This is a genomic window from Mycolicibacterium frederiksbergense (assembly GCF_012223425.1).
GTDB classification, from domain to species: Bacteria; Actinomycetota; Actinomycetes; order Mycobacteriales; family Mycobacteriaceae; genus Mycobacterium; species Mycobacterium frederiksbergense.
In genome coordinates, this window is record NZ_CP038799.1 from 5,538,259 (window position 1) to 5,595,179 (window position 56,921).

At 67.9% G+C, this 56,921-nt stretch carries 52 protein-coding genes and 1 tRNA gene (2 of these 53 only partly in view); 17 read left to right on the forward strand and 36 right to left on the reverse strand.

Annotated elements, in window-relative coordinates:
* A protein-coding gene (locus EXE63_RS29830) for an SDR family oxidoreductase (protein WP_168144938.1) crosses the window boundary here: on the forward strand, positions 1-197 show its end. The gene continues 607 nt to the left of window position 1, outside the view; the window shows 197 of its 804 coding nt (coding positions 608-804); the start codon falls outside the window, past its left edge; its stop codon occupies positions 195-197.
* A gap of 12 nt (positions 198-209) precedes the next feature.
* Here EXE63_RS29830 and metH read toward each other — a convergent pair whose 3' ends face one another.
* The gene (gene metH / locus EXE63_RS29835) at positions 210-3,872 is read right to left on the reverse strand and encodes a methionine synthase (protein ID WP_234904669.1); all 3,663 of its coding nucleotides are present in this window, start codon (positions 3,870-3,872) and stop codon (positions 210-212) included.
* Positions 3,873-4,286: 414 nt separating this feature from the next.
* Here metH and EXE63_RS29840 point away from each other — a divergent pair, with 414 nt between their 5' ends.
* The gene (locus EXE63_RS29840; RefSeq protein WP_057165232.1) at positions 4,287-5,156 is read left to right on the forward strand and encodes a PAC2 family protein; all 870 of its coding nucleotides are present in this window, start codon (positions 4,287-4,289) and stop codon (positions 5,154-5,156) included.
* On the opposite strand, the gene EXE63_RS29845 is transcribed toward EXE63_RS29840, so the two are convergent.
* From EXE63_RS29845 to EXE63_RS29860, 4 genes are all read right to left on the reverse strand, one after another.
* Positions 5,153-6,589 (reverse strand): DUF1254 domain-containing protein, encoded by a 1,437-nt coding sequence (locus EXE63_RS29845; protein ID WP_168144940.1) that lies wholly within the window; start codon positions 6,587-6,589, stop codon positions 5,153-5,155. The genes EXE63_RS29840 and EXE63_RS29845 overlap by 4 nt on opposite strands.
* Complete coding sequence (locus EXE63_RS29850; RefSeq protein WP_057165230.1) at positions 6,586-7,467, reverse strand: SDR family oxidoreductase; 882 nt, start codon at positions 7,465-7,467, stop codon at positions 6,586-6,588. Before EXE63_RS29850 ends, EXE63_RS29845 begins: the two co-directional genes overlap by 4 nt.
* Positions 7,468-7,496: 29 nt before the next feature.
* On the reverse strand, positions 7,497-8,735 hold the full coding sequence (mshC, locus tag EXE63_RS29855) for a cysteine--1-D-myo-inosityl 2-amino-2-deoxy-alpha-D-glucopyranoside ligase (RefSeq protein ID WP_168144941.1): 1,239 nt from the start codon (positions 8,733-8,735) through the stop codon (positions 7,497-7,499).
* Positions 8,736-8,847: 112 nt separating this feature from the next.
* The gene (locus EXE63_RS29860; protein WP_168145853.1) at positions 8,848-9,579 is read right to left on the reverse strand and encodes a 3'(2'),5'-bisphosphate nucleotidase CysQ; all 732 of its coding nucleotides are present in this window, start codon (positions 9,577-9,579) and stop codon (positions 8,848-8,850) included.
* A gap of 132 nt (positions 9,580-9,711) precedes the next feature.
* Between EXE63_RS29860 and EXE63_RS29865 the strand changes: the two genes are divergently transcribed.
* On the forward strand, positions 9,712-10,113 hold the full coding sequence (locus EXE63_RS29865; protein ID WP_168144942.1) for a DUF2628 domain-containing protein: 402 nt from the start codon (positions 9,712-9,714) through the stop codon (positions 10,111-10,113).
* On the opposite strand, the gene EXE63_RS29870 is transcribed toward EXE63_RS29865, so the two are convergent.
* From EXE63_RS29870 to EXE63_RS29890, 5 genes are read right to left on the reverse strand one after another with little or no spacing between them, the layout of a single operon-like run.
* On the reverse strand, positions 10,110-10,946 hold the full coding sequence (locus tag EXE63_RS29870) for an Rv2133c family protein (RefSeq protein WP_168144943.1): 837 nt from the start codon (positions 10,944-10,946) through the stop codon (positions 10,110-10,112). The genes EXE63_RS29865 and EXE63_RS29870 overlap by 4 nt on opposite strands.
* The gene (locus tag EXE63_RS29875) at positions 10,930-11,520 is read right to left on the reverse strand and encodes an Rv2134c family protein (RefSeq protein ID WP_168144944.1); all 591 of its coding nucleotides are present in this window, start codon (positions 11,518-11,520) and stop codon (positions 10,930-10,932) included. Before EXE63_RS29875 ends, EXE63_RS29870 begins: the two co-directional genes overlap by 17 nt.
* A 33-nt stretch (positions 11,521-11,553) precedes the next feature.
* Positions 11,554-12,237: a histidine phosphatase family protein gene (locus EXE63_RS29880; protein WP_168144945.1), complete on the reverse strand. Its 684-nt coding sequence runs from the start codon at positions 12,235-12,237 to the stop codon at positions 11,554-11,556.
* Positions 12,238-12,253: 16 nt separating this feature from the next.
* Positions 12,254-13,084 carry an undecaprenyl-diphosphate phosphatase gene (locus tag EXE63_RS29885; RefSeq protein WP_168145854.1) on the reverse strand — a complete coding sequence of 277 codons (831 nt, stop codon included), beginning with the start codon at positions 13,082-13,084 and terminating at the stop codon, positions 12,254-12,256.
* Positions 13,085-13,120: 36 nt separating this feature from the next.
* On the reverse strand, positions 13,121-13,432 hold the full coding sequence (locus EXE63_RS29890) for a hypothetical protein (protein WP_168144946.1): 312 nt from the start codon (positions 13,430-13,432) through the stop codon (positions 13,121-13,123).
* 108 nt (positions 13,433-13,540) lie between these two features.
* On the opposite strand from EXE63_RS29890, the gene EXE63_RS29895 reads away from it, so the two are divergent.
* From EXE63_RS29895 to EXE63_RS29905, 3 genes are read left to right on the forward strand one after another with little or no spacing between them, the layout of a single operon-like run.
* Entirely contained in the window at positions 13,541-14,554 is a 1,014-nt protein-coding gene (locus EXE63_RS29895; RefSeq protein WP_372513211.1) for a YncE family protein, read from the forward strand.
* 25 nt (positions 14,555-14,579) lie between these two features.
* Positions 14,580-14,822, forward strand: coding sequence for a DUF5703 family protein (locus EXE63_RS29900; RefSeq protein WP_105363789.1), 243 nt, complete (start codon positions 14,580-14,582; stop codon positions 14,820-14,822).
* A complete protein-coding gene (locus tag EXE63_RS29905; protein ID WP_168145856.1) occupies positions 14,822-15,883 on the forward strand; it encodes a quinone-dependent dihydroorotate dehydrogenase in 1,062 nt (353 codons plus the stop codon). The genes EXE63_RS29900 and EXE63_RS29905 overlap by 1 nt, the downstream gene beginning before the upstream one ends.
* A gap of 76 nt (positions 15,884-15,959) precedes the next feature.
* On the opposite strand, the gene EXE63_RS29910 is transcribed toward EXE63_RS29905, so the two are convergent.
* Together EXE63_RS29910 and EXE63_RS29915 are read right to left on the reverse strand one after the other, a co-directional pair.
* Positions 15,960-16,484, reverse strand: a complete 525-nt coding sequence (locus EXE63_RS29910) for a YbhB/YbcL family Raf kinase inhibitor-like protein (protein ID WP_168144947.1) — start codon at positions 16,482-16,484, stop codon at positions 15,960-15,962.
* 9 nt (positions 16,485-16,493) lie between these two features.
* Positions 16,494-17,837 carry a M20/M25/M40 family metallo-hydrolase gene (locus EXE63_RS29915; protein ID WP_168144948.1) on the reverse strand — a complete coding sequence of 448 codons (1,344 nt, stop codon included), beginning with the start codon at positions 17,835-17,837 and terminating at the stop codon, positions 16,494-16,496.
* A 119-nt stretch (positions 17,838-17,956) separates the two neighbouring features.
* Between EXE63_RS29915 and EXE63_RS29920 the strand changes: the two genes are divergently transcribed.
* A tRNA-Leu gene (locus EXE63_RS29920) sits at positions 17,957-18,042 on the forward strand.
* Positions 18,043-18,051: 9 nt separating this feature from the next.
* On the opposite strand, the gene EXE63_RS29925 is transcribed toward EXE63_RS29920, so the two are convergent.
* Positions 18,052-20,559 (reverse strand): excinuclease ABC subunit UvrA, encoded by a 2,508-nt coding sequence (locus tag EXE63_RS29925; protein WP_168144949.1) that lies wholly within the window; start codon positions 20,557-20,559, stop codon positions 18,052-18,054.
* Positions 20,556-21,386: a helix-turn-helix transcriptional regulator gene (locus EXE63_RS29930; protein WP_168144950.1), complete on the reverse strand. Its 831-nt coding sequence runs from the start codon at positions 21,384-21,386 to the stop codon at positions 20,556-20,558. Before EXE63_RS29930 ends, EXE63_RS29925 begins: the two co-directional genes overlap by 4 nt.
* A gap of 95 nt (positions 21,387-21,481) precedes the next feature.
* Here EXE63_RS29930 and ilvD point away from each other — a divergent pair, with 95 nt between their 5' ends.
* On the forward strand, positions 21,482-23,326 hold the full coding sequence (gene ilvD / locus EXE63_RS29935; protein ID WP_168144951.1) for a dihydroxy-acid dehydratase: 1,845 nt from the start codon (positions 21,482-21,484) through the stop codon (positions 23,324-23,326).
* Here ilvD and EXE63_RS29940 read toward each other — a convergent pair.
* The 3 genes from EXE63_RS29940 to EXE63_RS29950 form a co-directional block, all read right to left on the reverse strand.
* On the reverse strand, positions 23,323-23,532 hold the full coding sequence (locus EXE63_RS29940; protein WP_168144952.1) for a hypothetical protein: 210 nt from the start codon (positions 23,530-23,532) through the stop codon (positions 23,323-23,325). The genes ilvD and EXE63_RS29940 overlap by 4 nt on opposite strands.
* Positions 23,533-23,611: 79 nt before the next feature.
* Positions 23,612-27,601 (reverse strand): bifunctional nitrate reductase/sulfite reductase flavoprotein subunit alpha, encoded by a 3,990-nt coding sequence (locus EXE63_RS29945; protein ID WP_168144953.1) that lies wholly within the window; start codon positions 27,599-27,601, stop codon positions 23,612-23,614.
* 133 nt (positions 27,602-27,734) lie between these two features.
* On the reverse strand, positions 27,735-29,168 hold the full coding sequence (locus EXE63_RS29950; RefSeq protein WP_168144954.1) for a nitrate/nitrite transporter: 1,434 nt from the start codon (positions 29,166-29,168) through the stop codon (positions 27,735-27,737).
* A gap of 191 nt (positions 29,169-29,359) precedes the next feature.
* On the opposite strand from EXE63_RS29950, the gene EXE63_RS29955 reads away from it, so the two are divergent.
* Genes EXE63_RS29955 through EXE63_RS29965 form a run of 3 tightly spaced genes read left to right on the forward strand, consistent with a single transcriptional unit; the run spans position 29,360 to position 32,520 of the window.
* Entirely contained in the window at positions 29,360-29,713 is a 354-nt protein-coding gene (locus EXE63_RS29955) for a molybdopterin oxidoreductase (RefSeq protein WP_168144955.1), read from the forward strand.
* Complete coding sequence (nirB, locus tag EXE63_RS29960; protein ID WP_168144956.1) at positions 29,714-32,227, forward strand: nitrite reductase large subunit NirB; 2,514 nt, start codon at positions 29,714-29,716, stop codon at positions 32,225-32,227.
* Positions 32,224-32,520: a Rieske (2Fe-2S) protein gene (locus EXE63_RS29965; protein WP_168144957.1), complete on the forward strand. Its 297-nt coding sequence runs from the start codon at positions 32,224-32,226 to the stop codon at positions 32,518-32,520. Before nirB ends, EXE63_RS29965 begins: the two co-directional genes overlap by 4 nt.
* Positions 32,521-32,812: 292 nt before the next feature.
* On the opposite strand, the gene lgt is transcribed toward EXE63_RS29965, so the two are convergent.
* The 6 genes from lgt to EXE63_RS29995 form a co-directional block, all read right to left on the reverse strand.
* Positions 32,813-35,134, reverse strand: coding sequence for a prolipoprotein diacylglyceryl transferase (lgt, locus tag EXE63_RS29970; RefSeq protein ID WP_168144958.1), 2,322 nt, complete (start codon positions 35,132-35,134; stop codon positions 32,813-32,815).
* Positions 35,131-35,919: a tryptophan synthase subunit alpha gene (gene trpA / locus EXE63_RS29975; protein ID WP_105362275.1), complete on the reverse strand. Its 789-nt coding sequence runs from the start codon at positions 35,917-35,919 to the stop codon at positions 35,131-35,133. The genes lgt and trpA overlap by 4 nt, the downstream gene beginning before the upstream one ends.
* Positions 35,916-37,175 (reverse strand): tryptophan synthase subunit beta, encoded by a 1,260-nt coding sequence (gene trpB / locus EXE63_RS29980; RefSeq protein WP_168144959.1) that lies wholly within the window; start codon positions 37,173-37,175, stop codon positions 35,916-35,918. The genes trpA and trpB overlap by 4 nt, the downstream gene beginning before the upstream one ends.
* A 7-nt stretch (positions 37,176-37,182) precedes the next feature.
* Positions 37,183-38,001 (reverse strand): indole-3-glycerol phosphate synthase TrpC, encoded by an 819-nt coding sequence (trpC, locus tag EXE63_RS29985; protein WP_168144960.1) that lies wholly within the window; start codon positions 37,999-38,001, stop codon positions 37,183-37,185.
* A 116-nt stretch (positions 38,002-38,117) separates the two neighbouring features.
* Positions 38,118-38,741, reverse strand: coding sequence for a TIGR02234 family membrane protein (locus EXE63_RS29990; RefSeq protein WP_168144961.1), 624 nt, complete (start codon positions 38,739-38,741; stop codon positions 38,118-38,120).
* Positions 38,738-40,303 (reverse strand): anthranilate synthase component I, encoded by a 1,566-nt coding sequence (locus EXE63_RS29995; RefSeq protein ID WP_168144962.1) that lies wholly within the window; start codon positions 40,301-40,303, stop codon positions 38,738-38,740. The genes EXE63_RS29990 and EXE63_RS29995 overlap by 4 nt, the downstream gene beginning before the upstream one ends.
* A gap of 61 nt (positions 40,304-40,364) precedes the next feature.
* Here EXE63_RS29995 and EXE63_RS30000 point away from each other — a divergent pair, with 61 nt between their 5' ends.
* Both EXE63_RS30000 and EXE63_RS30005 read left to right on the forward strand, forming a co-directional pair.
* Positions 40,365-40,820, forward strand: a complete 456-nt coding sequence (locus EXE63_RS30000) for a peroxiredoxin (RefSeq protein ID WP_168145857.1) — start codon at positions 40,365-40,367, stop codon at positions 40,818-40,820.
* A gap of 2 nt (positions 40,821-40,822) precedes the next feature.
* Positions 40,823-41,623: an ABC transporter ATP-binding protein gene (locus EXE63_RS30005; protein WP_168144963.1), complete on the forward strand. Its 801-nt coding sequence runs from the start codon at positions 40,823-40,825 to the stop codon at positions 41,621-41,623.
* Here EXE63_RS30005 and EXE63_RS30010 read toward each other — a convergent pair.
* The 10 genes from EXE63_RS30010 to hisD are packed head-to-tail and all read right to left on the reverse strand — an operon-like array spanning position 41,620 to position 50,644.
* Positions 41,620-42,615 carry a hypothetical protein gene (locus tag EXE63_RS30010; protein WP_168144964.1) on the reverse strand — a complete coding sequence of 332 codons (996 nt, stop codon included), beginning with the start codon at positions 42,613-42,615 and terminating at the stop codon, positions 41,620-41,622. The two genes, EXE63_RS30005 and EXE63_RS30010, sit on opposite strands and share 4 nt — an antisense overlap.
* Positions 42,605-44,224 (reverse strand): HsdM family class I SAM-dependent methyltransferase, encoded by a 1,620-nt coding sequence (locus EXE63_RS30015; RefSeq protein WP_210000120.1) that lies wholly within the window; start codon positions 44,222-44,224, stop codon positions 42,605-42,607. The genes EXE63_RS30010 and EXE63_RS30015 overlap by 11 nt, the downstream gene beginning before the upstream one ends.
* 35 nt (positions 44,225-44,259) lie before the next feature.
* Positions 44,260-44,604, reverse strand: a complete 345-nt coding sequence (gene hisI, locus EXE63_RS30020) for a phosphoribosyl-AMP cyclohydrolase (protein WP_168144966.1) — start codon at positions 44,602-44,604, stop codon at positions 44,260-44,262.
* On the reverse strand, positions 44,604-45,377 hold the full coding sequence (hisF, locus tag EXE63_RS30025; RefSeq protein ID WP_168144967.1) for an imidazole glycerol phosphate synthase subunit HisF: 774 nt from the start codon (positions 45,375-45,377) through the stop codon (positions 44,604-44,606). Before hisF ends, hisI begins: the two co-directional genes overlap by 1 nt.
* Before the next feature lies 1 nt (position 45,378).
* Entirely contained in the window at positions 45,379-46,191 is an 813-nt protein-coding gene (locus tag EXE63_RS30030; RefSeq protein WP_168144968.1) for an inositol monophosphatase family protein, read from the reverse strand.
* The gene (priA, locus tag EXE63_RS30035; protein ID WP_168144969.1) at positions 46,191-46,925 is read right to left on the reverse strand and encodes a bifunctional 1-(5-phosphoribosyl)-5-((5-phosphoribosylamino)methylideneamino)imidazole-4-carboxamide isomerase/phosphoribosylanthranilate isomerase PriA; all 735 of its coding nucleotides are present in this window, start codon (positions 46,923-46,925) and stop codon (positions 46,191-46,193) included. Before priA ends, EXE63_RS30030 begins: the two co-directional genes overlap by 1 nt.
* 23 nt (positions 46,926-46,948) lie before the next feature.
* Entirely contained in the window at positions 46,949-47,575 is a 627-nt protein-coding gene (hisH, locus tag EXE63_RS30040; protein ID WP_168144970.1) for an imidazole glycerol phosphate synthase subunit HisH, read from the reverse strand.
* 2 nt (positions 47,576-47,577) lie between these two features.
* Positions 47,578-48,186, reverse strand: coding sequence for an imidazoleglycerol-phosphate dehydratase HisB (gene hisB, locus EXE63_RS30045; protein WP_168144971.1), 609 nt, complete (start codon positions 48,184-48,186; stop codon positions 47,578-47,580).
* Complete coding sequence (locus EXE63_RS30050) at positions 48,183-49,328, reverse strand: histidinol-phosphate transaminase (RefSeq protein ID WP_168144972.1); 1,146 nt, start codon at positions 49,326-49,328, stop codon at positions 48,183-48,185. Before EXE63_RS30050 ends, hisB begins: the two co-directional genes overlap by 4 nt.
* 2 nt (positions 49,329-49,330) lie before the next feature.
* Entirely contained in the window at positions 49,331-50,644 is a 1,314-nt protein-coding gene (hisD, locus tag EXE63_RS30055; protein WP_168145858.1) for a histidinol dehydrogenase, read from the reverse strand.
* 66 nt (positions 50,645-50,710) lie between these two features.
* Here hisD and EXE63_RS30060 point away from each other — a divergent pair, with 66 nt between their 5' ends.
* Entirely contained in the window at positions 50,711-51,133 is a 423-nt protein-coding gene (locus EXE63_RS30060) for a nitroreductase family deazaflavin-dependent oxidoreductase (RefSeq protein WP_168144973.1), read from the forward strand.
* A gap of 34 nt (positions 51,134-51,167) precedes the next feature.
* Positions 51,168-51,803, forward strand: coding sequence for a LysE family transporter (locus EXE63_RS30065; RefSeq protein WP_168144974.1), 636 nt, complete (start codon positions 51,168-51,170; stop codon positions 51,801-51,803).
* On the opposite strand, the gene nadC is transcribed toward EXE63_RS30065, so the two are convergent.
* Genes nadC through nadA form a run of 3 tightly spaced genes read right to left on the reverse strand, consistent with a single transcriptional unit; the run spans position 51,800 to position 55,337 of the window.
* Positions 51,800-52,669: a carboxylating nicotinate-nucleotide diphosphorylase gene (gene nadC / locus EXE63_RS30070; RefSeq protein ID WP_234904320.1), complete on the reverse strand. Its 870-nt coding sequence runs from the start codon at positions 52,667-52,669 to the stop codon at positions 51,800-51,802. The genes EXE63_RS30065 and nadC overlap by 4 nt on opposite strands.
* Before the next feature lie 26 nt (positions 52,670-52,695).
* Positions 52,696-54,291 carry an L-aspartate oxidase gene (locus EXE63_RS30075; protein ID WP_168144976.1) on the reverse strand — a complete coding sequence of 532 codons (1,596 nt, stop codon included), beginning with the start codon at positions 54,289-54,291 and terminating at the stop codon, positions 52,696-52,698.
* Positions 54,288-55,337 (reverse strand): quinolinate synthase NadA, encoded by a 1,050-nt coding sequence (gene nadA / locus EXE63_RS30080; protein WP_057165186.1) that lies wholly within the window; start codon positions 55,335-55,337, stop codon positions 54,288-54,290. The genes EXE63_RS30075 and nadA overlap by 4 nt, the downstream gene beginning before the upstream one ends.
* A gap of 48 nt (positions 55,338-55,385) precedes the next feature.
* Between nadA and EXE63_RS30085 the strand changes: the two genes are divergently transcribed.
* Positions 55,386-56,078 carry an NUDIX hydrolase gene (locus EXE63_RS30085; RefSeq protein WP_168144977.1) on the forward strand — a complete coding sequence of 231 codons (693 nt, stop codon included), beginning with the start codon at positions 55,386-55,388 and terminating at the stop codon, positions 56,076-56,078.
* A gap of 43 nt (positions 56,079-56,121) precedes the next feature.
* Positions 56,122-56,921: the 5' portion of a lipase family protein gene (locus EXE63_RS30090; protein WP_168144978.1), read on the forward strand. The gene runs 553 nt beyond the window's last position; 800 of the gene's 1,353 nt are visible here — the first part of the coding sequence; the start codon lies at positions 56,122-56,124; the stop codon falls past the right edge of the window.

A 56,921-nucleotide genomic window follows, 5' to 3' on the forward strand; every position in this document is an offset into this window, starting at 1 on the left:
AGCGCTGCGACCGGGCCGAAGCCGACGCGCTGCTGCGGCCGGTGATGGGAGACGGCGTGGACTGGTACCTGGACCTGTTCGACGGCGACACCGGACCGCAGCACGCCAACGATCTGGTCGAGCAGTTGACCGGCTCGCCCGCGCTGTCGATGCGACAGTGGGCGGCCGGCAACCGAGAGCTGTTCGCGCCGAACTGATCTGGGCCGGGTTCAGTCCTCCGGGTTGTAGCCGAGATTGGGGCCCAACCAGCGCTCGGCTTCGGCCAGCGTCCAGCCCTTGCGCTTGGCGTAGTCGGCCACCTGGTCCTGGGCCATCCGGCCGACCACGAAGTACTGCGACTGCGGGTGGCTGAAGTACCAGCCGCTGACCGCGGCGCCGGGCCACATCGCCATCGACTCGGTGAGCTCGATCCCGGTGCGCTCCTTGACGTCCATCAGCTCCCACAGCGTCACCTTCTCGGTGTGCTCCGGGCAGGCCGGGTACCCCGGTGCCGGTCGGATCCCGCGGTACTTCTCCGCGATGAGCGCCTCGTTGTCCAACTGCTCATCGGGCTGGAATCCCCAGAACTCCTTGCGGACCCGCTGATGCATCCGCTCGGCGAACGCCTCTGCCAGCCGATCGGCGAGCGACTCCAGCAGGATCGCGTTGTAGTCGTCGTTGGCTGCCTTGAACTCCATGATCCTGTCCTGGCTGCCGAGCCCCGTGGTGACGGCGAAGGCGCCGACGTAGTCAGCCAGACCAGTGTCCTTGGGTGCGATGAAGTCGCCGAGGCTCCGGTTCGGGATGCCGGCCCGGTGCTCGCCCTGCTGACGCAGGTTGTGCAATGTGGTCAGCACCTCGGTCCGGGTCTCGTCGGTGTAGACCTCGATATCGTCGTCGACCGCATTCGCCGGGAAGAATCCGATCACCCCGTTGGCGGTCAGCCACTTCTCCTTGATCAGGGTGTCGAGCATCTCCCGGGCGTCGTCGTACAACTTGCGGGCCGTCTCGCCCGAGACCGGGTTGTTGAGGATGTCCGGGAAACGGCCCTTCATCTCCCAGGCGTTGAAAAACGGCTGCCAGTCGATGTATTCGCGTAGCTCTGCAACGTCGTAGTCAAGAAACTCCCGCACGCCGAGGCCCTGGGCGGGCACCGGCGGCGAGTAGCCCTCCCACTCGATCGGCGTCCGGTTGGCGCGGGCCTTGCCCAGCGTGAGCATCGGCCGCTCGCTCTTCTGGGCGTGCCGTTCGCGAAGGGATGCGTAATCCTTCTCGGTGGCCTCCAGCAGGGCGGGACGCTGCTTGTCGTCGAGCAGCGCGGCGGCGACCGGCACCGAGCGGGACGCGTCCTTGACCCAGACCACCGGGCCGCTACGGCGCGGCGACACCTTCACCGCTGTGTGGGCGCGCGAGGTGGTCGCGCCACCGATCAGCAGCGGGATCTCCAGCCCTTGGCGCTCCATTTCGACCGCAAAGTTGACCATCTCGTCCAGGGACGGGGTGATCAGGCCGGACAGCCCGATGATGTCGGCGTCGTGCTCCTTGGCCGCGTCCAGGATCTTCTGGGCAGGCACCATCACGCCGAGGTCGATCACTTCATAGTTGTTGCACTGCAGCACGACCCCGACGATGTTCTTGCCGATGTCGTGGACGTCGCCCTTCACGGTCGCCATGATGATCGTGCCGTTGGTGTCCTTCGTCGCGGTAACACCGGACTGTTCTTTCTCTGCCTCGATGAATGGCAGCAGGTACGCCACGGCCTTCTTCATCACCCGGGCCGACTTCACCACCTGGGGAAGGAACATCTTGCCTGCGCCGAAGAGATCGCCGACGACGTTCATGCCGTCCATCAGCGGGCCCTCGATGACCTCGATCGGCCGCCCTCCAGCTGCGGAGATCTCGGCCCGCAACTCCTCGGTGTCGGACTCGACGTCGGCGTCGATGCCCTTGACCAGGGCGTGCGTGATCCGCTCGCGGGCCGGGAGGCTGCGCCACTCGGCTGCCTGTGGGTCCTCGATCGTCTCCGACTTGTTGAACCGCTCCGCGATCTCCAGCAGCCGCTCAGCCGCGTCCTCGCGACGGTTCAGGACGACGTCCTCGATCCGGTCCCGCAATTCGGCGTCGATCGAGTCGTAGGGCACCAGCGCGCCCGCGTTGACGATGCCCATGTCCAGGCCGGCCTTGATGGCGTGGAACAGGAACACCGCGTGGATCGCCTCGCGGACGGGGTTGTTGCCCCGGAACGAGAACGACACGTTCGAGATGCCGCCGGAGATGTGCACCCCGGGCAGGTTCTCCTTGATCCAGGCGCAGGCCTCGATGAAGTCGATCCCGTACGTCGCGTGCTCCTCGATACCGGTCGCCAGCGCGAAGCAGTTCGGGTCGAAGATGATGTCCTCGGCCGGGAATCCGACCTCCTCGGTCAGGATCCGGTAGGCGCGTCCGCAGATCTCCTTGCGGCGCTCCAGGTTGTCGGCCTGGCCCTGCTCGTCGAAGGCCATCACGACGACGGCGGCGCCGTACTTGCGGCACAGCCGTGCCTCCCGGATGAACTTCTCCTCGCCCTCCTTCATGGAGATCGAGTTGACGATCGGCTTGCCCTGCACGTTCTTCAGGCCCGCCTCGATGACCTCCCACTTGGAGGAGTCGATCATCACCGGGACGCGGCTGATGTCCGGCTCGGAGGCGATCAGCTTGGTGAACCGGTCCATCGCGGCAACGCCGTCGATCATGCCCTCGTCCATGTTGATGTCGATGACCTGCGCACCGACCTCGACCTGCTGCAGGGCAACCGACAGCGCGGTGTCGTAGTCCTCGGCCTTGATCAGATTCCGGAACCGGGCGGAGCCGGTGATGTTGGTGCGCTCACCGATGTTCACGAACAGCGAGCCGTCGGTGATGTTGAGCGGCTCCAGCCCCGAAAGCCGGGTGGCCACCGCGATCGCCGGCAGTTCGCGCTGCGGCACGCCCTCGACAACCTTGGCGATCTCGGCGATATGCGCCGGCGTCGTTCCGCAGCAACCGCCGACCAGGTTGACCAGGCCGGCCGCGGCGAACTCGGCGATGTATCCGGCCTGATCCTCCGGGGACTCCTCGTACTCGCCAAAGGCGTTGGGCAGGCCGGCATTCGGGTAGCAGGAGACGAAGGTGTCGGCGATCCGGGCCATCTCGGCGATGTATGGCCTCATCTCCGGCGCGCCCAGGGCGCAGTTGAGGCCGACCGCGAGCGGCTTGGCGTGCCTGATCGCGTTCCAGAAAGCTTCGGTGACCTGACCGGACAGCGTCCGCCCGGAGGCATCGGTGATGGTGCCCGAGATGATCACCGGCCAACGGCGTCCGCGGTCCTCGAACAGCGTCTCAAGGGCGAACACCGCCGCCTTGGCGTTCAGCGAATCGAAGATCGTCTCGATGATGATGAGGTCGGAACCACCGTCGACCAGTCCGTTGGCGGCTTCGAGGTAGGCGGCGACCAGCTGGTCGTAGGAGACGTTGCGGGCTCCGGGGTCGTTGACCTCCGGCGAGATCGACGCGGTCCGGGTCGTCGGCCCGATGGCGCCGGCCACGTAGCGGGGCTTGTCCGGGGTGCCGAACTCGTCGCAGGCCGCCCGGGCCAGGGCCGCGCCGGCGTAGTTCAGCTCGTAGCTCAGCTCCGCCATGCCGTAGTCCGACAGCGAGACCGCGTTCGCGTTGAACGTGTTGGTCTCCAGGATGTCGGCGCCCGCCTCGAGGTACTCGCGGTGGATGCCGGAGATGATCTGCGGCTGTGTCAGGTTGAGCAGGTCATTGTTGCCCTGAAGGGCGGTCGGCCACTCCGTGAACCGTTCGCCCCGGTAACCGGACTCATCCGGCCGGTCCCGCTGGATCGCCGTGCCCATTGCACCGTCGATCACCATGATCCGCCGGCCCAACGCAACCGTCAGTTCGTCGGTGCAGTCGCGGCGGATGTTCGGCACAAAGGTGTCCGGTGCGCAGACTTCCGGCTTCGCGGCGTTCACAGGGCACTCCTTCCGTAGCGGAAGGCGTCCTTAACTCTGCCGAGCGTGGCGGATACCGAGGAGGAGCGCTGTCCCCCGAGTAGCCGTTGCAACGCCTCTCGACGGTGAAAAGTCTACGTCGTCATCCAACAGAGTTTCGGACGCCATCTCGTGGCTGTGTCGGCAATGTGGCGGTCGACACGATCAACCGGATTGCCCCCAGGCGTATTTCATGTGTACACGGTGGCCTTTCCGGAGCTGGGTACCCGGCCACGAAATCGCCGGGCGGGGCGCTGCGGCTCATCACCGCGATACAGGGCTTACGCTGGCAGTGTGACACCGTCGGATGCGAGCGTGCCCGGCCTGCCGGACCTGCAGAACACAGTCGTCGTGGCCGCCTTCGAGGGCTGGAACGACGCCGGTGACGCGGCCAGCGGAGCACTGGAACACCTGGACTCCATCTGGGAGGCCGAGACCATCGTCGAGATCGACGACGAGAGTTACTACGACTACCAGGTGAATCGTCCGGTCATCCGGCAGATCGACGGGGTCACCCGCGAATTGGTGTGGCCGTCGATGCGCATCTCGCACTGCCGCCCGCCCGGCAGCGACCGCGACATCGTGCTGATGCACGGTGTCGAGCCCAACATGCGGTGGCGCACCTTCTGCGCCGAGCTGCTGGCCATCGCCGACAAACTCAACGTCGACACCGTGGTCATCCTGGGTGCGTTGCTGGCCGACACCCCGCACACCCGGCCCGTGCCGGTGTCCGGGGCCGCCTACTCGTCGGACTCGGCGAAGTTCTTCGGCCTCGAGGAGACCCGTTACGAGGGCCCGACCGGTATCGCCGGGGTGTTCCAGGACGCCTGTGTGCAGGCCGGTATCCCGGCCGTGACGTTCTGGGCCGCCGTCCCGCACTACGTGTCGCAGCCACCCAACCCCAAGGCCACCGTGGCGCTGCTGCGCCGCGTCGAGGACGTTCTCGACATCGAGGTCCCGCTGGCCGACCTGCCGACCGCGGCCGAGGAGTGGGAGGAGGCGGTCACCGAGATGACCGCCGAGGACGAGGAGATCGCCGAGTACGTGCAGTCCCTGGAGGAACGCGGCGACGCCGAGGTCGACATGAACGAGGCGGTCGCCAAGATCGATGGGGACGCCCTGGCCGCCGAATTCGAGCGGTATCTGCGCAGGCGGGGCCGCTAGACCTTCGCCGGCAGCGGTGCCTTCCAGGTGCCGTTCAGCGCGTCCGGCTTGGGCCAGTACAGCCGCAGTATCAGGGTGAACGGTCCCTCCGGGGCGGGCAGCCAGTTGGACTCCTGGTCCGGTCCTGGCGAATCGCGCTGGATGCGCAGGGTGTAGCCGCCGTCCGGGTCGGCCTTCAGGTTGGGCAGCATCGCCGAATTGATCAGGTACCGGTTGAGCGGATTCTGCACGAGTTGGCTGGCGGGCAGTTCGTACATGGTCAGCGACCAGAACGCGTTCACCGGGGGCAGCTGATCGGGTGCGAACCGGTAGGTGTACTCCCCCGCACCGGTCAGCGGTGCGCCCGCGGAATCCTTCGCGGCGACGGGATAGATGGCCTCGGCGGCGGTGTTCCCGTAGATGCCCAGCGCCGCACCGGCCATCCGGTACAGGTAGTTGCCCTTGAGTTCCTGCCGGGTGCCGAACAGCTGGGCGGAGGTGACCTTGCCGGTGTCGATCTCGTTTTTGGTGAAGTCGGCGAGCTCGGTGTTGGCGTCGGCCATGGCGCTCACGATTGCCTCGCGCGCTTCGGGTGTCAGCTCGTCGGCGTCGAAATCTCCGTCGGCGCCGATGCCGATCTGGGCGAACCGGTCCCGGAGCGCCTGCTCCTCGGGCAGTGCCGGGGTGAACTTCATGACGAAGTTGAGGATTTCGAAGAACTGCGGGGAGGTGCGCTGTTGATCCGGGGTCAGCGGTGGCACGAAGTCGATCGCCGGCGCGGGCGCGGGCGACGGCTGGTTCAGGAACACCGACAGCGGCGCCACCTGGTAGCCGGCCTGGATCTTCTTCACGTTCTCCAGATCGGACGGCCCGAACAGCTGGGTGCGGTACAGCACGAAGGCCAGGTCGGTGTCCGAACGGATCACCTCGTCGATGCCCTCGGGCTTCTCGCCCTGCCAGCCCGGACCGGCGAGCAGGTATCGCCCGCCGCCGTTGCCGGTGGTCCGGCTGCCCACATAGGCGAAATTGCTGGTGTAGCCGTCGACGAACTGCAGCGAGTAGTAGCGGTCCTGTTCGATCGGCGGCACCGTGAGGACCAGCGGTTCGGCGCGCAGATCGGCGCCGACGGCGGAGTACGGGGTGTCCGAGTTCGGTGTCTGGATGGCCGTGTCGGCGGGTGTGTAGACCCGGGCGGTGTTGTGGATCTCGTTCCATCCGCCCTTGTATTCGGGGTTCTGCTTGTCCACGAAGTAGGCGTACTGGACCCGGTAGTTGTCCACCATCGGGAACCCGTAGATGTAGGCGTCCTTGGCGATGGCGCGGAGCTGATCGAGGTCCACCGGCTGTTCCTGCGGGGCCGTGGTGCCCGACGGTGCCGCTTCGGGTTCCTTGTCCGGGGTGCTGCAGCCGGCCACGCAGGCGATCAGGGCCAGCACCCACAGCAGGCGGGTCACCGCTGTTCCAGCGATTCGATGCGGGCGCTGGTGGAGCGGCCCAGGGTGGCGACCTCGGCGTCGAGCTTCGGCAGCAGTTCGGGGGCGAACTTGCGGATGTCGCGCTCACCGATCGGCGTCGACACCAGGGGCCGGATCCACCGGAAGGCGCCGACCCAGCGCGGGCAGTAGATCCGCTTCTTGCGACCCTCGATGCCCTTGACGAACGCGGCACCGCATTCGGTGACCGTGGTGGTCTTCTTCAACGGTCCGGGCATCCGGGTGAGCATCTCGCGGAAGGTGGACAGGTCGGCCTTGGCGTCCTGCACCAGCGGGGTGTCGATCCAGCTCATGTGCGCCGATCCGACGTCCACGCCGCGATGGGCGACCTCCAGGCGCAAGGTGTTGGCGAAGTACTCGGCGCCGGCCTTGGAGGCGTGATAGGCCGCGAGCCCGGGTGCCGAGGTGAACGCCGCCAGCGAGGACACCACCAGCACGTAGCCGCGCCGCTCGATGACCGAGGGCAGGGTGGCGCGCACGGTGTTGAAAACCCCGACGACGTTGATGTCGATGACCCGCCGGAATGCTTCGGGATCCACCTGCAGCACCGAACCGAAGCTGGCGATGCCGGCATTGGCGACCACGACGTCGATACCGCCGAATCGGGCGACGGCTGCGTCGGCGGCGCGCTGCATGGCTGCCAGATCCCGCACGTCGGCCAGCGCGGTCAGCACGTGCGCCTCACCGCCGAGTTCGTCGGCCAGTTCGGCCAGCGGCGCCGGGTCGAGGTCGGTGAGCACCAGGTTGGCGCCCTTGCGGCGCAGCCGGCGGGCCACCTCCGCTCCGACACCGCGTGCGCCGCCGGTGATGAGGACGACCTTGCCGTTGAGTGAACCCATGGCGGCAAACGTACCGCCCGCGGTGGTGATTAGAGCTTTACACCCAGCAGCGCGTCGACGGCCGTGGCCACCAGCCGCGGCGCGGTGGTGTCCGAACCACCGTAGGTGAGCGCATCGGTACACCAACCATCCAGGGCGGCAAGCGCTTTCGGCGTGTCCAGGTCGTCGGCCAGGTACCGGCGCACCCGGCTCAGCAGATCGGTGGCGTCCGGCCCGGCCGGCAGCGCCACCGCGGCGCGCCAGTGCTGCAGCCGGGTGTTGGCCGCGTCGAGCACCGCCGGGCTCCAGAACCGGTCTTCGCGGTAATGCCCGGCGAACAGGCCCAGTCGTACCGCGCCGGGATCGACACCGTCGGCGCGCAGCCGCGACACCAGCACCAGGTTTCCGCGGCTCTTGCTCATCTTGTGGCCGTCCCAGCCGATCATCCCGGCGTGCACATAGTGGCGGGCGAATCTGCGCTCGCCCGTGACGGATTCGGCGTGCGCGGCGGAGAACTCGTGGTGCGGGAAGATCAGATCGGAGCCCCCGCCCTGGATGTCGAGGCCGGTGCCGATGCGGTCGAGAGCGATCGCGGCGCACTCCACATGCCATCCCGGCCGGCCGGCACCGAACGGTGAGGGCCAGCTGGGCTCACCGGGACGCTCGGCGCGCCACAACAACGCGTCCAGCGGGTCGGCCTTACCCGCCCGGTCCGGATCGCCGCCTCGCTCGGCGAACAGCCGTGCCATGGTGTCGTGGTCATAGCCCGACTCGTAGCCGAACTGCGTCGTGGCGTCGGCGCGGTAGTAGACATCGGGATACTGCGCGTCATCGACGACATAGGCCGCCCCGGACGCCAGCATCTTCTCCACCAACGCGATCACCTCGGCAATGGCGTCGGTGGCGGCCACGTAGTCGCGGGGCGGCAGCACCCGCAGCGCCGTCATGTCCTCGCGGAACAGCTGGGTCTCGCGGTCGCCCAGCTCGCGCCAGCCGATACCGTCGCGGGCCGCGCGTTCGAACAGCGGATCGTCCACGTCGGTGATGTTCTGCACGTAGTGCACATCGTGGCCGGCGTCCCGCCACACCCGGTTGATCAGGTCGAAGGTGAGATAGGTCGCCGCATGGCCCAGGTGGGTCGCGTCATAGGGGGTGATCCCGCAGACGTACATGGTGGCGATCTGACCAGCAGATACCGGTCGTACCTGACGGTCGGCGGTGTCGAAGAGCCGCAGCGGCACACCCGCACCAGGCAATGTGGGAACGGTCGGCGCCGGCCAGGATTGCATGACGTCGACTCTAAGGTGTTCGGTCACCGATGCCTTTCGATGGTGTGGTCACTCGCGCGGGGGCGCTCACGGGAACCGACAAGTTCGCCGGCCATTCCATTCCCCCGGCGGCTCAGAATGCGGCGTGGATGGTCTCCAGCAGGAGCCCGGCCAGCTCGGGCCGGCACATCAGCAGGTCGGGCAGATAGGGGTCGCGCCGGTTGTAGATCAGTGGTGCCCCGCCGAGCCGGGAGGCGTGCAGGCCCGCGGCCAGCACCACCCCTGCGGGCGCCGCAGAGTCCCACTCCCACTGTCCGCCGGCATGGATGTAGGCGTCGACATCGCCGCGCACCACCGCCATCGCCTTGGCGCCCGCCGAACCGATCCGGACCACCTCGATATCGAGATGCTCACGCAGCCACCACAGCACGGCCGGTGGCCGGTAGGTGCTCGCCGTGATGCGAATGGGACCCTCGCGGCGCGGCGGCGGTGACTGCACCGTGTCGGTGCGGTACACCTCGCCCACCGCCGGCAGCGCCACCGCGGCATCGGTGATGGACCCTTCCGGTGTCCCGTTGCGCTGCCAGAGCGCGATGTGCACCGCCCAGTCGGCGTGGCCGGCCATCGAGAACTCGCGGGTGCCGTCGACGGGGTCGACGATCCACACCCGGTCGGCGTGCACCCGGGAACGGTCGTCGACGGCCTCTTCGGAGAGCACGGCATCGCCGGGCCGCAGTTCGGCCAGACGTTTCAGGATCAGCACGTTGGCGCGGCGGTCCCCGGCGTCCCCGAGGTCATAGGAGTCGTAGAAGCCGACCTCCTCGCGGACGGCCAACAGCAGTTCACCGGCCTCGGCGGCCACCATGGCGGCCACCGCGGCGTCGGTCTGCTCAGCGGGATTCACCGACTCAGTATTGCGTGAGCGGGAAACGCCCCGCGGCACCGCCCGATGAATGAGGATGATGCCGGACACCGGAGGACGGAAAGGCCCCAGCACATGACCGCACCGGAAGCCGGCGAGCTCGCCGTCAGCTGGCAGCGCCGCTTCGCCTTCTTCGACCTCTACGGGCTGCCGAATTCCAGCCCGGCGGCCAAGGCGGCTTACCGGACGCTGCCGTTCTGGGACAAGGTGCGCCTGACGTCCAATGTGTGGGCGTTCCTCTTCGGTTTCCTCTACTTCTATGTGAAGGGCATGTGGCGCAAGGGGACCACGATCCTGGGCGCGGGTATCGGTATCGGCATCGTGCTGTCGCTGCTCCAGGCCTCCAATTTCCTGTCCCAGGCCGCCACGTTCGGGTTCGCCGGCGCCATCATGACGACCGCCAACTACGCCTACTACCTCCATGTCCGAGGCAGCCGGTCGTGGAATCCGTTCGAGGGTTTCGGTCCCCGCGGTTAGAACGCCGGCCACGGGATCGGACGGTGCCGATCCGGCGTCGGCATCACCGGATGATCCAGCAGGCCGCCGACTCTGGCCCGTAGTGCGGCGACCTCGCCGGCGGTGATGTGCTCGGCCAGGTGCGCGGCCAACTCGCCGTTCAGCTTCTCCCGCAGTGCCACGATCGCGGCCAGCGAGTCGTCGTCGACCGGCTTACCGGCCCACCCCCACAGCACGGTGCGCAGTTTGTCCTCGGCGTGCAGGCTCACACCGTGATCGACGCCACGGACGCTGCCGTCGACGCCGGCCAGGATGTGCCCGCCCTTGCGGTCCGCATTGTTGATCAGGACATCGAAGATCGCCATCCGGCGCAGCCGGTCGTCGTCGGCATGCACCAGGGTGACCGGGTCGCCGGCGTAGTCGTAGGCCTGCAAGATGGCCAGATAGCCCGGCGGCACATCCCCGGCGGGCAGCAGGTCGACGAGATCGGGACCGGAGGCTGATTCGTCGGCGTCCTGGAGTTCCTCGCCGTCGGTCAGCGCATCACCGGGCTGATCCACCCAGCGTTGCACCATGCCGGGACCGGCCGGACCTTCCCGGATGATGGTGTGCGGCACCACATCCCACCCCAGCGCCGCCGACACCAGATAGGCTCCCCGCTCACGGCCGGCCAAGGTGCCGTCGGGGAAGTCCCACAGCGGAGCCTCGCCGGCGATGGGTTTGTACACGCAGTGCACCTGCTGCTCCCCCACCTGCGCCTCACACAGGAAGGTGGCATTGCTCGCTGAGCGGATCCGGCCGATGACGGTGAGGTCGCCGTCGGTCAGTACCTGCTCCTCAGAAAGGGGGTTCATCTTCTTCCACGGCACCGAACGCTCCGCGGCGGTAGCCGTTGGTGCGTACGCAGATATGGCCCTCGGGGTCCAGCGGTTCATCGCACAGCGGGCATGGTGGTCGGCCGGCCGAGATGACGCGGTTGGACCGGGTGGCGAATTCGCGCGCCGATTCCGGGCTCAGGAACACCCGGACCGCATCGGGGCCGTCTTCTGCGTCGTCGAGAACCACGGAGGCATCGAACTCGGTCTCGGAGACGGCGAGTAGTTCGACGACCACGGTCTGTGCCTCGGAGTCCCAGCCCAGCCCCATGGTGCCGACCCGGAACTCCGAGTCGACCGGGGTCAGCAGCGGATGCAGGTCGCCGACCTCACCGGTATCGGGCGGAATCGGGGTGCCGAATCGGCGGTTGATCTCCACCAACAGCGCCGAGATCCGCTCGGCAAGCACCGCTACCTGCTGCTTTTCCAGCATCACCGACACCACCCGCTTATCATGTACCGCCTGCAGGTAGAACGTTCGGTTCCCGGGCTGCCCGACAGTCCCGGCCACGAAGCGGTCGGGTGTGCGGAAGACGTGGATTGCGCGGGGCATGGCACCTTTCAAAATACCGGTAGCGGGGCTACCTCAATCAGTGGAGCCGCCGACGACCGCATCCGTTTCGGGCGCGGCGGCAGGCTTGGCGCTCAATGCGGCGGTCAGACCACTGCCGGTGTGGTTGACATGCAGCACGAACGGGCGGGTGTCGGTGTAGCGGATGACGCTCATGGAGGCGGGGTCGGCAGTGATGCGCTGGAAGGTATCCAGGTGGGTGCCGAGCGCGTCGGCCAGCACCGCCTTGATCACGTCACCGTGTGTGCACGCCACCCACAGCACGTCACCGTCGTGCTCGGCGGCCAACCTGCGGTCGTGTTCGCGGATCGCGGCCACCGCCCTGGCCTGAACCTGCGCCAGGCCCTCACCGTCGGGGAAGACCGCCGCGCTGGGTTGCTGCTGAACCACCTTCCACAGCGGCTCCTTGACCAGTTCACCGATCGTGCGGCCGGTCCAGCTGCCGTAGTCGACCTCGATGATGCGGTCCTCGACCACCGGTTGTACGCCCAGCGCGGCAGCCAGCGGTGCCACGGTACGTTCGCAGCGCAGCAGCGGAGACCGCACGATGGCCTTCACCGGCAGGTCACCGATCCGGGTGACGACGGTCTGCGCCTGTTCGCGGCCCCTGTCGTCCAGGTCGACGCCTTCGGAGCGCCCGGCCAGGGTGTGCGCGGTGTTCGAAGTCGAGCGGCCGTGCCGCAGCAGGATGACGGTCATGGAGATCCTTTGGTCGTTACTGCGCGGCCAGCACGCCGGTGGCCAGCAGCACCAGGACGAGCGTGCCGAGGATGATCCGGTATCCAACGAACCAGTACATGCTGTGGCGCACCAGGAATCGCAGGAACCAGGCGACCGCGGCATAGCCGACCACGAAGGCGATGAGCGTGCCCAGGACGATCTGCGGAACCGTCGCGCTCATTCCCGAAGCGCCGGGCTCGAAAACGTGGCGGAGTTCATAGAGACCGGACCCGAGCACGGCCGGGATGGCCAGCAGGAACCCGAATCGCGCCGCGGCCTCGCGCTTCTGGCCCAAGAAGAGACCCGCACTGATGGTCACGCCGGACCGCGAGACGCCGGGTATGAGGGCGAGCGCCTGGGCCGACCCGATGATCAGGCTGTCGCGCCAGGTGAATTGCTGGATCTCGCGGGTCTGCTTGCCGAAGTATTCGGCGGCGGCGATGACAAACGAGAAGACGATGAGCGCCGTGGCGATGATCCACAGGTTCCTGATGTCATCGCGGATGAAGTGCTGCAAGGTGAAACCGAAGACGCCGATCGGCACGGTGCCGATGATCACCCACCAGCCGAGCCAGTAGTCCGGGGTCCGCCGGGCGGCGTCGGTGAGGCCGCCGAACCAGGCCGTGAGGATGCGTCCGATGTCTCCGGCGAAGTAGATGAGGACCGCCACTTCGGTACCGATCTGCACGACGGCTGTGAAGGAGGCGCCCGCGTCGCCGCCGAAGAAGGCCTCCGACACGATCGCGAGATGGCCGGACGACGACACCGGCAGGAATTCGGTCAGCCCCTGCACCACGGCAAGTACGACGACCTGCAACCACGACATCTCCGCCACGCGGACGACCGTACCGTGGGCCTGTTGTCAGCGCGCTGTGCGCACCGGCTCGGCTCCGGCGACGGCATCGCGGACGGCGGCGGCTACGCTGCGCTCATCGGTGACGTCGATATCGGTCAGGCGGCGGGTGGCGGTGGCGACGATGTCCTCGTCCTGCGGGACCGGTCCGCTCAGCCGCGGCCGATACACCTCGACGACCAGTAACTGCCGGTCCTCGACGTGAAAGGAGAAGCTACGTCCGCCGCCGAGTGCGCCGAACCCGCTGGCATGCACGCCTGTCGAGATGTCCTCGATGGCAAACTCGTCTGCCATCAGATCCACTCCCTGGGCATGAGTCATATCCCGCACCATACCGTCATATTTACGCCAGCGTTCGACTTGAGTTTCTTTGCCTAAAATTTGAAAACAGAACCAACGCCACAACGAAATCAGGAGTTTTTGGGGCCATTGCATACGAAATCCGGATTCCATCTCCTGGCGGCAGGCGTATTGGCCCTGGTGACCGCATTCACTTCGGCGTGCTCATCAAACCCTGCCGATTCGCCACCACCGACGATTCCCGTCGCAGAACCCGCAGTATCCCCGCCGGTCACCGGCGTGTCGGATGGTGTCGTGAAACCGCTTTCCGCGCCGGGAACCGCGGCCTTCTTCGATATCCGCACCTCCGCGCTGGTCGTGCTCGGTCCGGCCGACCAGCTCACGGTGCTCCCGACCGAGGGGCCGCCCCGCACCCTCGCCCTACCCGCGGAGGCCACCGCGCTCACCGGTGACGGCAGCGGTGAGGTCTGGCTGTCCACCCGGGGCGGCTATCTGCGGGTCAACGTCGCCGCGGCCGCCGCCACCCCGGTGGAGGTCGACGGGCACGCCGACACCGACTTCACCGCCATCGCGCGGCACGACGACGGCCGTCTGGTGCTCGGCGGCGCCGATGGCACCCTCTACACCCTGCGCTCCGACACCGAGGTCGGCGCCACACTGAAGAAGTTCGCGCGAGTCGACGTGGTTGTCGCACAGGATGACTCGATGGTGGTCCTGGATCGTGGCCAGACCTCGGTCACCGAGATCGACGGGGACGGTACGGCCGCCGAGCAGGCGCTGCGGGCGGGCGAGGGTGCGACGTCGATGGCGACCGATCCGGCCGGCCGGGTGCTGGTCACCGACACCCGGGGCGGCGCCCTGCTGGTCTACGGCACCGAGCCACTGATCCTGCGGCAGCGCTTCCCGGTGCACGACGCGCCGTACGGCGTCACCGGGTCGCCGGATCTGGCGTGGGTGTCACAGACGGCGACCAACACCGTCGTTGGTTACGATCTGGCCACCGGAATACCCGTCGAGAAGGTGCGTTATCGAACTGTGCAGCAACCCAACACCCTGGCCTTCGACGGCGCCACGAACACCCTCTACGTGGTGTCGGGTTCCGGTGCCGGAGTGCAGGTGATCACCGGGGCGACGCCCCGATGATGCCCGCGGCGAGGAGGAGGATCGCATGAGCACTGTTCAGCGTGGACGGATGCCGGCCGGGTGGGCCGCCGATCTTTCCGACGAATACGACTGGGTACCGCTGCGGCTTCCTCCCGACGTCACCCGCTTGTCGGCGTCGGTGCGGCTGTCGATCGAGGCGCAGTACCGGGGCTGGGAGCTGACCCGGGTGCGTCTCTACACCGACGGGAGTCGGCGGGTGCTGTTGCGCCGCAAGAAGTCCGTGCTCGGCGATCAGCCCGCACTGTGATCTATCGACTGCTCCGGCAGGCCTTTTTCCAGGTCGACCCCGAACGTGTCCACACCTTCGTGTTCGCCGCGCTGCGCCTGGCCACCCGGACCGGTATCGCGCGGCGCCGACTGTCCGCGACCCTGGCGCCGCACGATCCGGTGCTGGCCAGCACCGTCTGGGGAGTGCGCTTCCCCGGCCCGCTCGGGCTGGCCGCCGGTTTCGACAAGGACGGGCACGGGCTGGCGAGCTGGGGGGCGCTCGGGTTCGGGTACGCCGAGGTCGGCACGGTGACCGCGCAGGCGCAGCCGGGAAACCCCAAACCCCGACTGTTCCGGCTGGCGCAGGATCGCGCCCTGCTGAACCGGATGGGTTTCAACAACCACGGCGCCGGTGCGCTGGCCGTGCAGTTGACCCGGCACACCGCGGACGTCCCGATCGGTGTCAACATCGGCAAGACCAAGGTGACACCGGCCGAACGGGCCGTCGAGGATTACGCCGAGAGCGCCCGGCTGGTCGGCCCGCTGGCGTCGTATCTGGTGGTGAACGTGAGCTCGCCGAACACCCCGGGCCTGCGCGACCTGCAGGCGGTGTCGTCGCTGCGGCCCATCCTGGCCGCCGTCCGAAAAGCCACCTCCACCCCGGTGCTGGTCAAGATAGCGCCGGATCTCTCGGATGCCGATATCGACGAAATCGCCGATCTGGCAGTCGAATTGGATCTGGCAGGCATCGTGGCCACCAACACCACGGTGTCCCGCGAGGGCCTGTCCACTCCCGGGGTCGCCGAGCTCGGAGCCGGTGGTGTGTCCGGCGCCCCGGTGGCCGCCCGGTCGCTGGAGGTGTTGCGCCGCCTGTACGGACGCGTCGGTGACCGGCTGGTGCTGATCAGCGTCGGCGGTATCGAGACCGCCGACGACGCCTGGGAGCGCATCATCTCGGGCGCCACCCTGCTGCAGGGCTACACCGGGTTCATCTACGGCGGTGGGTTGTGGGCCAAGCAGATTCACGACGGTGTCGCCCGCAGGCTGCACGAGGGTGGGTTCGCGTCGCTGTCCGAGGCGGTCGGCGCCGCGACGCGCTAGACATTCGCCGCGAACGTCGACTTATTGTCGATTTTGGCGCAAAACTCGACAATAAGTCGACGCTCGGCGAAGAGACCTAGTTCTGTTCGTAGGTGGCGTGGATGACCGCGCGGGCGATCGCCTGGCCGAACAGGTTGAAGCCGAGGTAGGCCGGGGTGGCGCCGTCGGGCAGCCCCAGGCTCTCGACGGGCAGCGCGTGTACCGCGATGTAGTAGCGGTGCGGGCCGTGTCCGGCCGGCGGCGCGGCACCGATGAAACGCTGCTGGCTCGCGTCGTTGGCCAGCGTGACCGCACCACCGGGCACTGCGTCGCCATTGCCGGCGTCGGCGGGCAGCGATGTCACATCGGCAGGCAGATCGGCCACCGCCCAGTGCCAGAAGCCGGACGCCGTCGGGGCGTCCGGGTCATACATGGTCACCGCGAAGCTCCGGGTCTCCTCGGGGAAGCCCGACCAGCTCAGCTGCGGCGAGATGTCCTTGCCGCCGGCGCCCATGATGCCGCTGACCTGATCGTTGCCGAACGCCTGTCCGTCGGTCACGGACTCCGAGGTCAGCGTGAACGTCGGCAGTTCTGGCAGGTTGTCATACGGTGACGTGCTCATCGCGCCCTTTCAGCAGTTGGTCAGAAAGTGTTCGAGAACCTTCGCCCCGAACTCTAGTGCGTCCACGGGTACCCGTTCGTCGACACCATGGAACAGCGATGCGAAGTCCAGGTCGGCGGGCAGCCGCAGCGGTGCAAACCCGAAACAGCGAATTCCCAATCGCTGGAACGACTTCGCGTCGGTACCCCCGGACATCATGTACGGCACGGTGCGCGCCTCCGGATCCAGCGTCAGCAGCGAGGCGTTCATCTGGTCCACCAGATCCCCGTCGAACGACGTCTCATAGGACGGCAGGTCCCGTTCCCAGCTGCGCACCACATTCGGGCCGATGAGCTCGTCGACCTCGCGCTCGAACGCCGCCCGCCGGCCGGGCAGCACCCGGCAGTCCAGCACCGCTTCGGCGGTGGCCGGGATGACATTGGCTTTGTACCCGGCCTTGAGCATGGTCGGGTTGGCAGTATCGCGCAGCGTGGCCCCGATGATGCGGGCGATGCCGCCGAGCTTGGCGATGGTGCCGTCCAGGTCCGGCGAGTTCAGGTCGAACTCGTAGCCGGTCTCCTCGGAGATCGCGGCGAGGAACTGCTCGACGGGCTCGCTGAGAACCAGCGGGAACTGATGGCGCCCCAGCCGGGCGACCGCCTCGGCCACCTCGGTGACGGCGTTGTCGTCGTGCACCATCGAGCCGTGTCCGGCCCGCCCGCGGGCCGTCAGCCGCATCCAGGCCAGACCCTTCTCCGCGGTTTCGATCAGGTAGAGCCTGCGCTGCCCGCCGTCGCGGCGCGGCACGGTCAGCGAGAACCCACCGACCTCGCCGATGGCCTCGGTGACCCCCGCGAAGAGGTCCGGCCGGTTGTCGACCAGCCACTGGGCGCCGTAGGTGCCACCGTGCTCCTCATCGGAGACGAAGGCGAACACCAGATCGCGCGGCGGCACGATTCCGTGGCGTTTGAAGTGCCTGGCGACGGCGATCATCATGCCGACCATGTCCTTCATGTCCACCGCGCCGCGTCCCCATACGTAGCCGTCCTTCACCGCCCCGGAGAACGGGTGCACGCTCCAGTCGGCGGGCTCGGCGGGCACCACGTCCAGATGGCCATGGATCAGCAGCGCACCGCGCTCGGGATCGGACCCGGCCAGTCGGGCGAACAGATTGCCGCGCCCCGGGGCGCCCGCTTCGAGGTATTCGGTCTCGTAGCCGACCTCTCGCAACCGATCACCCACCCACTGCGCACAATCGGCCTCGCCCGCGGTGGTCGCCGGGTCACCGGTGTTGGACGTGTCGAATCGGATGAGGGCGCTGACGAGGTCGACGACCTCATCCGCGCTTGTGGGGGGAACGCTCACAGTCACCATTCGTACCACCGCACCGGCTCCCCCGGGCGGGGTGGCGCACCGCCGGCGACGGTCTGGTTTGGGCCAGACCGCCCCCATCCGTTAGCCTTAGTCGCTCCGTGCCGGTGGCACGGAGCGATGTCCGAGTGGCGGAATGGCAGACGCGCTAGCTTGAGGTGCTAGTGCCCTATTAACGGGCGTGGGGGTTCAAGTCCCCCCTCGGACACCCAAACCCTCATAAGTGCTTCGCCAAGTACGGCGCAGTACGGCTTCCCTTGGCCGCCGCGACCTGTCGGGGTGTGCCGGTGGCCACCACGGTGCCGCCATCATCGCCGCCTCCGGGCCCGAGATCGATCACATGATCCGCCCCGGCGACCACCCCCATATCGTGCTCGGCGACCACCACGGTGTTGCCGGCATCCACCAGGCGGTGGAGTTGCGCGACGAGCAATTCGACATCGGCGGGATGCAATCCGGTGGTCGGCTCGTCCAGCACGTACAACGTGTGCCCGCGGCGGGCGCGCTGCAACTCGGTGGCCAACTTGATCCGCTGGGCCTCCCCGCCGGACAGCTCGGTGGCGGGCTGGCCCAACCGCAGGTAACCCAGGCCCACCTGCCGCAGCGTGGTCAGACTTCTTGCCGCACTGGGTATCTCGGAGAGAAAATCGGCCGCCTCGTCGACGGTCATGGCGAGCACCTCGGCGATGGTGCGCCCCCGGTAGCGCACCTCGAGTGTCTCCTCGGAGTAGCGGGCCCCGCCGCAGGCCGGACAGGAAGCGTAGGTGCCCGGTAGGAACAGCAGTTCGACGGCCACGAAACCCTCGCCCTGGCAGGTGTCGCAGCGGCCCTCGGCGACGTTGAACGAGAACCGGCCGGCACTCCAGCCGCGCTGTCGGGCCTCCTCGGTATCGGCGAAGGCCTTGCGGACGGCGTCGAACATGCCGGTGTAGGTCGCCAGATTGGACCTCGGCGTCCGCCCGATCGGGCGCTGGTCGACGGTGACCAGACGGTCGACGGCCTCGACGCCTGTCGCGACGACACCGACGCTGGCATCGGTGTCGATGTCCAGCAGCTCGCTTTCGGCGTCGGTCGCCTCGGCGTCCGCGGAATCGGGTGCGCCGCCGCCGAGGTGGCGGGCCACCACATCGCCGAGCACCTTGCAGACCAGGGTCGACTTCCCCGAACCAGACACACCGGTGACCGCGATGAAGCTGCCCAGCGGTAGGGCTACCTCGACATCCTGCAGATTGTGAAAGGAAATATGCTGCAGGCGTAACGTTTCCGATGATTTCCTGGGCGCGCGAGCGGCCGGGTCGGCCATACCGAACAGGTGGCGACGGGTCACCGACGATTCGACATCGGCGAGTCCGGCCACCGGCCCGCTGTAGAGCACCTCACCGCCGAGTTCACCGGCACCGGGCCCGACGTCGACGATCCAGTCCGCGCGCCGCACCACGTCCATATCGTGCTCGACGACGAACAACGAGTTGCCCGCCCGCCGGAGCCGGTCGAGTACCTCAAGCAGCGGCTCGGCGTCGGCCGGATGCAGTCCGGCCGATGGCTCGTCGAGCACGTAGAGCACACCGAACAGCCCCGCCCGCAGCTGGGTGGCCAATCGCAGCCGCTGTAACTCCCCCGGCGATACGGACGGGGTGCGCCGGTTCAGGCTCAGGTACCCGAGGCCGAGATCGACCAGGATGGCGATGCGCGCCACCAGATCGGCGGCGATCATGGTGGCAACCTCGGTGAACTCCCCGGATTCGGTGGACTCGTACGCCGCCTCGAACTCGGTGCGGGTGGCCGCGGGCGCCAGCACGTCAGCGAGCACGGTGAGCGGCATCGCCACGAGCTCGGCGATGGTGCGGCCCGCGAAGGTCACCGCGAGCGCTTCTGGACGCAGTCCCGAGCCGCCGCACACCGGGCAGTCGGCGCTGTCGACGTACTGCAGCACCCGTCGGCGCATCATCGCGCTCTGTGAGTTGGCCAGGGTGTGGCGGACGTATCGTTCGGCGCTGGAGAAGGTGCCGTTGTAGTAATACTCGGCTGTGACGGGGTGTTGGCTGGGATCGATCTCAACCGTCGGCTGCTCCTCGGTGAACAGAATCCAATTACGTTGCCGCTTAGGGAGTTTGCGCCAAGGCTTGTCGATGTCGTAACCGAGGGTGATCAGGATGTCACGCAGGTTCTGGCCCTGCCAGGCACCGGGCCACGCGGCCACCGCACCCTCACGGATGGTCAGCGTCGGGTCGGGCACCAGAGTGTCCTCGGTGACACGGTGAATCCGGCCGAGCCCGTGACATTCCGGGCATGCCCCCGCCGTCGTGTTCGGGGAGAAGGCATCCGAGTCCAGCCGCACCGTCGCCCCCGGCGGGAACGTGCCGGCGCGGGAGAACAGCATCCGCAACAGATTCGACAAGGTGGTCACGGTGCCCACCGTCGACCGTGAGCTGGTCGACCCGCGCCGCTGCTGCAACGCCACCGCCGGTGGCAACCCGGTGATGTCGTCGACCTTCGGTGCGTCGCTGGGTAGCAGTAGCCGACGGGCATACGGGGCAACGGATTCGAAGTAGCGGCGTTGCGCTTCGGCATAGATGGTCCCGAACGCCAGCGAGGACTTCCCCGACCCGGACACCCCGGTGAACGCCACGAAGGCGTTGCGGGGTGCCGCCATGTCGACCGCCCTCAGGTTGTGCACCCGGGAGGCGTAGACGCGCACCTGCGGGTCGATCGCGTCGTCCGTCATGACTGTCCGATCACGCGAGCCAGCCGCTCCGCGGCATCGCTGCCCGGCAGCGGCAGGTACGCGACGATCTGTATCCCGGGCGCGTCTGCGGGAGTCAGCTGATGATGCTCGAGGAGCAGTTCGCCGACGCCCGGGTGGAAGAATCGGCGCTCCCGGGACGCAAATCGCTCGACACTGCTCGCCTGCCACTCCGCTCTGAAATGTGCACTTCCTTCGCGGAGTCGTTCGACCAGCTGAGTGTAGGAGGGTTCCCCCACCCGCGAGCCGGCCTCGGCGCGGAACTCGGCCAGGAACCGTCGGCTGTCGGTTTCCCAGTCCGGCAACAACTCCCGGATCGCCGGATCCATGAACACCAGCCAGAGCAGATTGCGATCGGGCGGGTCGATGACGGCGATGTTGGGATACAGCGCCGCGTACGCCGCGTTCCAGGCTGCGATGGTCCACGCGGGGCCGATCGCGAAGGCCGGGTAACCGGCAAGAGCGTCCAGAAATCGTTGGATGTGTGGTGGTGTGGGGCCGCCGGAGACGGCCGGGTCGGACGTGTGGCCGCCGAGGGCGAGCACGTAGTCGTGCTCGGCACGGGTCAGTCGCAGAGCTCCGGACACGGCGTCGAGCACCTGTTTGGACGGATTGATCTCGCGCCCCTGCTCCAGCCAGGTGTACCAGGTGACGCTCACCCCGGCGGACAGCGCGACTTCTTCGCGGCGCAGCCCGCTGGTTCGCATCCTGGGTACGTCGGGATAACCCAGTTCGTCGCGTTGCGCGGCCTCTCTGCGGGTACGCAGGAACGCGCCAAGGGCGAGCCGTTGCTGCGCGCGCTTGTCCATGATCGCCAGCCTATTCCCGGCGCCAGACTGGTAGTACCGGTACTAGCACCAGCGCCGTCTTCTCTGTGGCCGCGCTCGGTGCGACTGTAGGTGCCATGCCTGAATTGAGGTCTCGTACGGTCACTCACGGTCGCAACATGGCGGGGGCGCGCTCACTGCTGCGCGCCGCGGGCGTGGCCGGTTCGGACATCGGCAAGCCGATCGTCGCGGTGGCCAACAGCTTCACCGAGTTCGTGCCCGGCCACACCCACCTGCAGCCCGTCGGCCGGATCGTCTCCGAGGCCATCTCGGCCGCCGGTGGCGTCCCGCGCGAGTTCAACACCATCGCCGTCGACGACGGTATGGCCATGGGACACGGCGGCATGCTGTACTCGCTGCCCTCCCGCGAGCTGATCGCCGACTCGGTCGAATACATGGTGAACGCGCACTGCGCCGATGCCCTGGTGTGTATCTCCAACTGCGACAAGATCACTCCCGGCATGCTGATGGCCGCGCTGCGCCTCAACATCCCGACGGTCTTCGTGTCCGGCGGCCCGATGGAGGGCGGCACCGCCGTCCTGGTGGACGGCACGGTGAAGACCCGGCTGAACCTGGTGTCCGCCATCGCCGACGCCGTCAACACCGACGTCTCCGATGACGACATCGCCCGCATCGAGGAAGCCGCCTGCCCGACCTGTGGCTCGTGCTCGGGCATGTTCACCGCCAACTCGATGAACTGCCTGACCGAGGCGCTCGGACTGGCACTGCCCGGCAACGGATCGGTGCTGGCCACCCACACCGCGCGCCGCGCCCTCTACGAGAAGGCCGGCAGCACCGTGATGGACATCGTCCGGGCCTACTACGAGCGCGATGACGCCGGCGTGCTGCCGCGCGCCATCGCCACCCGCGACGCGTTCGACAACGCCATGGCCCTCGACATCGCCATGGGCGGGTCTACCAACACCGTGCTGCACCTGCTGGCCGCCGCGCGCGAGGCTGAACTGGACTACACCCTCGAAGACATCGAGAAGCGCAGCCAGATGATCCCGTGCCTGTGCAAGGTCGCCCCCAACGGCCACTATCTGATGGAGGACGTGCACCGCGCCGGCGGTATCCCCGCGATCCTCGGCGAGTTGTGGCGGGGCGGGCACCTACACGAGACCGTGCACACCGTGCACGCGGGTTCGATGGCGCAGTGGCTGCGCGACTGGGACATCCGCGGCGGATCACCGTCGGCGGAGGCTGTCGAGCTTTTCCATGCCGCACCGGGTTGTGTGCGCTCGGCGACAGCGTTCTCTCAGTCCGAACGGTGGGAGAGCTTGGACACCGACGCCGAGAACGGTTGCATCCGCGATCTGCAGAACGCCTATTCGGCCGACGGTGGACTCGCGGTTCTGCGCGGCAATCTGTCCGTGGACGGCTGCATCGTCAAGACCGCGGGCGTCGACGAGAGCATCTGGAAGTTCTCCGGCCCGGCCGTGGTGCTGGAATCCCAGGAGGACGCGGTCGACGCCATCCTCAACAAGCGGGTGCAGCCAGGCGATGTCGTCGTCATCCGGTACGAGGGCCCCAAGGGCGGCCCCGGTATGCAGGAAATGCTCTATCCGACAGCCTATTTGAAGGGACGCGGGCTCGGCGCGCAGTGTGCGCTCATCACCGACGGCCGGTTCTCCGGCGGGACGTCGGGCCTGTCGATCGGCCACGTGTCCCCCGAGGCGGCCGCCGGCGGCACCATTGCGCTGGTGGCCGACGGCGACCTCATCACCATCGACATCCCGCACCGCAGCATCCAGGTCGAGGTGCCCGAGGAGGAACTGCAGCGCCGGCGCGCCGCGCTGGAGGCTGCGGGTGGCTACCGGCCGAAGAACCGGGAGCGCACGGTGTCCGCAGCACTACGCGCGTACGCTGCGCTGGCGCTGTCCGCCGACAAGGGTGCGGTACGGGATGTCCACGCGGTCTAGCCTGCGAGCGCGACGTCTCCACGGCGCACGTGCACGCACGCGCGCTTGGGTCCCCACACGGTGGGAACGTCGAAGCAGACCACCTTGGGCTTCCCGAACAGCGTCGTCTCCTCGACCGTGCCTGCGGCACCTTCGGGAACGGTCTGAACGTCCATCTCGTCGATCTCGCGGCGGGCGGTCACAACGTCACCACTATGCCAAGCCATTTTTGTCGTCTCCCTGAACCAAATCTGCCCTTCGATTACGCCTGTGTAACGCGGCAGGAGCGACTTTTATTCGCGGCGATCAGTACACGTCGCGAACATACCGCTTGGTCGCGACGAGTTCCTTCTTGTAATCGTGGGCGGCCTCGGCCGACATCGAGCCGTACTTGCGGATGATCTTCATCAGAGCGTCGTCGACATCGCGAGCCATCCGGTTGGCGTCACCGCATACGTAGAAGTGCGCGCCGTCCTCCATCCAGCGCCACAGTTCGGCGCCGGCATCGAGCATCTTGTGCTGCACGTAGATCCGGTTGGCCTGATCGCGGGAGAACGCCAGATCGAGATGGTTCAGCAGGCCGTCGGCGACCATGTGTTCCAGCTCGTCGCGGTAATAGAAGTTCTCGGCGCGGTGCTGGTCGCCGAAGAACAGCCAGTTGCGCCCGGTGTGGCCCAGCGCGCGGCGCTCCTGCAGGAAGCCGCGGAACGGGGCGATCCCGGTGCCCGGGCCGACCATGATCATCGGGGTCGCCGATTCGGCGGGAGGCCGGAAGTTCGGCGAGCGCTGCACGAACACCGGCACCGAGGACGCCCGGTCGGCCAGATACGTCGATGCCACACCGCCGCGGTTTTCGCCGCGCGCGCTGCGGTAGCGCACCACCGACACCGTCAGCTGCACCTCGTGGGGGCTGACCAGCGGACTTGAGGAGATCGAGTACTGCCGCGGCGTCAGCCGCACCAGCGCGTCCTGCCATTCCAGCGCATCGGCGTGCAGCGCGAATTCCTCGACGATATCGAGGCCGTTGCGCCCGGCCAGCCACGCGGTCTTGTCAGCGGACTTGCGCAGCTTCTTGGCGTCCCGGCTGCGTTCGGCGACGAAGCTCAGCAGATTCGGGGTCACCCGGCAGATGTCATAGGAGAAGGTGAGCGCGCTGCGCAGGTCGGTGTCGGCGCCGTCGACCTCGATGATCTCGTTGCCGGACAGCCCGGTGGCGGCCAGCCACACCGAGACGGACTCCTCGGAGTTGGTGACGAACACTCCGAGGGAGTCGCCGACGGCGTACCCGGCACCGTGCTCGGCGACGTGCTCGGAGATGTCGAACCCGAACTGGCGCACCTCCTTCGCCGCCGACAGCGGGGTGAGACGGGTGTTGCGGCACAGCGGTGCGTGCACCGGGGCGCTACGGGTGAGGGGTACCGGGGATTTCGGTGTAGCCGGGGCGATCGGCGCGGGCGCGGCATCCAGTCCGGCGATCACCTCGTCGGCCCAGGCCGCCATCGGTGCCTCGTCGTAGATTTCGCAGTCGGCGCGGTCGACGGACCGGACGGCTCCGAGCTCCGCGAGCCGGGCATCCAATGCCTTGGCATGCCCGCAGAAATTATCGTAGGACTGGTCGCCGATGCCCAGCACCGAGTACCGCACACCCTCGAGGGTGGGCGCGTCCGCGGACACCAACCGGTCCCAGAACTCGGCACCGTTGTCCGGCGGGCCACCGTCGCCGAAGGTGCTGGTGACGAACACCACATCACCGGCCGCCGGCAGGTCTTCCAGGACGGCATCGTTCATCGTGATCAGCCGGGCGCCGGACAACCGGGCGGCCAGTTGGGCGGCGAACTCTTCGGCGTTGCCGGTCTGGGAGGCCCACAAGACCATCGGCCCGGGCGCGGTGAGGCGTTCGGGTTCCGCGCGTGAATAGGTCCCGGCGAGCATGCCGTCCACCCACAGCCGGACCTGGGCGCGCACCGGGGCCGACGCCGGGAGCACCGGCACTCCGGGAGTACCGGCGTCCAGGCCGGCGAGAAAGCCGGACAGGTAGTACTTCTCGTCCTCGGTGAACTCCGGTGTCATCGCGGCCAGCCCGAACGGATCGGGGCGTTCCATCTGGATGGGACGCAGCCGCACCGCGCACACCTTGAGCTCGGGCTGTAGCGACTCGGCGTCGACGGCGTCATTGGTCAGGGCGTTGACGGTCAGGTACTCGCCGTGTTCGTCGTTCCAGTGGAACGGCACCCATACATTGCCCGGCTGCACCCGGTCGGTGATCTGCACGGGCAATACGGCCCGCCCGCGCCGCGACGTCAGCTCCACCTGCTGCCCCTTGGTGATGCCCTGCGCGGCAGCGTCATCCGGGTGCACCTCCACAAAAGGGGCGGCGTTGAGCTTGTTGAGTTTGTCGACCCGGCCGGTCTTGGTCATGGTGTGCCACTGATGCTGCAACCGGCCGGTGTTCAGCACCATCGGGTAGTCGTCGTCGGGCAGCTCGCGGGCATCCATGTGCGGGCGGGCGAAGAACTGCGCCCGCCGTGTCGGTGTCGCGAAGGCCAGCCGCGGCCGGTGACCGTTCTCGTCGACATGCAGGCTCTGGGACACCCCGTCGTTCAGGTAGCGGATCGGGTTCCGGCCATCTGTGGTCGTGGCCTCCCCCTCGGGCGGGCAGGGCCACTGCAGCGGGGTGTCCCGCAACCGCTCATAACTGGCCCCGCGCAGATCGTATCCGGTGCGGGGGTTGGCGAACCGGCGGATCTCGTCGAAGATCTCCGAGCCCGACTTGTAGGCGAAATCGTCACCGAAACCCAGGTATTCGGCGACCCCGCAGATCAGCTCCCAGTCCGCCCGGGCGTCCCCGACGGCCGGGACTGACTGCTGCAGCAGCGTGAGGTTGCGCTCGGAGTTGATCATGACGGCATCGGTCTCGGCCCACAGCGCGGCGGGCAGCATGATGTCGGCGTAGCGGTTGGTGGCCGTGTCGACGTAGGCGTCCTGAGTGATCACCAGTTCGGCCATCTCGAGTCCGGTGATGACGGTCGCTCGATTCGGCACGGTGGCAACGGGATTGGTACAGATGATCCAGCAGGCCTTGATCTCCCCGGCGGCCGCCTGCTCGAACATCGCGATGGTGCCGGGGCCGACATCGGAGCGGATCGTGCCGGGGTCCAGTCCCCACTGCTGCTCACAGAATTCCCGGTCCTCGGCGGACAGCACCGCACGCTGGCCGGGTAACCCCGGTCCCATGTAGCCCATCTCGCGACCACCCATGGCGTTGGGCTGTCCGGTCAGCGACATCGGACCGCTGCCGGGCCGACAGATCGCGCCGGTCGCGAGGTGCAGATTGCAGATGGCGTTGGTGTTCCAGGTGCCGTGTGTGCTCTGGTTGAGCCCCATCGTCCAGCAGGTCATCCACTCCCCCGATTCCGCGATCATCGCGGCGGCGGTGCGGATGTCGGCCTCGGGGATCCCGGTGATCTCGGCGACGCGCCCGGGCGGGTAGTCGGCCAGGAAGGCAGGCATCGCGTCCCAGCCCTCGGTGTGTTCGGCGATGAAATCCTGGTCGATGTCGCCGTTCTGGACGAGCAGATGTAGCAGTCCGTTGAGCAGCGCCAGATCGGTGCCCGGTTTGATCGCCAGGTACAGGTCTGCCTTGTCCGCGGTGGCCGTGCGCCGCGGGTCCACCACGATGAGCTTGGCACCGGATTTGATCCGGTCGGCCATCCGCAGGAACAGGATCGGATGGCAGTCGGCCATATTCGCGCCGATCACGAAGAACAGGTCGGCCGAGTCGAAATCGGTGTAGGACCCCGGCGGGCCGTCCGCACCGAGGGACTGTTTGTACCCGGTTCCTGCGCTCGCCATGCACAGCCGGGAGTTCGACTCGATGTGCACGGTGCGCAGATAGCCCTTGGCCAGTTTGGTCGCCAGATACTGCGCCTCGATGGACATCTGGCCGGACACGTACAACGCCACGGCATCGGGCCCGTGCTCGTCGATGATGGCCCGCAACCGCCGGCCGGCCTCAGCGACGGCCGCGTCCACCGGCACCGGTTGCGGTTCACCGCCCCGCTCCCCACGCACCAGGGCAGTGGTCAACCGGCCGTCGGTGGCGGCCATCATCTCGGCGTGCGTGGCGCCCTTGGTGCACAGCCTGCCGAAGTTGGTGGGATGCAGCCTGTCCCCGCTGACCCTGGCGATGACGGGGAGCCCGGTGACCGCATCCGGGGCGGTGGTGACCTCGATGCCACATCCCACACCGCAGTACGAGCACGCGGTGCGTGTCGTCTCTCCCACGGTCGCCGTCATCCGACCATCGTGCGCGGGCACTGTTCCGGTTCCTTTGAGCCGACGTTATCGCGAAGAAAACTCGACCTCACAGCGGGCTCACCCCCTCGGTGAGCCCGCTGTGCGGCGGCGTGTTGGGCGATGGGTCGCCAGGTCAAGCGGTGACTGCCTGCTCGGGCAGCACGTCATCCTTGGCCGTTTGACGTGCGGCACCCATCCGCAGGAAGACGAACCAGGTGACGAACGCGCACACCACGTAGAAGCCGAGGAACACCCAGAAGGCGTTGGTGGCCGATTTGGCGTCGCTGACATAGGACATCCGCAGCACGATGTTGATGAACACCCCGCCCAGGGCTCCCACCGCACCGGCAAACCCGATCAAGGCCCCGGACATGCTGCGCGACCAGGCCGCCTTCTCGTCCTTGCTCCACTCGTCGTGGTTCTGGGCCTTCGCCTCGAAGATCGACGGGATCATCTTGTAGGTGGATCCGTTGCCCAGCCCGGACAGGATAAACAGCAGGATGAATCCGGCCACGTAGGCGCCCATCTGGGTGCTGGTGGGGGCGCCTGCGGCCGCATCGTCGAGCACACCGGCGGCCACCAGGATGCCGGCGGCGAAGATCATCGCGACGAACACATAGAGGGTGATCTTGCCGCCACCGATCTTGTCGGCGAGTTTGCCGCCGAACGGTCGCGAGATCGAGCCCAGCAGCGGGCCCAGAAAGGCAATCTGCGCGGCATGCAGAGAGGCCTGTGCGGCGGTGTCGCCGCCGGCCAGGAAGTTGATCTGCAGCACCTGACCGAAGGCGAACGAGAAGCCGATGAACGAACCGAAGGTGCCGATGTACAGGAAGCTCATCACCCAGGAGTCCTTGTACCGCATGGCCTCGACCATCGCCCCCAGATTGGAGCGCTGATTGCCCAGGTTGTCCATGAACACGGCCGCACCCAGTGCGGCGAGGCCGACCAGCACCAGGTAGATGGCGCAGACCAGGTATGGCGCGGTGTTGCCGATGGTGGCGATGACCAGCAGACCGATGAGCTGGATGACCGGCACTCCGATGTTGCCGCCCCCCGCGTTCAGGCCGAGCGCCCAGCCCTTGAGCCGCTGCGGATAGAACGCGTTGATGTTCGTCATCGACGAGGCGAAGTTGCCGCCGCCCAGGCCCGCGAAGGCCGCGATGATCATGAACGTGGTGTAGGACGCGCCCGGTTGGGCCATCACCCACAGCGTCAGCACCAGCGGAATCAGCAACAGCAGCGCGCTGACGATGGTCCAGTTGCGACCGCCGAACCGCGCGGGCGCAATGGTGTACGGAATGCGCATGAATGCACCGATCAGCGTCGGTATCGCGACGAGGTAGAACTTTCCGGCGGGGTCGATGCCGTACACGTCCTGCGGCATGAACAGCACCATCACCGACCAGATCGACCACACCGAGAAACCGACGTGCTCGGCGAAGATCGACCAGATGAGGTTCCGTTTGGCGATCTCCTTCCCGGGGGTCTCACCGTCGGTCCCCTCCCAGGCATCGACATCCTCGGCATCCCAGTGAGCGATGTCACGATTGCGGCTTGTATTAGGCACTAGTTCCTCCCAGCAGCGGAAACGGTTGAGGAGAAACTATGTTTCGGCCATTCCGCCTCCGTTGCCCCACCGTGTCGGGTTTGTCAACACCTACTCACACCGGCCGTATCCCGCTTGGTGCGCCACGGTATTCATGCGCGACGCACTTCTGAAACGAATTCGAAACAATGGCCCCTTAGCTTCGCTGAAGCATGAGCGATGGCAGCACACCACAGTTCCTGCAGGGCGCCTTCCCGTTCGAAGGGGCCGGTTTGGACAAACCGGTGCCCATCCATGACACGTTGCGCTACGTGGTCCCGGCGGGCATCGTCACCCAGCCGGTGTACTTCCGCGGCGGGAACTCGACCAAACACATGGTCTCGGTGGTACTGGTCCGTGACGGTGTCCCGATGCGCTACTTCCCCATTGCCGCCAGGGGCGCCACCCACGTCGCGTTGCGCGTCGTCGAAGATCTGCTCGCCGACACGGTGCTCGAGGTGCACATCGCCGCGCCCGAGGGTTGCTCGGGCACCGTCATCCTCGATCTCGGCCTCGTCGAGGTCTAGATGACCGTCACCGAAGCGGTCATCCTTCCCGAACATCGGGCGTCCACCGCTAAGGCGCGCCTGGTGGTGGTCGGCAACGGGATGGCCGGTATCCGCGCCATCGAGGACGTGCTGGCCCGCGGCGGCGGCGAGAAGTTCGACATCACCGTGTTCGGGGACGAACCCTACGGCAACTACAACCGGATACTGCTGTCGAATGTCCTTGCCGGCAAGGATGATCCGTCAGAAATCTATCTGAACGCACTTGGTTGGTACACCGACAATCACATCGGCCTGCGGGCCGGGGTGCGCGTCGTCCGTATCGACACCTTCGGACATGTGGTGCTCGCCGACGACGGCTCCCGGGTACGGTACGACAAGCTGATCCTGGCCACCGGCAGCCGTTCGTTCTTTCCGCCGATGACCGGCCTGTGGGCCGACGACAAGAACATGGCCGACGGCGTGTTCGGTTTCCGCACCCTCGACGACACGTCGGCGATGATCGCCGAGGCCGCCAACCGCACCAAGGCCGTCGTCATCGGTGGCGGATTACTCGGACTCGAGGCGGCCCGCGGGTTGCAGAGTCGCGGAATGGCAGTCGACGTGGTGCATGCGGCATCGACGCTGATGAACGCGCAGCTCGACGACCCCGCCGGCAACATTCTGCGCACATCGGTCGAGAGCCTCGGCATCGGGGTGCACACGTCGAAGAGGACGACAGAGGTGCTGGTGCAGGACGGCAAGCTCACCGGGATCGTGTTCGCCGACGGCGAGCGGCTGGACTGCGACATGCTGGTGATCGCGGCGGGCATCCGGCCCAATGTCGGACTGGCACAACGGGCTGGGCTCACGGTTGAGCGCGCCATCGTCACCGACGACCACATGCGCTCAGTCGACGACGACGACATCTACGTGGTGGGCGAATGCGCACAACACCGCGGGCAGGTCTACGGTCTGGTCGCACCGCTGTGGGAGCAGGCGAAGGTGCTTGCCGACCATCTGACCGGCACCGACAGCAAGGCCGCCTACCACGGTTCGCGGGTGGCCACCAAGCTCAAGGTGGCCGGCGTGGACGTCGCGTCGATGGGGGTCAAGGGACCTGAACATCCCGACGACGAGTTCGTCCAGTATTCCGAGCCCAAACACGGTGTGTACAAGACCATCGTCATCCGGGACGGGAAGCTGGTGGGCGCCACGCTGATCGGTGACGTCAGCAAGGTGTCGTTCCTCACTCAGGCCTTCGACAACGGGCTGCCGTTGCCCGACGAGCGGGTGGCACTGATGTTCGACATCGGCACACCGGATGTGGCCGTCGGCGTCGCCGAGTTGGCCGATGACGCGCAGGTGTGCAACTGCAACGGCGTGTCCAAGGGCGCGCTGGTGGCGTGTGTGCGGGCCGGTGAGACGTCGATGTCGGCAGTGATGGCAAAGACCAAGGCCGGCAAGGGCTGTGGATCGTGCAAGGAACTGGTCGGACAGGTCGTCGAATGGGCTGCAGGCGGTGCGGTGACTGAGGATCCATCGGCCTCCTGGTACGTGCCTGGCGTGCCGTACGCCAAGCCGGAGCTGATGGGGCTGATCCGGGATCTGCAACTGCACTCGGTCTCTTCGGTATTCAATGCGCTGGCACCCGACGGCAAACACGACGCAGGATCGAAGATGGCGCTGGCGTCACTGCTGGAGATGATGTGGGCCGACGAGTTCGTCGACGAGAAGGATTCGAGGTTCATCAACGATCGGGTGCACGCCAACATTCAGCGGGACGGCACCTTCTCGGTGGTACCGCAGATGAAGGGCGGCGTGACGAGCGCGTGGCAGTTGCGGCGTATCGCCGATGTGGCCGACAAGTACTCGATCCCGATGATCAAATGTACCGGCGGACAACGCATCGACCTGCTGGGCATTCGCAAGGAAGACCTACCCGGGGTGTGGGCCGACCTGGAGATGCAATCCGGCTATGCCTACGGCAAGAGTTTCCGAACCGTGAAAACCTGTGTGGGTAGCGATTTCTGCCGGTTCGGCGTGGGCGACTCCACCGCGTTGGGAATCGCCCTGGAGGAACGGTTCCAGGGCCTGGCCAGTCCGGCCAAGATGAAGCTCGCCGTCACCGGGTGCCCGCGTAACTGTGCCGAGTCGCTGTGCAAGGACCTCGGCGTGGTGGCCGTGGACGGTGGCCGCTGGGAGATCTATGTCGGCGGTGCCGCGGGCGCCCATATCCGCAAAGGTGACCTGATGGCCACCGTCGACTCGGCGGCGGAGGTGATGACGCTGACCGGCCGGTTCCTGCAGTACTACCGGGAAAGCGCCAACTGGCTGGAACGCACCTACGCGTGGGTGCCACGGGTGGGCATCGAACACATCCGTGCGGTCGTGGTGGAGGACGCCGACGGGCTCGCCGAGGGACTGGATGCGCGGATGCAGAAATCGATTAATGCCTACCGGGATCCGTGGCTCGACGGGCGAGAGCCGGCGACCGAGGGACAGTTCCGCACCTCGCTGCCACTGCTACCGCTGCCGCAGGTGCCGGTGCGATGAGCGATCTAGGGCCGGTCTCCCAGGTTCCCCTGGGAGAGGGCCGGACCTTCGCCGTGGAGAACAGCCAGATCGCGGTCTTCCGATTGCGCGACGGATCGCTGCGGGCGCTGGATGCCGTGTGCCCGCACAAGGGTGGGCCGCTCGCCGATGGGCTGGCCGACGAATCCGTGGTGGTGTGCCCCCTGCACGGAGCGACCTACGACATGTGCACCGGAACCGAATCCGGTGGTGGCGCCCCGGTGCGCAGCTATCCGGTTTCCGAGGTCGACGGGCGGATCCAGATCACCACGTAGGTGTTGCGCGTACTACTCGCCGAAGCGGTTATGCGCCAGTACTTTTTGTGGATCTGTGGATAGAACAGTTGCCTGTGGACAACTGATTTGCGCGCCGAGCGTTTTCGATACAATTCGAACATGTTTGCGAATGCGGTGTTGGATCGGGAGACCGTGCTAGCGGCTTTCGAGGCGTTCGACCCGGTCTGCGAGCAGTTGGCCGCTCGAAGTCGGTCAGGACACCCTGACTCATTCCCATCATCCGGAGGAACTGCTCAGACCCCCGGACCCGGAGCCCTAGCTCGCCGGCCGGTCAGCTGTTGCGGCGGAACCACCGGGGTTTACGGAAGCGTTCACCGAGACTCTTTGTGTCCGTACTTGATTCGGCGTCGGTGTTCACAGCGGGCGACTCTTGGGAATCGGTCACAGAGTCGTCAGAAGCGACAGGCCGTGCGGTCAAGACCTCGGACACCGCAGCTTCCGAGGTCACCTCCGCGGCGGTGGCCTCTTCGGCGTCGACTGGTTCCTCAGTCGGGACAGACTCGTCGGTGGCTTCCGCCGTGTCGGCTGCCTCGGCCTCGGGTGACTCCTCGACTTCTGCGGGCTCACCATCGGCATCGGGCTCATCGGTCACGGCCTCGGACATCGCAATGACAGCGTCGCCCTCGGCTTCCTCGGCTTCCTCGGCTTCCTCGGTTTCCTCGGACTCCGAGTCGGCGAGCTCGACAGCCGCTGTCTCGACGGGCTCATCCTCGTCGGAATCGCTGTCGACGACCTCGGCCTCGGGTGACTCCTCGTCTTCGGCGGGCTCAGCATCAGCATCGGGCTCATCGGTCACGGCCTCAGACACCGCCGCCTCGTCGGAGTCGCTGGCGGCCACCTCGGCCTCGGCAACGGCTTCTACGGCGTCGACTGGCTCCTCAGCCGGGACAGACTCGTCGGCAGCCACAGGCTGTGCGGTCAAGACCTCGGACACCGCAGCTTCCGAGGTCACCTCCGCGGCCACGGGCGCACTCGCGGCCTCGTCGGTACCGCTGTCAGCCGCCCCGGCCTCGGCAACGGCCTCGGGAACCGCCTCTTCGGCGTCGACTGGCTCCTCAGCTGCCGCCGACGCGTCGGCGGCCTCCGCCGTGTCGGCTGCCTCAGCCTCGGGTGACTCCTCGACTTCTGCGGGCTCACCATCGGCATCGGGCTCATCGGTCACGGCCTCGGACATCGCAGTGACAGCGTCGCCCTCGGCTTCCTCGGACTCCGAGTCGGCAAGCTCGACAACTGCAGTCTCGACGGGCTCCTCCTCGTCGGAATCGCTGTCGACGACCTTGGCCTCAGCAACGGCCTCGGCAATGGCTTCTTCGGCGGCGACCGGCTCCGCAGCTGCCGCCGACGCGTCGGCGGCCTCCGCCGTGTCGGCTGCCTCAGCCTCGGGTGACTCCTCGACTTCTGCGGGCTCACCATCGGCAACGGACTCATCGGTCACGGCCTCGGACATCGCAGTGACAGCGTCGCCCTCGGCTTCCTCGGCCTCCTCGGACTCCGAGTCGACGAGCTCGACAACCGCCGTCTCTACAGGCTCTTCGACGTCGTCAGCCTCATCGGCGGCGTCGGCCACCGTTGCGTCCTCGGCAGTCGCCGAGTCCCCACCTGGCGGACTCTCCGAGTCCTTGCGGTCGGCCTCACCCGCGACCTTGGCGGCGGCGACCACACCCGCGACGGCACCCACCTGGATCACCTCGGTGGCCGCCTCGTCGGCGACCGAGGTCTCACCGATGTCGGCGTTGCCGCGAAGTGACGCCGGATCCTCGCGCCCCTTGGGCGCCACCATCACGTAAACCACCGCCGCGATGAAGACGAACGTGGAGGTGAACGAGTTGACCCGGATACCGGCGATCAGCGTCGCGGTATCGCTGCGCAACAACTCGACCCAGAACCGGCCGAGACAGTAACCGGCGACATACAGCGCGAACACCTTGCCGTGGCCGAGCTTGTAGCGCCGGTCGACCCAGATCAGCAGCGCAAAAATCAGGAGATTCCACAGCAGTTCGTACAGGAACGTGGGGTGGACGACACCGACCACCTCGCCCGTCGACACACCGTTGAGGGAGTCACGGAACCCGGCAGCATCACGGCGTTCGTAGATCTCCAGGCCCCACGGCAGGGTCGTCGCCCGGCCGTACAGCTCCTGGTTGAAATAGTTACCCAGACGTCCGATGGCCTGCGCCAGGATGATGCCCGGCGCAACGGCATCTCCGAACGCGGGCAGCGGGATTCCCCGTCGCCGGCAGGCGATCCAGGCTCCGACCCCGCCGAGAGCCACCGCACCCCAGATGCCCAGTCCGCCATCCCAGATCCGGAACGCCGCGCCCAACCCGGCGCCGCCGGTCCCGAAGTAGGTGGGCCAGTCGGTCATGACGTGATAGATGCGGCCACCGACCAGCCCGAACGGCACCGCCCACAAGGCGATGTCGTAGATCACGCCACGTTCGCCGCCGCGTGCCTCCCACCGCCGATCACCGATGACCAGCGCAGCGACGATGCCGATGATGATGCACAGCGCGTACGCACGCAGCGGTACCGGACCGATGAACCAGACACCCTGCGCGGGGCTGGGGATGTAGGCCAGTGTCGTCACGGTCATGCCCGCACCGCCTGGCGCACACCTTCGGCGAGTTCGGCGGTCAGGGCGCGCAGCGCCGGCAGACCGTCGTCGAGAGCCGATACCAGCGCCGAGCCGACGATCACACCGTCCGCGTAGGCGCCGATCTCGGCGGCCTGCTGACGCGAGCGCACGCCGAGTCCGACGCCGACCGGGATATCCGATATCGCCTTGACCCGGCTCACCAGCTCCGGTGCGGCGTTCGACACGGCATCACGCGCACCCGTCACACCCATGGTCGACGCGGCGTAGACGAACCCGCGTGAGGCCTCGACCGTCGCGGCCAACCGCTCCTGCGTCGATGACGGCGCCACCAGGAAAATCCGGTCGAGATCGTGTTGCTCCGACACCCTAATCCACTCATCGGCTTCATCCGGGATCAGATCCGGCGTGATGAGGCCCAGTCCACCCGCCGATGCCAGATCCCGTGCGAAGGTCTCGACGCCCTTGCACAGCACCGGATTCCAATAGGTCATCACCACGGCGTGACCACCGGCGTTGCTGATGGCCTCGACGGCCCGCAAGGCGTCATACACCCGTACGCCGCCGGCCAACGCCACCTCGGTGGCCCGTGCGATGGTCGGCCCGTCCATACCGGGATCGGAGTAGGCGACACCGACCTCGATGATGTCGGCGCCGGATTCGACCATGGCCGTCATCGCCGAGATGGATGTCTCGACATCCGGATAGCCGGTCGGCAGGTAGCCGATGAGCGCCGAGCGGCCCTCGGCGCGGCAACCATCGAACAATCCGGCGAGCCGGCTCACGAATCACCGTCCAACAGTCCGAACCACTTTCCTGCGGTCTCCACGTCCTTGTCACCGCGACCGGACAGGTTCACCACGATGATCGCGCCGTCCCCCAGTTCTGCGGCGAGCTTCATCCCGCCCGCCACCGCGTGGGCCGACTCGATGGCCGGAATGATGCCTTCGGTGCGGCACAGCAGCAGGAATGCATCCATCGCCTCGGTGTCGGTGATCGGTCGGTACTCGGCACGGCCGGCATCCTTGAGCAGCGCGTGCTCGGGGCCGACACCGGGATAGTCCAGACCGGCTGAGATCGAATGAGATTCGAGGGTCTGACCGTCCTCGTCCTGCAACAGGTAGGAGAATGAGCCCTGGAAAGCGCCGGGCGAGCCACCGGTGAATGTTGCAGCGTGCCTACCGGTTTCGACTCCGTCACCGGCCGCCTCGAACCCGACCAGCCGGACACCCGGATCGTCGATGAAGGCGTGGAACATTCCGATCGCATTGGAACCGCCGCCGACACAGGCGGTCACCGCATCCGGTAGCCGGCCGGCCTGATCGCGGATCTGCACCCGGGTCTCCATGCCGATGATGCGCTGGAAGTCGCGGACCATGAGCGGGAACGGGTGCGGACCGGCCGCGGTGCCGAAGCAGTAGAAGGTGTCATCGGCGTTGGCGACCCAGTCGCGGAACGTCTCGTTGATGGCATCCTTGAGTGTCTTCGATCCCGATTCCACCGAAACCACCCGCGCGCCCAGCAGGCGCATCCGGGCCACGTTGAGTGCCTGGCGGGCCGTGTCGACGGCTCCCATGTAGATGACGCAGTCCAACCCGAGCAGCGCGCAGGCGGTGGCGGTCGCGACGCCGTGCTGGCCGGCGCCGGTCTCGGCGATGACCCTCGTCTTGCCCATCTGACGGGCGAGCAGGGCCTGCCCCAGCACATTGTTGATCTTGTGAGATCCGGTGTGGTTGAGGTCTTCTCGCTTCAGGAAGATCCTGGCACCACCGACATGGCGGGTGAGCCGCTCCGCTTCATACAGCGGGGACGGGCGGCCGCTGTAGTGACGCTGCAGACGGTCGAGCTCGTCGAGGAAGGTCTGATCGCTGCGCGCCTTCTCGTAGGCGGCGGTCACCTCTTCGATGACGGCCATCAGGGCCTCGGGGACCAGGCGTCCGCCATAGGGTCCGAAATGTCCCTTGGCGTCCGGGTCGTGGCTGGTGGGTTCGGCGAGGGCTGCGCTGGTGTGGGGCAGCTCGGGGCCGGCGATATCGCCCATGTCTAACTCAGCGGGCGGGTTTCGGGCAGGACGGGTGAGCGCCTGCGGTGACAAGGTCGGATACGGCACTACGCGGGTCGCCACTGGTGACCAGGCCCTCCCCGACGAGCACGGCATCGGCGCCAGCACCGGCGTAGGCCAGCAGGTCGGCCGTGCCGCGGATGCCGGACTCGGCAACGCGGATGACCTTTGACGGCAGTCCCGGCGCGATCCGCGCGAAGCAGTCGCGATCGACCTCCAGGGTCTTGAGGTTGCGCGCGTTGACGCCGATGACCGAAGCGCCGGCCTGCAGGGCGCGGTCGGCCTCCTCCTCGGTGTGCACCTCGACCAGGGCGGTCATCCCGAGCGATTCGGTGCGGTCGAGCATCGACTCCAGGGCCTTTTGCTCCAGCGCCGCCACGATCAGCAGCAGCATGTCTGCGCCATGGGCGCGGGCCTCATGGATCTGGTACGGGCCGACGATGAAGTCCTTGCGCAGCACCGGAATCGACACCGCCGCACGCACACTGTCCAGATCGTCGAGCGATCCGTTGAAGCGGCGTTCCTCGGTGAGCACGCTGATGACGCGAGCGCCACCGTCCTCGTAGGCCTTCGCCAGCTGCGCGGGATCTGCGATCGACGCCAACTCACCACGTGAAGGGCTGGCACGCTTGACTTCGGCGATCACAGCGATGCCGGGCACACGAAGCGCGGCCATCACATCCAGTGGCGGCCGCGCATCTTTGGCCCGTTGCTTGATGTCGGCGAAGCTCACGGCGGCTTCACGGGTGGCAACGTCGGCGCGGACTCCTTCGATGATGGAGTCGAGCACGGTCGCCGAACTCATTGGCCATCGTCCTTTTCCGTCGGCCGGGATCCCCCCGGAATGGTCTGCGTCGACCACGTCGATGTCATGGACCCCGTTGTTTTCTGAAAGGTTAGTCGCCAGCGCCACACCTTCTGTCACCGACCCTGGTTGTCCGGATCCGCCGTGTTCGGCTCGCTGGTGGGATCGCTTCCCTCGTCCAACGCGTCCCACATCATCCGCTCCGACATTCCCTCCGGGCCGCCGCCGTCGGCCGTTTCCGATCGCACCGCGTCGCGTCGTGCCGCCGGCGCGACGTAACGGGCCGTAGACGTCCGAGCGGTCGCCGCCGAACGCATCAACAATCCGGCCGCGACCAGCGCAATCACCGCGGCAGCCACCGCCACGCCGGCGCCGGCGTAGAAGCGCTGTGAGCCCACCAGCGCGGAGACCGGGACCTCGGCAAGACCGGCAGCGCGTACCGCGACGTCATGGGTCACCCACTGGCTGATGCCCAGATAGGCGATCCCGGCGCCCGACACGGCGACCAGGACGGCCACCGCGCGCAACAGCAGGCCCCGGACGGCCAGCGCGGCCACCGCCGCCGCCAGCAGCACCAGGGCGAGCGGCACCAGCGCCGTCGACCAGGCCGCACCCGACAATGTCGAGGTCTTGGGCTGCCCGAGACCGTCGAACGTGCTCACCTCGACCCAGGGCAGGCGCGAGGCCCCCCACAGCGCCAACGCGCCGAGGGCCAACAGAGCCTGCGCGATCCGGATCATTGGACCGGCGGGCAGGAGCGAAGCGACCCGGGAATGGGCACTGCCAGCGTCTCGGCCGCCGCGATCGCGTTCAGCACCGCCTTGGCCTTGTTGGCGGACTCGTTGTACTCGTAGGGCCCGTTGGAGTCGGCCACGACTCCCCCGCCGGCCTGCACGTAGGCGGTGCCGTCGCGCATGAGGGCGGTCCGGATCGCGATCGCGAAATCAGCGTTACCGGCGAAGTCCAGGTAGCCGAGCACGCCGCCATAGAGGCCGCGCCGGGTCAGCTCGACCTCCTCGATGAGTTCCATGGCGCGGACCTTGGGCGCACCGGACAGCGTGCCCGCCGGGAAGCACGCGGTCACGGCGTCCAGCGCGGTCCTGCCGTCGGCGAGATGCCCGGTCACCGTCGACACCAGGTGCATGACGTGGCTGTAGCGCTCGATGTGGCTGTAGTCCTCCACCCGCACCGTCCCCGGCTGACACACCCGCCCCAGATCGTTGCGGCCCAGATCGACCAGCATCAGGTGCTCGGCGCGTTCCTTCTCGTCGGCCAGCAGCTCCTTCTCCAGGAGCACGTCCTCCTCCTCGGTGTCCCCGCGCCACCGGGTCCCGGCGATCGGATGCGTGGTCGCCTTGCCGTCCTTGACGGTGACCAACGCCTCCGGGCTGGACCCGACGACGGAGAACTCAAGTCCCCCTTCGGCATTCGGCACGTTGAGCAGGTACATGTACGGGCTCGGATTGGTCGCCCGCAGCATCCGGTAGACATCCAGTGGATCGGCGGCGGTATCGATCTCGAAACGCTGTGAGGGCACCACCTGGAACGCCTCACCGGCCTCGATATCTGCGACCAGTTTGTCCACGATCGCGCTGTACTCCTGCACGGTGCGCTGCGCGCGGAACTGCGGCTGCGGCCGGCTGAAGGTGGACACCGTGGAATGCAGCGGTTCGGCGAGGGCGGCCGTCATCACGTCGAGGCGGGCCACCGCATCGTCGTAGGCCTCGTCGACGCGGTCGTCGGTACCGTTCCAGTTCACCGCGTTGGCGATCAGGGTGATGGTGCCCTCGTGGTGGTCGACGGCGGCGATGTCGGTGGCCAGCAGCAGCAGCATGTCGGGCAGCCCCAGATCGTCCACCGCGATCTCCGGCAGCCGTTCCAGCCTGCGCACCATGTCGTAGGCGAAGTACCCGACCAGCCCCGACGACAGCGGCGGCAGCCCGGGCAGCGCGGCGGTGGCCAGCAGATCCAGCGTGCTGGCCAGCGCGACGAGCGGGTCGCCACCCGACGGTGCGTCTTTCGGCGTCGCGCCCAGCCAGACCGCCTCGCCGTCGCGGACCGTCAGCGCCGACGGCGCGCCGGCACCGATGAACGACCACCGCGACCAGGACCGTCCGTTCTCGGCGGATTCCAGCAGGAACGTGCCCGGCCGGTTGGCGGCCAGCTTGCGGTACGCCGACAGCGGTGTCTCGCTGTCGGCCAGCACCTTGCGGGTCACCGGAACCACCCGGTGCCCGGCGGCGAGTTCCCGGAAGTCCTCGCGAGGCGTGGTGACGGCCAGCGTGACGGTGTTGGGTTGCACGGGCCCAATCCTCCCAGACGCCGGAAAGCCGTTCGGCGTAGCGTGGGCAGCCGTGACGCTAATCAAGACCGGTGACCGCGTAGCCGAGTTCGAACTGCCCGACCAGACCGGCACCATGCGCAGTCTGTCGGCACTTCTCGAAGACGGACCAGTGGTGTTGTTCTTCTACCCCGCCGCGATGACGCCCGGCTGCACCAAGGAGGCCTGTCACTTCCGCGACCTGGCCGCCGAGTTCGCCGCCGCCGGTGCCTCCCGGGTGGGCATCAGCACCGACGCGGTGGAGAAGCAGGCCAAGTTCGCCGATCAGCAGCGCTTCGACTACCCGCTGCTCTCCGACGCCGACGGCAAGGTCGCCACCGAGTTCGGGGTGAAGCGCGGCCTGCTCGGCAAGCTGATGCCGGTCAAGCGGACGACGTTCGTGATCGACACCGACCGCACCGTGCTCGAGGTCATCTCCAGCGAGTTCAGCATGGACACCCACGCCGACAAGGCCCTCGAGGTGCTCAGGGCGCGTTGACCGTGACACCGGTACTGGAGATCACCGATGTCACCTTCCGCCGCGACGGCAAGCAGATCATCGACGGCATCTCGCTGACGGTGCAGGCCGGTGAACACTGGGCGCTGCTGGGACCCAACGGCGCCGGTAAGAGCACACTGCTGGGCTTCTGCGCGGCGGTCACGTTCCCCAGCAGCGGCACGGTGCGCATCCTGGGCGGGCAGATGGGGCGCACCGATCTGTCGGTGCTGCGCCGATCCATCGGCCATGTCAATCCGCGGCACCGGTTGCAGTACCCGCTGACGGTGCGCCAGGTGGTACTCACCGGTTTCACCGCGACCGTGGATACCGCGGCGCGCTGGACCCCCAGCCCCGAGCAGGTGCGCCGGGCCGATGAACTGATCGACACCGTCGGGCTGTCGGAGCGCGCCGACGCCATCTGGCCGACGCTGTCCCAAGGCGAGCGCGGACGGTCGCTGATCGCCCGCGCCCTGATCGCCGACCCGCGGCTGCTGCTGCTGGATGAACCCAGCACCGGCCTGGACGTGGCCGCCCGCGAGCAACTGCTGGAAACCATTGACACACTGGAGGTCACCCATCCCGAGATGGCCTCCATCCTGGTGACCCATCACCTGGAGGAACTGCCCACCAGCACCACCCATGCGCTGCTGATCGGCGCGGGCCGCACGGTGGCCATCGGTCCGGCCCGGAGCACCGTGACCACCGAGCACGTCAGCGCCGCATTCCGGCATCCGGTGACGGTGGGGTTCGTCGACGGCCGGTGGAGCGCGCGGGCCAAGGCCAGTTCCAGGGTGGTTGGCTAACCGATCGGGGCCTGATCGCGGCGACGGCGCGCCTCGCGGTGCCGGGTCACCGGCGCGGTGTCGATGACGCGGTTGGCCATGATGGCCAGAAACCTGGCCGGCTGCAACTGCGGCGGCACCACATCGTGGCGGATCGCGATGTCCGGCAGCGCTGCCAGCGCCTCGTCGACCGCGGCGGTCGCGACGTCGACGATCTCGAAAAGCAGTCCGGATTCCGCCTTTTCGACGCTGTCCACCTCGTCCTCGGGTGACTCGACTCCCTCTGCCTCGTAGTCGATCATGACCAGCGCGGTGGCGTGATAGGCGTCGTCCTCGGTGCCCAGCTTGCCCAGCAGGTCGATCAGCCACTCGGCCTTGTCGGGCTCGGAGGTCAGGATCGTCGAACGCAGGCCGTAGACGAAACCGAGCGCCGCCAGCGGGTGCCGCAGCCGCAGGTTCTTGGCGTCCCCGTAGCTCTCCTCGACACGGTTGGCGGCGTTCTTGCCGAAGCTGGAATCCATCCGCTTGGTGCTGATCAGCAACTCCGGACCGGTATCCCAGTCGGACATGACGACGTCGACCTGCTTCATGTAGTGCTTGCCGAGCACGCTGGCGCTGGAGCCGACGATGCCCTTCATCGAGCGTCCCAGCCGCGCCTCGATGAGCTGACGTTCCCGTTGTGGCAGCGCCTCGAGCAGACTGGCGATCGCACCCGGCATGATCCGCGGGTCGGTGGGTCGCGGCCACACCGCATCCGGTTCGAAGCCCGCGCGGCGCAACTCGTAGGACATCCACACGTCCAGGGCCAGCGCGGGCACCCCGGTGGTCGACGGGGCATCCAGGTACAGCGGTACGCCGAGCAGTTTGCGCAGCACCTTGAAGTCCGGGCGGAAGGTCAACGCGTCAGCGGTCCGCAGCCACGGGTTGGTGTGCACCCCGGCGGGCGCGGCGTCGGCGACGATCCGGTCGAAGATGGCCCAGGCGGTGGCTTTGGTGGAGGGCTCAGCGGGCACGCCGCGACCTTACCGCCCTCCTGGAGGCCAGCGAATGGCGCGCGGCCTGAACCGATTCCAAGTCCGTCGCCAGGTCCAGGGCATCATCGATGACGCCGACCGCGTCGAGCAGCTCGCCGCGGGCCAGCAGCGCGCCGACGGTGCGCCGGGCGGCCCGCAATTCGGTGGCGCGGGCGGCGATCAGTTCCGGGGCCGGGACCAGCCAGCGATCCGCTTCGCGCGGCTCGATTTTCAGCACACCGCCGCCGTAGGCGCGGCCCACCATCTCCGCATGCAGCACGGTTACCGAGTTCAGCGCGGCCAGCGGCAACAGATCGCGGCCCAGTGCGGCCACCTCATCGCGCAAATACACCCCATGCACCGAATTGAGGTGGTGGGCGGCGGCCCGGTTGGTGACCAGCCGCGGCGTGTCGGCATTCATGCACGTCAGCAGCAGGTCGGCAGGCTTCACCAGCGGCACCAGGTACCAGGGCGTGCGGACCCGGCATTTATAGGCCAGGTGCACCCCGGCCGCGTGGCCGGCGTCGACATAGCGCTGCGCCGGCGCCGAGAGCCGCCCGGTGGGCCGGAACAGGTGCACCGAGCGCCCGTCTGCGCCCAGCGCCGCGAGTTGGTGCGTGGACAGGGTGAGCCCACGGAGGTGACCGCTGCCCGGCGGGGACAGCGTCAGCAGATCGGCCGGTCGCAGCCTGAGCTCGGACACCCGGGCCGGGGACAACGCGAAGAAGCCGTTGTTGCCGGTCACCATGCCCAGCGTGGTGTCGCCCCACTCTTCGAGCGTGCTGAACCGCCCGTCGTCGCGCAGGCCGTGCAGAATCTCGACGGGCCGATTGCCGATGAGCCCGCTGACCCACTTGTCGGCCGGATCAACCGGGGACCAATGCCGTTGCACCAGTTCGGAAGTCAGTGCTTCGGCATTGCGGGCCCGGTGGATGACGGCGTGCCCGGACGGGCCCGCCCCGAAGCCATCGGCCAGCAGCAGCACCACATCGGCCTCGGCACCCGGGAAGACCTGCTCGTCGAACATCACCAGTTCCACGCTGGCGAACCGGTCGAACAGGAACTTGCGCACCGCGGCGGCATAGTTGACGCTGAGCAGCTCGGCGGGCAGCACCAGCGCCATCCGGCCGCCCGGACGCAGGAACAGCGCGGCGTGCACGGTGAACGCCGCCCAGCTGGAGGCCAGCGCCGACAGCGTGACGCCGGCCTTGAGCGCGGCGCGCCGGGACTGGGCCCGCTGACTGCCGCGGAAGTCCTGGTAGCGGATGTAGGGCGGGTTGCCCAGCACCGCCGAATACGTTGGTGTGGGGGCGATGTCGAAGAAGTCCGCGGTGCGCACCCGCGCCCTGCCACCGGCCTCGGTCACCCGGCGCCGGGCCGTCGCAACGCTGGCGGGATGGATCTCGACCCCGTCGAGTTCGGGGTGTTCGGCGCCGAGCCGACGCAGCCGTTCGGTGGCTGCGACCAGGAAGGCGGCATCACCGGCCGACGGTTCGAACACCGCGTCATCGGGTGCGCGCACCGCCCAGTCGGCCAGATACCGGGTGATCTGCGGTGGGGTGAAGAACGCACCACGTGCCTTGCGGGTGGCGGCGGTGTCTTCGGTCACCGAGCCATTGTCAACGATGCCACCGACAAATACGGTCAAGCGTCGCCGAGCAGCAGGTCCGCGTCGAAGCAGCTGTGGTCCCCGGTGTGGCAGGCCCCGCCGACCTGGTCGACCTCGAGCAGCACGCTGTCGCCGTCGCAGTCCAGTCGCACCGAACGCACGTACTGGGTGTGCCCGGACGTCGCGCCCTTGATCCATTGTTCGCCGCGGGACCGCGAGAAGTAGGTGGCCTCGCGGGTTTCCAGGGTACGGGCCAACGCTTCGTCGTCCATCCAGGCGACCATCAGCACATCGCCGCTGCCGTGTTCCTGCACCACCGCGGTGAACAGGCCGGCCTCATTGCGTTTGAGACGGGCGGAGATGGTGGGGTCGAGGGACATCATCGAACCTCAATTCCCTCGGCGGCCATCGCGGCCTTCACCTCACCGATGGTGAGTTCCCCGAAGTGGAACACACTGGCGGCCAGCACCGCATCGGCCCCGGCCTGCACGGCCGGGGCGAAATCGCCCACCGCGCCTGCGCCGCCGCTGGCAATCACCGGGACCGTGACCGCCGCGCGCACCGCGTGCAGCATCGGCAGGTCGAAACCGGCCTTGGTGCCGTCGGCGTCCATCGAGTTCAGCAGGATCTCCCCCACCCCGAGTTCGGCTCCGCGCCGCGCCCATTCGACAGCGTCGATGCCGGTGCCGCGACGGCCGCCATGGGTGGTGACCTCCCAGCCCGACGGGGTCGGTTCAGACCCCGCGGGCACCGTGCGGGCATCGACGCTCAGCACGATGCACTGGGAACCGAACTGCCTGGACAGTTCGGCCAGCAGTTCCGGTCGCGCGATCGCGGCGGTGTTCACCGACACCTTGTCCGCACCTGCGCGCAGCAGGGTGTCCACATCGGCCACCGAGCGCACCCCGCCGCCCACGGTGAGCGGGATGAACACCTGCTCGGCGGTGCGGCGCACCACCTCGAGCATGGTGGACCGCCCCGCCGAGGAGGCGGTGACATCGAGGAAGGTCAGCTCGTCGGCGCCGGCGGCGTCATAGGCTGCCGCCAGCTCGACGGGATCGCCGGCATCCCTGAGGTTCTCGAAGTTCACACCCTTGACGACCCGGCCGTCATCGACGTCCAGGCACGGGATGACCCTGACCGCGACACCCATCTCAGTAATCCTCCGGGGAACCAGCGGCGGCGACCAGTTCCAGGATCTGCTCGTGGATGCCCGGGGCAGCGGCCAGCGCCGACTTCGATTCGGCCGTCCACGCTGTCCCGGCGAGATCGGTGACGATGCCGCCGGCGGCGCGCACCAGAGCCACCCCGGCCGCGTGATCCCAGATGTGGTGACCGAAACTGATCGCGCCGCCGAGCACCCCGGCAGCCACGTACGCCAGGTCGACACCGGTGGCGCCGTGCATGCGTACCCGGGACGACACCCGGCTCAGGTTCGCCAGCACCTCGGCCCGGTAGCGGCCGGGAAAGCGGCCGCGCGAGTCGATATTGTAAGTCTGGATGCCGACAATCGAATCGGTGAGAGTGGACCGTGTCAGGGCGGGAAGCTCTGTTCCGTTGTCCCGCAACGGTCCACCGGCCGCCGCGATATAGCGGTTGCCGGTGAACGGCAGCCAGGTCAGCCCGCCGATCGGCTCCCCGTCGGCGAGCAGACCGAGCAGGATCGCGGCCATCGGCGAACCGGCGGCGTAGTTGAAGGTGCCGTCGATCGGGTCGAGCACCCACACCAACTCGGAATCGATCGGCGCTCCGCCGAATTCCTCGCCGTGCACCCCGATACCGGTCTGCTCGGTCAGGGCCGCCACCACACGGCGCTCGATGGCGAGATCCACTTCGGTCGCGAAGTCGTTGCCCTGCTTGCGGACTGCGGAGTCGGCCCGGTGTCCGTCGATGAACGCCGCCGACACATCGTCGAGGACGTCTGCGGCGGTGGCGAGCAGTGCCGCGAGTTTCCCGGGCTCGACCATCAGCCGCTGACCGCGCTGAGCGCCTCGGGCAGCGTGAAACGCCCGGCGTACAGCGCCTTTCCGACGATGGCGCCCTCGACGCCGCGGTCGGTCAGGGTGGCGATGGCCCGCAGGTCGTCCAGGCTGGACACCCCTCCGGAGGCGATCACGGGCGCGTCGGTGCGCTCGGTGACCGAGGCCAGCAGTTCCAGGTTCGGCCCGTTCAAGGTGCCGTCCTTGGTGACATCGGTGACCACGAAGCGTGAGCAGCCCTCGCCGACAAGGCGATCCAGGACCGGCCAGAGGTCACCGCCGTCGGTCTCCCAGCCGCGGCCGCGCAAGCGGTAGTCGCCGTTCTCCAGCTTCACATCCAGCCCGACGGCCACCTTGTCGCCATGCTCGGCGATCGCTGCGGCGCACCACTGCGGATTCTCCAGCGCCGCGGTGCCCAGGTTCACCCGGCGGCATCCGGTGGCCAGCGCGGCCTTCAGGCTCTCGTCGTCGCGGATACCGCCGGAGAGCTCCACCGCGACATCGAGTTGCCCGACCACATCGGCGAGCAGTTCGCGGTTGGAACCACGCCCGAACGCGGCGTCCAGGTCGACCAGATGGATCCATTCGGCACCGTCGCGCTGCCAGCCCAGCGCGGCGTCCAGGGCGGAGCCGTACTCGGTTTCACTGCCGGCCACACCCTGAACCAGGCGTACGGCGCGGCCCTCGACGACGTCGACGGCGGGAAGAAGAATTAGGGACACGTGCGGTTACCTTACTTGCCTCGTCAGCCGAGGCTGTCGACCCAATTGCGCAGCAGCGTCGCACCGGCGTCGCCGCTCTTCTCGGGGTGGAACTGGGTGGCGGACAGCGGCCCGTTCTCCACGGCCGCCAGGAACGGCACCTGATGCGTCGCCCAGGTGAGCAGCGCGCCGGGATCACCCTCCCAGGTCTGAGCCGCGTAGGAGTGCACGAAGTAGAACCGGGTGTCGGCGTCGAGGCCGCGGAACAGGGTGCTCTCGGCGGGCGCGTCGACGACGTTCCAGCCCATGTGCGGGATCACCGGGGCATCGAGTCGGGTCACCGCTCCCGGCCACTGGGCGCAGCCCTGCGTCTGTACCCCGAACTCGACGCCACGGGTGAACAGGATCTGCATACCGACGCAGACGCCGAGCACCGGACGGCCCGCTGCCAGGCGCTTGGCGATGATCTGTTCCCCGCCGATATCGCGCAGGCCCGTCATGCAGGCCTCGTAGGCGCCGACGCCGGGAACCACCAGACCGTCGGACTCGAACGCCACGCCCGGATCCGCGGTGACCTCGACATCGGCACCGGTGCGCTCCAGGGCGCGCTGCGCCGAACGCAGGTTGCCGGACCCGTAGTCCAGCACCACAACTCTTCGCGAACTCCCCACGTCTACAGGGTGCCTTTGGTGGACGGCACGCCGGACACCCGCGGATCGAACTCCACCGCCTGGCGCAGCGCGCGGGCCACGGCCTTGTACTCCGCCTCGGTGATGTGGTGCGGATCGCGGCCATACAGGGTGCGCACGTGCAGTGCGATGCGCGCGTTGTAGGCCAGCGATTCGAAGACGTGCCGGTTGATCACGGTGTGGTACGGCGTGCTGGAGCCGGCAATGGTGAACTCCACCATGTACTCCGGTTCGCCGGTGTGCACGAAGTAGGGGCGGCCGGAGACGTCGACGGCCGCGTGCGCCAAGGTCTCGTCCATCGGGATGTAGGCGTCACCGAAGCGCCGGATGCCCTTCTTGTCCCCCAGCGCCTGGCCGAGGGCCTGTCCGAGCACGATCGCGGTGTCCTCGACGGTGTGGTGGCCCTCGATCTCGATATCGCCGCGGGCCTGCACGCTGAGATCGAAACTGGCATGGCTGCCCAGCGCGGTGAGCATGTGATCGAAGAACGGCACGCCGGTGTCGATGTCGACCTTGCCGGTGCCGTCGAGGTCGATCTCCACGACGATGTCGGACTCCCTGGTCTTGCGTTCGACTCTCGCTCGACGGGTCATGAGGCTCCTTGCAGGTGGGCTGTGGGTGCCGAGACGGTGCCGAGGACGCCCGATTCGGCGATCGTGGCGCTGACGTCGAGCAGTAGATCGTTCTCGTCGATCAGGCCGATGGTGGTGCGCAGGTACCCGGGGATGCCGACATCGCGGATCAGCACCCCGGCGTCCAGGTAGCGCTGCCAGACCGCGGGTGCGTCGGCGAATCCCCCGAACAACACGAAGTTGGCATCGCTGGGGATGACCCGGAAACCCATGCCGGTCAGCGCCGCGGCGACGCGTTCGCGCTCGGCGATCAGGGTGGCGACGCTGCCCAGGGTGTCATCGGCGTGCCGCAGCGCCGCGCGGGCGGCGACCTGGGTGAGCACCGAGAGGTGATAGGGCAGCCGGACCAGCAGCAGGGCATCGATCACCGCGGGATCGGCGATCAGGTAGCCCAGCCGCCCGCCGGCGAAGGCGAAAGCCTTGCTCATGGTGCGGGTGACGATGAGTTTGGCCGGGTAGTCGGCGATCAGCTGCACCGCGCTGGGCTGCGAGGAGAACTCGCCGTAGGCCTCGTCGACGATCACCACACCGGGGGCGGCCTCGAGGACCCGGCGCAGGTCGTCGAGCGAAACGCTCTGCCCCGACGGGTTGTTCGGGCTGGCCAGGAACACCACATCGGGCGCCTGGGCTGCCACCGCGGCGACGGCGACGTCGGTGTCCAGGCCGAAATCCTCGGCGCGCGCGGCTTCCAGCCACGACGTCTGGGTGCCGTCGGAGATGATCGGGTGCATCGAGTAGGAGGGCACGAAACCCATCGCACTGCGCCCCGGCCCGCCGAACGCCTGCAGGATCTGCTGCAGGATCTCATTGGATCCGTTTGCCGCCCAGACATTTTCGACCGAGACCTCGATACCGGTCTGGCCGCTCAGGTAGGCGGCCAGGTCGGTCCGCAAGGCGACGGCATCCCGGTCGGGATACCGGTGCAGATCGGATGCGGCGTCCCGCACCGACTCGGCCACATCATCGATGAGCGCCTTGGTGGGCGGATGCGGGTTCTCGTTGGTGTTCAGCCGCACCGGCACCGACAGTTGCGGCGCGCCGTACGGCGTCTTACCGCGCAGGTTGTCCCGCAGCGGCAGATCGTCGAGCGTGATCTTGGCCATTCCTACCTTTCGAATCTCCGCCGGACAGCCTCGCCGTGGGCCGGCAGATTCTCTGCCTTCGACAGCGTGATCACATGACCGGCAACATCTTTGAGTGCGGCCTCGTCGTACTCGACGACATGGATACCGCGCAGGAAGGTCTGCACCGACAGTCCGCTGGAGTGTCGTGCGCAGCCGGCGGTGGGCAGCACGTGGTTGGAACCCGCGCAGTAGTCACCGAGGCTGACCGGCGACCAGGCACCGACGAATATCGCGCCCGCCGAACGGATCCGGCCTGCGACCGCCGCGGCATCCTCGGTCTGGATCTCCAGGTGTTCGGCGGCGTAGGCGTTGACGACCCGGACCCCGGCGGCCACATCGTCGACCAGGACGATCGCGGACTGCCTGCCGGTGAGCGCGGCGGTCACCCGCTCGCGGTGCACGGTGGTCTCCAACTGCGCGGCCACCTCGCGGTCGGAGGCATCGGCGAGTGCGACACTGTCGGTGACCAGCACGCTCGCGGCCATCTCGTCGTGTTCGGCCTGACTGATCAGGTCGGCGGCGATGTGCCGGGGATCGGCGGTGTGGTCGGCCAGGATGGCGATCTCGGTGGGACCGGCCTCGGCGTCGATGCCCACCTGGGACCGGCAGATGCGCTTGGCGGCGGTGACGTAGATGTTGCCCGGCCCGGTGATCATGTCCACCGGGGCGAGTGGGGCCCCGTCGGTGTCGGTGCCGCCGTAGGCCAGCAGGGCGACCGCCTGCGCACCGCCGACAGCCCACACCTCGTCGACACCCAGCAGCGCGGCCGCGGCCAGGATGGTCGGATGCGGCAGGCCGCCGAACTGGGCTTGGGGCGGGCTGGCGATCACCAGCGACTCGACCCCGGCGGTCTGGGCGGGCACGACATTCATCACGACACTGGAGGGATACACGGCGTTGCCGCCCGGTACGTAGAGCCCGACCCGTTCCATCGGCACCCAGCGCTCGGTGACCGTGGCGCCCGGCGCCAGCGTCGTGGTGGTGTCGGTGCGGCGCTGATCGGCGTGCACGATGCGGGTCCGGTCGATCGCCACCTCGAGGGCGGCGCGTACGTCGGCGTCCAGATCCGACAGCGCGGCCTGCAGTTTCTCGTCTGCCACCCGCACCGTCTCGGGGCGCACCCCGTCGAACTTCTCGCCGTACTCCAGAGCTGCGATCGCGCCGCGCGCGGCGATATCGTCGACGATCGGACGGACCTTCGGAACCACCGAGTCCACGTCGACGCCGCCGCGCGGCAGCGTCGTCCGCAACCGGGCCGCGGACAGGTCCGCACCCCGCAGATCGATGCGGGCCATGAGGGATCGTGGTGACGTCACGGGTCTATTGTCCCAGAGCAGGCCAAATCGAATTCGGGAGCCGTCATGTCCGCGTCGCCGTCACGTAAGCAACATCCCAACAACGCCTCCGGCGTGCCGATGCTGGTACCGCCGGCGCTGGAGAACTTCCAGATCAAGTACATCAATCCGCTGATGACACCGATCAGCAGGAAGCTGCCCGGGATGAGTGTGATCACGCACATCGGGCGCACCTCCGGGACCCGGTACGAAACCCCGGTCACGGCCTACCGCAAGGGCCACACCCTGGCCATCGGACTGATCCACGGCAAGACGAACTGGGTGAAGAACGTGCTGGCCGCCGGTGAAGCGGACATCCTGGTGTCGCGCAAGAACCTGCACCTGGTGAATCCGCGGGTCCTGCCGGCGGGTACCAAAGATCCGTCGCTGCCCTTCATCGCTCGCGTGATGGCCCGCAAGACCGGGGTCCTCGTCGCCGATATCGCCTGAAATCTCGGTTGACCGAACCTGCCACACTTTCTCCATGACCTGGCAGGTGTGGCTGGCTTTCCTCGGCGCGGCGATCGTGATCAGCGTGGCGCCGGGCCCAGGCGCGGTGCAATCGATGGCCACCGGGATGACCGAGGGGCTGCGGCGCGGCTGGTGGAGCGTGTTCGGCCTGGAGATCGGTCTGATGCTGCAACTGGCGCTGGTGGCCGCCGGCGTGGGTGCGATCGTCGCGGCGTCGGCGCTGGCCTTCACCGTGATCAAGTGGCTGGGGGTGGCCTACCTGGCGTATCTGGCAATCCGTCAGTGGCGCACCGCCCCGCGCGATCTGCGCGAACAACTCGGCGCTCCGACCGGCAGCAGCCGCCGCGGTCTGGTGGCGCGCGGATTTCTGGTCAACGCCACCAACCCCAAGGGACTGGTGTTCTTCCTGGCGGCGCTGCCGCAGTTCGTGGTGCCGGCGGCGCCGCTGCTGCCCCAGTACCTGGCCATCGGGCTGACGATGATCGTCGTCGACATCGTGGTGATGGGCTTCTACACCGGCCTGGCCGGCCGGCTGATGAACTGGCTGCACAACGCGCGCCAGCAGACGATCCTGAACCGCGTCATCGCCACGATGTTCGCGGCAGCGGCCGTCGTGCTGTCCCTGGTGCGCCGCGGCGCACCCGCTTAGGTGTCCAGGCCAACATCGAGCACCCGCACCGAGTGGGTGAGGGCTCCGACGGCCAGGTAGTCGACTCCGGTCCCGGCATAGTCGGCCGCTGACTCCAACGACAGCCCGCCCGAGGATTCGAGCAGGGTCGCCGGTGCCCGGGTGTCGCGGCGCTGCACCGCGATCTGGGTCTGCCACACCGGGAAGTTGTCCAGCAGAATCAGTTCCACCCCGGCGCCCAGCACATCGTCGAGTTGCTCCAGTGAATCGACCTCGACCTCGCAGGGCAGGTCCGGCGCGGCGGTCCGCACGGCGTGCAGGGCGGCCAGCACCGAGCCGGCCGCCGCGACATGGTTGTCCTTGATCAGCGCGGCATCACCGAGCCCCATCCGGTGGTTCACCCCGCCGCCGACCCGGACCGCGTACTTCTGCAGGAATCGCAACCCGGCCAACGTCTTGCGGGTGTCCCGGATCTTGGCTCCGGTGCCCTCGACGGCATCCACCCAGTGCGCCGTCGCGGTCGCGATACCGGACAGATGGCAGACCAGGTTGAGCATGGTGCGCTCGGCGGTGAGCAGTCCCTGCGCGGGCGCGGTGACGCGCAGCAGAGACTGACCGGCCTCCAGACGGGCACCGTCCTGTACCCGGTCCAGCACGGTGTAGCCATCGGCGCCCAGCACCTCGTCGAGCACCAGCAGGGCCAGGTCGACACCGGCGATGACACCGGGTTCGCGGGTCGCCATCGAGGCGGTCGTGGTGGCGTCGGCGGGCACTGTCGCCAGGGTGGTGACATCCGGCCCGTAGCGCAGATCCTCTTCCAGAGCGCGGGCGACGATGGCCCTGGCCTCGACGAGTTCGGCTGCCGACAGTCCTGTCGTGGTGGTCACCTGCGCTCCTTCGGTCATGTGCGTCATCAGCCGGCCCCGACCGGGGCGGCGACGGCGGGGGCACCGGCGGCATCTGTGCGCACCGAGATGCTGACCGCCTGTGCGGCATCGGTTTCGGGATGGTCACCGCGGTGATGGCAGCCGCGTGATTCGATACGCGCGAGCGCGGCCGCGGCGATGGCGCGTGCCGTCATGGTGAGCGCGGCGTCCTCGGCGGTGCCGCGGTCGGCGACGGCACGCTGTGGCGCGTCCGCCAGCATCGCGGTCAGCTGTTGCAGGCCATCGGCGTCGCGCACCACCGAGGCGTGCCGGCTCATGGCGTGCTGCAGCGCATCTCGCGCCAGCACGGGCAGTCGCACCGCGGCCGGTGCGGCCGCTGTGGTCGGTCCGGACTCCTGGGAGTGCATCGAGGCGGCACGCCCGGCCCGGCCGCCGACGACCAGACCTTCGAGCAAGCTGTTGGACGCCAACCGGTTTGCGCCGTGCATACCGGTGCGCGCGACCTCACCGGCGGCGAAGAGCCCGGCCAGTTCGGTGCGCCCGTGCACATCGGTGCGCACCCCGCCGCAGCTGTAGTGCGCGCCGGGCACCACCGGGATCGGCCGTGCCGCCGGGTCCACGCCGGCGGCCAGACACGCCGCGGTGACGGTCGGGAAACGCCGGCGCACATCGTCGATACCGGTGGCATCGAGGTACACGCAGGGGTCGCCGGTCTCCCGCAGTCGTGCGTCGATCGCGGCCGCGACCACATCACGCGGTGCCAGGTCGCCCAGCGGGTGCACCCCGGCGGTGATCGAATTGCCCTGGCGGTCCACCAGAACGGCACCCTCACCGCGCAGCGCCTCGGAGATCAACGGGCGGCGCCCGCCGGCCGGCCCGGTGTACAACATCGTGGGATGGAACTGGACGAACTCGATATCGGTGACGCTCAGCCCGGCCTGCAACGCGAGCGCAACACCGTCGCCGGTGGATCCGTCGGGATTGGTGGTGGCGGCGTAGAGATGGCCGAGCCCACCGGTGGCCAGGATGACCGACGGCGCATGCACGATGCCCGGCCCGTCACCGCTGTGCACCAGCACGCCGGTCACCTGGTCGCCGTCGTGACAGACCTGTAGGGCGACGTGGTTGCGCCGGATATCCAGGTGGGTGGCGGCGTGATCGAGCGCGCGCTGCACTTCCGCACCGGTGGCGTCCCCGCCAGCGTGGATGATCCGGCGCCGGCTGTGCCCGCCCTCGCGGGTCAGCGACCAGTGCCCCGGTGCGGACTCGTCGAATCGGGCCCCGGCATCGACGAGGTCGGACACCGCCAGGTAGCCGTCGGCGACGATGGAACGCACGGCGTCCACATCGCACAGCCCACCACCGGCCGCCACGGTGTCGGCGACATGCGCCTCCACGGAATCTCCGCCCTCGCGGAAGGAATCGGGCAGGACGACGGCGATACCGCCCTGGGCATAGAACGTGGCAGTCTCGGCAATCTTGGAGAGCACCACGACCTTGCGGCCCTCCCGGACCGCGGCCAGCGCGGCCACCAGTCCGGCGACACCGGTGCCGATGACCACGACGTCAGCGCGCTGCTGCCAGTACCCGGCTCCCCCACAGGATGCCGAGACGGCGGTCATTCCCCGCCGCCGGGCTGCCCGATCTCGATCATGCGCTGCACACTGGCCTGCGCCAGCTCGGCAGTCTCCAGGTCGACGTGCACCTCGTCGGCGCCTTCGACCAGGCAGCGCAGCAGCGCGGCCGGGGTGATCATCTTCATGTAGCCGCAGGAGGCCCGGTCGTTGACCGCGAGGAACTCGACATCGGGTGCGGCGCGGCGCAACTGGTGCAGCATGCCGACCTCGGTGGCCACCAGCACCTGGCGGGCGTTGGTCTCGCGGGCGGCGTCGAGCATGCCACCGGTGGACAGGATCTTCACCCGGTCCTCCGGGACCGCTCCCTCACCCGCGAGGTACAGAGCCGATGTGGCGCAACCGCATTCGGGGTGCACGAACAGCTCGGCGTCCGGATGGGCACGGGCCTGGTCGGCGAGCTCGTCACCGTTGATCCCGGCGTGCACGTGGCATTCGCCGGCCCAGATGTGCAGGTTCTTGCGGCCGGTGACGCGCCGGACGTGGGCGCCGAGGAACTGGTCCGGGCAGAACAACACGGTGCGGTCCTCAGGGATCGAGGCGACCACCTCGACCGCGTTGGACGAGGTGCAGCAGATGTCGGTGAGCGCCTTCACCGCGGCGGTGGTGTTCACGTAGGACACCACGACGGCGTCGGGGAACTCGTCCTTCCACTCGCGGAGCTGGTCGGCGGTGATCGAGTCGGCCAGTGAGCAGCCGGCGCGCTGATCCGGGATCAGCACCGTTTTCGCGGGCGCCAGGATCTTGGCGGTCTCGGCCATGAAGTGCACACCGCAGAACACGATGGTGTCCTCGGAGGCCTCGGCCGCGATGCGGGACAGCGCCAGCGAATCGCCCACGTGGTCGGCGACGTCCTGGATGGCGGGCAACTGGTAGTTGTGCGCGAGCAGCGTGGCGTTGCGCAGGTTCGCCAGCCGGCGGACCTCGGCCGCCCACTGGCCGTCGCCCACCACACCGGCGTAGCCGCCGGGGCCGTCGACGATGCGTGCGGCGAGAACGCTGTCGTGCGCTGCAGTGCGATCCAGGACCGTCATGGCAGTCTCCTTTGTGCCAATGGAGGTTTTCGACTTACAATCGAAAACATGCCATATCGTAGCACCGACCACGAGGTGCTCGCCGTCGTCCTCCAGGTTCGTCAACTGTCCACCAAAAACCCGCAGCTCAGCGTGTTGCTGTGGGAACGGGCCATGGATCCGGAGCGCGGCGCCTGGGCGCTGCCCGGCGGACAGCTGCGACACGACGAGGACATGATCAGTTCGGTTCGCCGTCAACTTGCCGAGAAGGTCGACCTGCGCGAACTGACACATCTCGAGCAGTTGGCGGTGTTCTCCGACCCGCACCGGGTACCGGGTCCGCGCACCATCGCCTCCACCTTCCTGGGGCTGGTGCCCTCCCCCGCCACCCCGGAGCTGCCACCGGACACCCGCTGGCACCCGGTGTCCGCCCTGCCGCCGATGGCCTTCGATCACGGCACCATGGTGGCCAACGCATGCTCTCGGTTGATCGCCAAACTGTCCTACACCAACATCGGATTTGCCTTGGCGCCCAAAGAGTTTGCGCTGTCAGCGCTGCGCGACATCTACAGTGCCGCGCTCGGGCACCCGGTCGATGCGACCAATCTGCAGCGCGTGCTGGAGCGGCGCAACGTCATCACCAGGACCGGGACCACCGCACGCTCGGGGCGCAGCGGTGGCCGGCCCGCGGCGCTGTACCGGTTCACCGAATCCCGTTACCGGGTCACCGACGAATTTGCCGCATTACGCCCGCCGGGGTGAGTCGGACTGGATTCTTAGACCCTTCTTAGGCAACAATGCCCGGATGGACTTTGGCAGCACTGCGGCCGCGCCCGACGCCGAATGGATCGGAGCCGTCCCGCACGAGGCGCTGGACCGCTCCGCGCGCCCACAGCTGCCCAAGGATGATCCGTTCTACCTCGCCCCGGCCGGCTTCCAGCACGCCACCCCGGGCACCGTGCTGCGCAGCCGGGACGTCGAACTGGCCTTTCTCGGACTGATCCCCCAGCAGGTGCGCGCGGTACAGCTGCTGTACCGGACCACGGATATGAACGGCAACCCCGAAGCGGCCGCCACCACCGTGGTCATGCCCGCCGAACGGGGACCGGAGCGCATCTGTCCGCTCGTCTCCTACCAGTGCGCCATCGATGCCATCTCATCGCGCTGCTTCCCGTCCTATGCGCTGCGCCGGCATGCGGTGGCACCCGGCTCGGTGCCGCAGTTCGAGATGCTGCTGGTCGCCGCGGCCGTCGCCGAGGGCTGGGCGGTGTCCGTCCCCGACCACGAAGGCGTCAACGGCAACTGGGGCACCCCGTACGAACCCGGCTACCGCGTGCTCGACGGGGTGCGTGCGGCCTTGGGTTCCGAGCAACTGACGCTGTCGGATAAGGCGCCCATCGGGTTGTGGGGCTATTCCGGTGGCGGTCTGGCCAGCGCATGGGCCGCCGAGATGAGCGGCACCTACGCACCCGAACTCAACATCGTCGGCGCTGTCCTGGGTTCGCCGGTCGGCGATCTGGGGCGCACCTTCCGCAAGCTCAACGGCACCTTCGCCTCGGCGTTGCCCGCGTTGGTGGTCGCCGCTCTCGCCGACGTCTACCCGGG

Bases quoted from the DNA above. Each gene is read 5' to 3' on its own strand.
- metH (WP_234904669.1), bottom strand. From the start codon at position 3,872: ATGGTGATCGACGGTGCAATGGGCACGGCGATCCAGCGGGACCGGCCG.
- EXE63_RS29850 (WP_057165230.1), bottom strand. From the start codon at position 7,467: ATGGGTTCACTCAACGGCAAGGTCGTCCTCATCACCGGCGGCGCACGC.
- mshC (WP_168144941.1), bottom strand. From the start codon at position 8,735: ATGCAATCCTGGCCGGCGCCGACCGTTCCCACATTGCCTGGTGCGGGT.
- EXE63_RS29860 (WP_168145853.1), bottom strand. From the start codon at position 9,579: ATGGTGGCCGCCGAGGCCGGTGAACTGCTGTTGGCCGTCCGCGAGGAG.
- EXE63_RS29865 (WP_168144942.1), top strand. From the start codon at position 9,712: ATGACCGCACCGGAAGCCGGCGAGCTCGCCGTCAGCTGGCAGCGCCGC.
- EXE63_RS29870 (WP_168144943.1), bottom strand. From the start codon at position 10,946: ATGAACCCCCTTTCTGAGGAGCAGGTACTGACCGACGGCGACCTCACC.
- EXE63_RS29875 (WP_168144944.1), bottom strand. From the start codon at position 11,520: ATGCCCCGCGCAATCCACGTCTTCCGCACACCCGACCGCTTCGTGGCC.
- EXE63_RS29880 (WP_168144945.1), bottom strand. From the start codon at position 12,237: ATGACCGTCATCCTGCTGCGGCACGGCCGCTCGACTTCGAACACCGCG.
- EXE63_RS29885 (WP_168145854.1), bottom strand. From the start codon at position 13,084: ATGTCGTGGTTGCAGGTCGTCGTACTTGCCGTGGTGCAGGGGCTGACC.
- EXE63_RS29890 (WP_168144946.1), bottom strand. From the start codon at position 13,432: ATGACTCATGCCCAGGGAGTGGATCTGATGGCAGACGAGTTTGCCATC.
- EXE63_RS29900 (WP_105363789.1), top strand. From the start codon at position 14,580: ATGAGCACTGTTCAGCGTGGACGGATGCCGGCCGGGTGGGCCGCCGAT.
- EXE63_RS29910 (WP_168144947.1), bottom strand. From the start codon at position 16,484: ATGAGCACGTCACCGTATGACAACCTGCCAGAACTGCCGACGTTCACG.
- EXE63_RS29915 (WP_168144948.1), bottom strand. From the start codon at position 17,837: ATGGTGACTGTGAGCGTTCCCCCCACAAGCGCGGATGAGGTCGTCGAC.
- EXE63_RS29925 (WP_168144949.1), bottom strand. From the start codon at position 20,559: ATGACGGACGACGCGATCGACCCGCAGGTGCGCGTCTACGCCTCCCGG.
- EXE63_RS29930 (WP_168144950.1), bottom strand. From the start codon at position 21,386: ATGGACAAGCGCGCGCAGCAACGGCTCGCCCTTGGCGCGTTCCTGCGT.
- ilvD (WP_168144951.1), top strand. From the start codon at position 21,482: ATGCCTGAATTGAGGTCTCGTACGGTCACTCACGGTCGCAACATGGCG.
- EXE63_RS29940 (WP_168144952.1), bottom strand. From the start codon at position 23,532: ATGGCTTGGCATAGTGGTGACGTTGTGACCGCCCGCCGCGAGATCGAC.
- EXE63_RS29945 (WP_168144953.1), bottom strand. From the start codon at position 27,601: ATGACGGCGACCGTGGGAGAGACGACACGCACCGCGTGCTCGTACTGC.
- EXE63_RS29955 (WP_168144955.1), top strand. From the start codon at position 29,360: ATGAGCGATGGCAGCACACCACAGTTCCTGCAGGGCGCCTTCCCGTTC.
- nirB (WP_168144956.1), top strand. From the start codon at position 29,714: ATGACCGTCACCGAAGCGGTCATCCTTCCCGAACATCGGGCGTCCACC.
- EXE63_RS29965 (WP_168144957.1), top strand. From the start codon at position 32,224: ATGAGCGATCTAGGGCCGGTCTCCCAGGTTCCCCTGGGAGAGGGCCGG.
- lgt (WP_168144958.1), bottom strand. From the start codon at position 35,134: ATGACCGTGACGACACTGGCCTACATCCCCAGCCCCGCGCAGGGTGTC.
- trpB (WP_168144959.1), bottom strand. From the start codon at position 37,175: ATGGGCGATATCGCCGGCCCCGAGCTGCCCCACACCAGCGCAGCCCTC.
- trpC (WP_168144960.1), bottom strand. From the start codon at position 38,001: ATGAGTTCGGCGACCGTGCTCGACTCCATCATCGAAGGAGTCCGCGCC.
- EXE63_RS29990 (WP_168144961.1), bottom strand. From the start codon at position 38,741: ATGATCCGGATCGCGCAGGCTCTGTTGGCCCTCGGCGCGTTGGCGCTG.
- hisI (WP_168144966.1), bottom strand. From the start codon at position 44,604: ATGTCCCTCGACCCCACCATCTCCGCCCGTCTCAAACGCAATGAGGCC.
- hisF (WP_168144967.1), bottom strand. From the start codon at position 45,377: ATGGGTGTCGCGGTCAGGGTCATCCCGTGCCTGGACGTCGATGACGGC.
- EXE63_RS30030 (WP_168144968.1), bottom strand. From the start codon at position 46,191: ATGGTCGAGCCCGGGAAACTCGCGGCACTGCTCGCCACCGCCGCAGAC.
- hisB (WP_168144971.1), bottom strand. From the start codon at position 48,186: ATGACCCGTCGAGCGAGAGTCGAACGCAAGACCAGGGAGTCCGACATC.
- EXE63_RS30050 (WP_168144972.1), bottom strand. From the start codon at position 49,328: ATGGCCAAGATCACGCTCGACGATCTGCCGCTGCGGGACAACCTGCGC.
- hisD (WP_168145858.1), bottom strand. From the start codon at position 50,644: ATGGCCCGCATCGATCTGCGGGGTGCGGACCTGTCCGCGGCCCGGTTG.
- EXE63_RS30060 (WP_168144973.1), top strand. From the start codon at position 50,711: ATGTCCGCGTCGCCGTCACGTAAGCAACATCCCAACAACGCCTCCGGC.
- EXE63_RS30065 (WP_168144974.1), top strand. From the start codon at position 51,168: ATGACCTGGCAGGTGTGGCTGGCTTTCCTCGGCGCGGCGATCGTGATC.
- EXE63_RS30075 (WP_168144976.1), bottom strand. From the start codon at position 54,291: ATGACCGCCGTCTCGGCATCCTGTGGGGGAGCCGGGTACTGGCAGCAG.
- nadA (WP_057165186.1), bottom strand. From the start codon at position 55,337: ATGACGGTCCTGGATCGCACTGCAGCGCACGACAGCGTTCTCGCCGCA.
- EXE63_RS30085 (WP_168144977.1), top strand. From the start codon at position 55,386: ATGCCATATCGTAGCACCGACCACGAGGTGCTCGCCGTCGTCCTCCAG.